The 57,671-nt window shown below is 35.0% G+C and carries 59 protein-coding genes and 2 pseudogenes (2 of these 61 cut by a window edge); 24 read left to right on the forward strand and 37 right to left on the reverse strand.

The window, feature by feature from the left end:
- Positions 1-35 carry the 5' end (the start) of an ATP-binding protein gene (locus tag METHO_RS12055; RefSeq protein ID WP_015313786.1) on the reverse strand. 3,058 nt of this gene lie to the left of the window's left edge, so the window shows 35 of its 3,093 coding nt (coding positions 1-35); it begins with the start codon at positions 33-35; its stop codon lies off the left edge, out of view.
- Between the two features lie 75 nt (positions 36-110).
- Positions 111-734 (reverse strand): hypothetical protein, encoded by a 624-nt coding sequence (locus tag METHO_RS12060; protein WP_015313787.1) that lies wholly within the window; start codon positions 732-734, stop codon positions 111-113.
- 263 nt (positions 735-997) lie between these two features.
- Between METHO_RS12060 and METHO_RS12065 the strand changes: the two genes are divergently transcribed.
- Genes METHO_RS12065 through METHO_RS12100 form a run of 8 tightly spaced genes read left to right on the forward strand, consistent with a single transcriptional unit; the run spans position 998 to position 6,997 of the window.
- On the forward strand, positions 998-1,255 hold the full coding sequence (locus tag METHO_RS12065) for a hypothetical protein (RefSeq protein ID WP_015313789.1): 258 nt from the start codon (positions 998-1,000) through the stop codon (positions 1,253-1,255).
- Positions 1,256-1,259: 4 nt separating this feature from the next.
- Positions 1,260-1,472: a hypothetical protein gene (locus tag METHO_RS12070; protein ID WP_048831353.1), complete on the forward strand. Its 213-nt coding sequence runs from the start codon at positions 1,260-1,262 to the stop codon at positions 1,470-1,472.
- Positions 1,473-1,483: 11 nt separating this feature from the next.
- On the forward strand, positions 1,484-2,071 hold the full coding sequence (locus METHO_RS12075; protein ID WP_015313791.1) for a hypothetical protein: 588 nt from the start codon (positions 1,484-1,486) through the stop codon (positions 2,069-2,071).
- A 21-nt stretch (positions 2,072-2,092) separates the two neighbouring features.
- Positions 2,093-2,629, forward strand: a complete 537-nt coding sequence (locus METHO_RS12080; RefSeq protein ID WP_015313792.1) for a hypothetical protein — start codon at positions 2,093-2,095, stop codon at positions 2,627-2,629.
- 8 nt (positions 2,630-2,637) lie between these two features.
- Positions 2,638-3,441 (forward strand): hypothetical protein, encoded by an 804-nt coding sequence (locus tag METHO_RS12085; RefSeq protein ID WP_015313793.1) that lies wholly within the window; start codon positions 2,638-2,640, stop codon positions 3,439-3,441.
- 4 nt (positions 3,442-3,445) lie between these two features.
- On the forward strand, positions 3,446-3,937 hold the full coding sequence (locus METHO_RS12090; protein WP_015313794.1) for a hypothetical protein: 492 nt from the start codon (positions 3,446-3,448) through the stop codon (positions 3,935-3,937).
- Positions 3,938-3,952: 15 nt separating this feature from the next.
- Entirely contained in the window at positions 3,953-6,448 is a 2,496-nt protein-coding gene (locus METHO_RS12095) for an ATPase, T2SS/T4P/T4SS family (RefSeq protein ID WP_015313795.1), read from the forward strand.
- 12 nt (positions 6,449-6,460) lie between these two features.
- Entirely contained in the window at positions 6,461-6,997 is a 537-nt protein-coding gene (locus METHO_RS12100; RefSeq protein WP_015313796.1) for a hypothetical protein, read from the forward strand.
- Positions 6,998-7,135: 138 nt separating this feature from the next.
- On the opposite strand, the pseudogene tnpA reads toward METHO_RS12100, so the two are convergent.
- Positions 7,136-7,463: pseudogene (gene tnpA, locus METHO_RS12105) on the reverse strand (IS200/IS605 family transposase).
- A 46-nt stretch (positions 7,464-7,509) separates the two neighbouring features.
- Here tnpA and tnpB point away from each other — a divergent pair.
- Positions 7,510-8,622, forward strand: a complete 1,113-nt coding sequence (gene tnpB / locus METHO_RS12110; RefSeq protein ID WP_015313798.1) for an IS200/IS605 family element RNA-guided endonuclease TnpB — start codon at positions 7,510-7,512, stop codon at positions 8,620-8,622.
- Positions 8,623-8,933: 311 nt separating this feature from the next.
- On the opposite strand, the gene METHO_RS12115 is transcribed toward tnpB, so the two are convergent.
- The 4 genes from METHO_RS12115 to METHO_RS12130 are packed head-to-tail and all read right to left on the reverse strand — an operon-like array spanning position 8,934 to position 12,261.
- The gene (locus METHO_RS12115; RefSeq protein WP_015313799.1) at positions 8,934-9,209 is read right to left on the reverse strand and encodes a hypothetical protein; all 276 of its coding nucleotides are present in this window, start codon (positions 9,207-9,209) and stop codon (positions 8,934-8,936) included.
- A gap of 37 nt (positions 9,210-9,246) precedes the next feature.
- A complete protein-coding gene (locus METHO_RS12120) occupies positions 9,247-9,744 on the reverse strand; it encodes a hypothetical protein (RefSeq protein ID WP_048831355.1) in 498 nt (165 codons plus the stop codon).
- Complete coding sequence (locus tag METHO_RS12125; protein WP_015313801.1) at positions 9,714-10,337, reverse strand: hypothetical protein; 624 nt, start codon at positions 10,335-10,337, stop codon at positions 9,714-9,716. The genes METHO_RS12120 and METHO_RS12125 overlap by 31 nt, the downstream gene beginning before the upstream one ends.
- Positions 10,338-10,353: 16 nt before the next feature.
- A complete protein-coding gene (locus METHO_RS12130) occupies positions 10,354-12,261 on the reverse strand; it encodes an archaea-specific SMC-related protein (RefSeq protein WP_015313802.1) in 1,908 nt (635 codons plus the stop codon).
- Between the two features lie 482 nt (positions 12,262-12,743).
- Here METHO_RS12130 and METHO_RS12135 point away from each other — a divergent pair, with 482 nt between their 5' ends.
- Positions 12,744-13,523: a hypothetical protein gene (locus tag METHO_RS12135; RefSeq protein ID WP_048831357.1), complete on the forward strand. Its 780-nt coding sequence runs from the start codon at positions 12,744-12,746 to the stop codon at positions 13,521-13,523.
- Positions 13,524-13,570: 47 nt separating this feature from the next.
- Here the strand turns inward: METHO_RS12135 and METHO_RS12140 are convergent, their stop codons facing one another.
- Positions 13,571-15,181 (reverse strand): site-2 protease family protein, encoded by a 1,611-nt coding sequence (locus METHO_RS12140; protein ID WP_048831359.1) that lies wholly within the window; start codon positions 15,179-15,181, stop codon positions 13,571-13,573.
- An 852-nt stretch (positions 15,182-16,033) separates the two neighbouring features.
- On the opposite strand from METHO_RS12140, the gene METHO_RS12145 reads away from it, so the two are divergent.
- The 3 genes from METHO_RS12145 (at position 16,034) to METHO_RS12155 (ending at position 18,124) form a co-directional block, all read left to right on the forward strand.
- Positions 16,034-16,435, forward strand: a complete 402-nt coding sequence (locus METHO_RS12145) for a DUF1699 family protein (RefSeq protein ID WP_015313805.1) — start codon at positions 16,034-16,036, stop codon at positions 16,433-16,435.
- Between the two features lie 148 nt (positions 16,436-16,583).
- On the forward strand, positions 16,584-17,843 hold the full coding sequence (locus tag METHO_RS12150; RefSeq protein ID WP_015313806.1) for an RNA-guided endonuclease TnpB family protein: 1,260 nt from the start codon (positions 16,584-16,586) through the stop codon (positions 17,841-17,843).
- Positions 17,844-17,902: 59 nt separating this feature from the next.
- On the forward strand, positions 17,903-18,124 hold the full coding sequence (locus tag METHO_RS12155) for a DUF3006 domain-containing protein (RefSeq protein WP_015313807.1): 222 nt from the start codon (positions 17,903-17,905) through the stop codon (positions 18,122-18,124).
- A gap of 5 nt (positions 18,125-18,129) precedes the next feature.
- On the opposite strand, the gene METHO_RS12160 is transcribed toward METHO_RS12155, so the two are convergent.
- The 16 genes from METHO_RS12160 to METHO_RS12235 all read right to left on the reverse strand — a co-directional run bounded on the left by METHO_RS12160 (position 18,130) and on the right by METHO_RS12235 (position 34,619).
- Positions 18,130-19,389, reverse strand: coding sequence for a hypothetical protein (locus METHO_RS12160; RefSeq protein ID WP_048831360.1), 1,260 nt, complete (start codon positions 19,387-19,389; stop codon positions 18,130-18,132).
- Positions 19,390-19,456: 67 nt separating this feature from the next.
- Positions 19,457-20,578, reverse strand: a complete 1,122-nt coding sequence (locus METHO_RS12165) for a hypothetical protein (protein ID WP_015313809.1) — start codon at positions 20,576-20,578, stop codon at positions 19,457-19,459.
- A 650-nt stretch (positions 20,579-21,228) separates the two neighbouring features.
- Positions 21,229-21,450 (reverse strand): hypothetical protein, encoded by a 222-nt coding sequence (locus METHO_RS12170; RefSeq protein ID WP_015313810.1) that lies wholly within the window; start codon positions 21,448-21,450, stop codon positions 21,229-21,231.
- A 45-nt stretch (positions 21,451-21,495) separates the two neighbouring features.
- A complete protein-coding gene (locus tag METHO_RS12175) occupies positions 21,496-22,359 on the reverse strand; it encodes a hypothetical protein (protein WP_015313811.1) in 864 nt (287 codons plus the stop codon).
- Positions 22,360-22,602: 243 nt separating this feature from the next.
- Entirely contained in the window at positions 22,603-23,571 is a 969-nt protein-coding gene (locus METHO_RS12180; RefSeq protein ID WP_015313812.1) for an ABC transporter ATP-binding protein, read from the reverse strand.
- A gap of 2 nt (positions 23,572-23,573) precedes the next feature.
- Positions 23,574-24,782, reverse strand: a complete 1,209-nt coding sequence (locus tag METHO_RS12185; protein WP_015313813.1) for a COG1470 family protein — start codon at positions 24,780-24,782, stop codon at positions 23,574-23,576.
- A 42-nt stretch (positions 24,783-24,824) separates the two neighbouring features.
- Positions 24,825-25,133, reverse strand: a complete 309-nt coding sequence (locus METHO_RS12190; RefSeq protein WP_156811296.1) for a hypothetical protein — start codon at positions 25,131-25,133, stop codon at positions 24,825-24,827.
- A 166-nt stretch (positions 25,134-25,299) separates the two neighbouring features.
- Positions 25,300-26,163 (reverse strand): ABC transporter permease, encoded by an 864-nt coding sequence (locus METHO_RS12195; RefSeq protein WP_015313815.1) that lies wholly within the window; start codon positions 26,161-26,163, stop codon positions 25,300-25,302.
- 3 nt (positions 26,164-26,166) lie between these two features.
- On the reverse strand, positions 26,167-27,054 hold the full coding sequence (locus METHO_RS12200) for an ABC transporter permease (protein ID WP_015313816.1): 888 nt from the start codon (positions 27,052-27,054) through the stop codon (positions 26,167-26,169).
- Positions 27,055-27,382: 328 nt separating this feature from the next.
- On the reverse strand, positions 27,383-29,113 hold the full coding sequence (locus tag METHO_RS12205; RefSeq protein WP_156811298.1) for a Tol biopolymer transporter: 1,731 nt from the start codon (positions 29,111-29,113) through the stop codon (positions 27,383-27,385).
- A gap of 42 nt (positions 29,114-29,155) precedes the next feature.
- A complete protein-coding gene (locus tag METHO_RS12210) occupies positions 29,156-30,727 on the reverse strand; it encodes a TolB family protein (protein WP_048831361.1) in 1,572 nt (523 codons plus the stop codon).
- Positions 30,728-30,755: 28 nt separating this feature from the next.
- Positions 30,756-31,658 (reverse strand): ABC transporter permease, encoded by a 903-nt coding sequence (locus METHO_RS12215; RefSeq protein WP_015313820.1) that lies wholly within the window; start codon positions 31,656-31,658, stop codon positions 30,756-30,758.
- Positions 31,659-31,668: 10 nt separating this feature from the next.
- Entirely contained in the window at positions 31,669-32,568 is a 900-nt protein-coding gene (locus METHO_RS12220; RefSeq protein ID WP_015313821.1) for an ABC transporter permease, read from the reverse strand.
- 174 nt (positions 32,569-32,742) lie between these two features.
- On the reverse strand, positions 32,743-33,153 hold the full coding sequence (locus METHO_RS12225) for a hypothetical protein (RefSeq protein WP_015313822.1): 411 nt from the start codon (positions 33,151-33,153) through the stop codon (positions 32,743-32,745).
- A gap of 482 nt (positions 33,154-33,635) precedes the next feature.
- Positions 33,636-34,325 (reverse strand): hypothetical protein, encoded by a 690-nt coding sequence (locus tag METHO_RS12230; protein ID WP_015313823.1) that lies wholly within the window; start codon positions 34,323-34,325, stop codon positions 33,636-33,638.
- Between the two features lie 51 nt (positions 34,326-34,376).
- Positions 34,377-34,619, reverse strand: coding sequence for a hypothetical protein (locus METHO_RS12235; RefSeq protein ID WP_015313824.1), 243 nt, complete (start codon positions 34,617-34,619; stop codon positions 34,377-34,379).
- Positions 34,620-34,727: 108 nt separating this feature from the next.
- On the opposite strand from METHO_RS12235, the gene METHO_RS12240 reads away from it, so the two are divergent.
- Positions 34,728-35,201, forward strand: coding sequence for a hypothetical protein (locus tag METHO_RS12240; protein ID WP_015313825.1), 474 nt, complete (start codon positions 34,728-34,730; stop codon positions 35,199-35,201).
- A gap of 132 nt (positions 35,202-35,333) precedes the next feature.
- Here METHO_RS12240 and METHO_RS12245 read toward each other — a convergent pair whose 3' ends face one another.
- From METHO_RS12245 to METHO_RS12255, 3 genes are all read right to left on the reverse strand, one after another.
- The gene (locus tag METHO_RS12245) at positions 35,334-35,903 is read right to left on the reverse strand and encodes a stage II sporulation protein M (protein ID WP_015313826.1); all 570 of its coding nucleotides are present in this window, start codon (positions 35,901-35,903) and stop codon (positions 35,334-35,336) included.
- Between the two features lie 280 nt (positions 35,904-36,183).
- Entirely contained in the window at positions 36,184-36,384 is a 201-nt protein-coding gene (locus METHO_RS12250) for a hypothetical protein (RefSeq protein ID WP_015313827.1), read from the reverse strand.
- 397 nt (positions 36,385-36,781) lie between these two features.
- Entirely contained in the window at positions 36,782-36,982 is a 201-nt protein-coding gene (locus tag METHO_RS12255) for a hypothetical protein (protein ID WP_015313828.1), read from the reverse strand.
- Positions 36,983-37,459: 477 nt separating this feature from the next.
- Between METHO_RS12255 and METHO_RS12260 the strand changes: the two genes are divergently transcribed.
- Together METHO_RS12260 and METHO_RS12265 are read left to right on the forward strand one after the other, a co-directional pair.
- On the forward strand, positions 37,460-37,795 hold the full coding sequence (locus tag METHO_RS12260; RefSeq protein ID WP_015313829.1) for a putative transcriptional regulator: 336 nt from the start codon (positions 37,460-37,462) through the stop codon (positions 37,793-37,795).
- Positions 37,796-37,849: 54 nt separating this feature from the next.
- Positions 37,850-38,494 (forward strand): YIP1 family protein, encoded by a 645-nt coding sequence (locus tag METHO_RS12265; RefSeq protein WP_015313830.1) that lies wholly within the window; start codon positions 37,850-37,852, stop codon positions 38,492-38,494.
- Positions 38,495-38,534: 40 nt separating this feature from the next.
- On the opposite strand, the gene METHO_RS13455 is transcribed toward METHO_RS12265, so the two are convergent.
- A protein-coding gene (locus METHO_RS13455; protein WP_156811300.1) for an IS1 family transposase occupies positions 38,535-39,217 on the reverse strand; the annotation gives its coding sequence in 2 pieces (ribosomal slippage) (positions 38,535-38,894 and positions 38,897-39,217; 681 coding nt in all).
- Between the two features lie 45 nt (positions 39,218-39,262).
- Here METHO_RS13455 and METHO_RS12280 point away from each other — a divergent pair.
- The 6 genes from METHO_RS12280 (at position 39,263) to METHO_RS12305 (ending at position 46,213) form a co-directional block, all read left to right on the forward strand.
- Entirely contained in the window at positions 39,263-40,465 is a 1,203-nt protein-coding gene (locus METHO_RS12280; protein WP_015313832.1) for a COG1361 S-layer family protein, read from the forward strand.
- Positions 40,466-40,477: 12 nt separating this feature from the next.
- Positions 40,478-41,158 (forward strand): ABC transporter ATP-binding protein, encoded by a 681-nt coding sequence (locus METHO_RS12285; protein ID WP_015313833.1) that lies wholly within the window; start codon positions 40,478-40,480, stop codon positions 41,156-41,158.
- Positions 41,146-42,306 (forward strand): ABC transporter permease, encoded by a 1,161-nt coding sequence (locus METHO_RS12290; RefSeq protein ID WP_015313834.1) that lies wholly within the window; start codon positions 41,146-41,148, stop codon positions 42,304-42,306. The genes METHO_RS12285 and METHO_RS12290 overlap by 13 nt, the downstream gene beginning before the upstream one ends.
- A gap of 371 nt (positions 42,307-42,677) precedes the next feature.
- Positions 42,678-44,099: a hypothetical protein gene (locus METHO_RS12295; RefSeq protein WP_015313835.1), complete on the forward strand. Its 1,422-nt coding sequence runs from the start codon at positions 42,678-42,680 to the stop codon at positions 44,097-44,099.
- 277 nt (positions 44,100-44,376) lie between these two features.
- On the forward strand, positions 44,377-45,213 hold the full coding sequence (locus tag METHO_RS12300) for a viperin family antiviral radical SAM protein (RefSeq protein WP_015313837.1): 837 nt from the start codon (positions 44,377-44,379) through the stop codon (positions 45,211-45,213).
- 106 nt (positions 45,214-45,319) lie between these two features.
- Positions 45,320-46,213, forward strand: a complete 894-nt coding sequence (locus METHO_RS12305; RefSeq protein WP_015313838.1) for a YecA family protein — start codon at positions 45,320-45,322, stop codon at positions 46,211-46,213.
- Positions 46,214-46,263: 50 nt separating this feature from the next.
- On the opposite strand, the gene METHO_RS12310 is transcribed toward METHO_RS12305, so the two are convergent.
- The 9 genes and pseudogenes from METHO_RS12310 to METHO_RS12355 all read right to left on the reverse strand — a co-directional run bounded on the left by METHO_RS12310 (position 46,264) and on the right by METHO_RS12355 (position 53,351).
- Positions 46,264-46,662 (reverse strand): DUF1699 family protein, encoded by a 399-nt coding sequence (locus METHO_RS12310; RefSeq protein WP_015313839.1) that lies wholly within the window; start codon positions 46,660-46,662, stop codon positions 46,264-46,266.
- Between the two features lie 305 nt (positions 46,663-46,967).
- On the reverse strand, positions 46,968-48,248 hold the full coding sequence (locus METHO_RS12315) for an ATP-binding protein (RefSeq protein WP_015313840.1): 1,281 nt from the start codon (positions 48,246-48,248) through the stop codon (positions 46,968-46,970).
- 403 nt (positions 48,249-48,651) lie between these two features.
- A pseudogene (locus METHO_RS12320) lies at positions 48,652-49,162 on the reverse strand (IS1 family transposase); the annotation flags it as partial.
- 63 nt (positions 49,163-49,225) lie between these two features.
- Positions 49,226-49,801: a hypothetical protein gene (locus METHO_RS12325; RefSeq protein ID WP_015313842.1), complete on the reverse strand. Its 576-nt coding sequence runs from the start codon at positions 49,799-49,801 to the stop codon at positions 49,226-49,228.
- Positions 49,802-50,087: 286 nt separating this feature from the next.
- Positions 50,088-51,215, reverse strand: coding sequence for an ISH3 family transposase (locus METHO_RS12330; RefSeq protein WP_156811331.1), 1,128 nt, complete (start codon positions 51,213-51,215; stop codon positions 50,088-50,090).
- A 37-nt stretch (positions 51,216-51,252) separates the two neighbouring features.
- Complete coding sequence (locus METHO_RS12335) at positions 51,253-51,546, reverse strand: hypothetical protein (protein WP_015313844.1); 294 nt, start codon at positions 51,544-51,546, stop codon at positions 51,253-51,255.
- A 2-nt stretch (positions 51,547-51,548) separates the two neighbouring features.
- A protein-coding gene (locus tag METHO_RS13460) for an IS1 family transposase (RefSeq protein ID WP_156811301.1) occupies positions 51,549-52,231 on the reverse strand; the annotation gives its coding sequence in 2 pieces (ribosomal slippage) (positions 51,549-51,908 and positions 51,911-52,231; 681 coding nt in all).
- A gap of 39 nt (positions 52,232-52,270) precedes the next feature.
- On the reverse strand, positions 52,271-52,822 hold the full coding sequence (locus METHO_RS12350; RefSeq protein WP_015313846.1) for a hypothetical protein: 552 nt from the start codon (positions 52,820-52,822) through the stop codon (positions 52,271-52,273).
- Positions 52,823-52,865: 43 nt separating this feature from the next.
- Complete coding sequence (locus METHO_RS12355; RefSeq protein WP_015313847.1) at positions 52,866-53,351, reverse strand: hypothetical protein; 486 nt, start codon at positions 53,349-53,351, stop codon at positions 52,866-52,868.
- A gap of 976 nt (positions 53,352-54,327) precedes the next feature.
- Here METHO_RS12355 and METHO_RS12360 point away from each other — a divergent pair.
- Both METHO_RS12360 and METHO_RS12365 read left to right on the forward strand, forming a co-directional pair.
- The gene (locus METHO_RS12360) at positions 54,328-54,564 is read left to right on the forward strand and encodes a hypothetical protein (protein ID WP_015313848.1); all 237 of its coding nucleotides are present in this window, start codon (positions 54,328-54,330) and stop codon (positions 54,562-54,564) included.
- A 325-nt stretch (positions 54,565-54,889) separates the two neighbouring features.
- Positions 54,890-57,671 carry the 5' portion of a helicase-related protein gene (locus tag METHO_RS12365; RefSeq protein WP_015313849.1) on the forward strand. It continues 449 nt past the right edge of the window, so the window shows 2,782 of its 3,231 coding nt (coding positions 1-2,782); its start codon is at positions 54,890-54,892; its stop codon lies beyond the right edge, outside the window.

Raw genomic sequence — 57,671 nt, forward strand, 5'->3', positions numbered from 1 at the left:
GAAAGACGAATTTTGTTTCTTATTTTTCCTAGCATTTTCTCCTCCGATTATAATTACATTTTGATTACGTTTTTCAAAGCTTAATGGTTAAATTCATGGTAGTATTTTGTTCATATTCCTAAACTCCTTAGTGCTGGATCAGCGAATGTAAAAAATCTAATTGTGATGTTCTGGAATATGGGTATTGTGACTAGTAGTATTGTAATAATGGCTCCAAAAGCAAATACCTCAATTGGCCTCCAATAAGCATTCAATTCGGGCTCTGGAAAAATGTTTACCATATAATAGGATTTGAAGGATATTGGATACAAGAATCGGCATTTGTATCCAGTTATTGACATAAGAGTCATTTTTAAGACCCTTACTACCAGTGTTGCTGCAAGCAGACTATAAATCAATCTTTCAGAGAACCCAACAAGAAGGATAGTTGTTAGAGTAATAAGAACAGGAATTGTTATTGCTAAAAACAGAGATTCATCGTTTGCAACTTGGATTTCTCGATGGGGACGATTTCCAGTATACCGGATTTTTTCGTATATAATGGTTAGTACCTGGATTAAAATAAAGAATCTACCTGCGATCAAACAAGAAAGAATAATCAAGAAGATTGCACCAAACCTAAGAGAAGCATAAAATTGTAAAAGACCATCCGTATGCAAAAAAGTAAATAATATGTATATAATTATTCCTACAGCGGCTCCAACAACTATCGATAGATTTCTTTGAGTATGCATTGTTCCTCCCGTGCACGGACTCTTTATTAAAGCAGAAAGTAAGCATAACTATATATAACAAACAAGCATAAAAAGATTTGCGAGGTTTTTATGACTATTAAACAGTCTACAAGGCTATTAGTAGCAATTCAAGAGGATCTAATTAATCTGGCGTTTTTTAGTGCAATAGCTATGAGAATCATGGAAACTATTCCTATAATGGGATGGCTATATATGTCCAGTGCTATGCAAAAAACGCTTAAATTCATTCTGGGTGCGATAATATGATTACAACGGCAGCAGACTGGATTTTTGACACAATGACTAAGTATGCTCTCTTGGCGATAACATTGATGTTTATGATTAATTATGTCTATGATCTTGTAGCTTATAGCATGGCGTTACAAGCATACTCGATAGTTAATCCTTTTGGACCAGACATAACTATCTGTGGAATTTCGATAAATCCTTTTGAAGATACTGCTCGAACAGCAGCACATGAAATTCTGGCTGTTTTCTATCCAAAACCTGCTGGATGGTGAAATTATGTTTAATAAAAAAGCTAAATACTTTTCTATAATTTCAATATACAATGAACTGATTTCATTGGCTTTTCCAATAATAATGATTGCTGTTGCCTGTTCTGCGTATAATGTGATATTAGATTCATCTACAGTTGCATATGGTACATTATCAACTCAAATTGGAAATGTAGGAGATTCATTGTCCAATGCCTTGAATACAATAATGACAACCTGAGGTACAAGATCATGTTAAAAAGTGCTGTGATGCTTGCATGTGACCTATTAATGATAATTGCTGCTTTTGGTCTGGCAGGTTATTATTACAGTGCGAATCAAATGTCTGCAGGAGAATGGTATATGTTGCAATATGACGTAGAAACACTTGCGACTAACATAAATACCGCTGCTGCAATTGATGGGTATGTTGAAATGTCTATGACAGTACCGCCATATTCTTACATAAGCGTTTATAATGATGATATATCGCTTCCATCATATGGTACCGTTGTAGGTGTAAAAGTTAGTTCTCAGAGAAGCATGGAATGGCTTGTATTTAATACTTTAATTGAAGGCTCAAGAAGATACAATCAATTGGGGTATGTAATGGGTCCTGTTACAAGAGGAACAGCAAGTGTTTTCCAAACAATTTTTGTAGAGAAAACAACAGTATCTCATACTCAGATTTCGTCCCCTGCGTTTACTACTATTATCGATAATACGTATGGTGATGAATCAGAAGAGTTTGATATTATTCTTGATGGAACACAAAAATATCTCCATTCAGGCGATGGTTATGTATATCCAATTGTTTCCATGGAAGTAACTGCAGTTTAATTATCAATCGGAGGAGCTTAGATGCTCGAGGAAATCAATAGGCATTCCGTATCGTTTACAATGTATTTAGTGATAGTAGCAGTAGTTATCCTTTTCGTAGGTGCAATAGAAATATCTATGTCAGTTCCCATTGGAATGACACAGGGTGCTGCAAATGCTAACTTCGCATCTAAATCTATGCTTTCTGGAGGATTAACAAGAACTGCAGCTATCATTGCAATGCCAAAGCTTGTTGGAATTAATCATGCAGATCTTGAATTTGATCGTTTTTCGGGAGGAATTAGTGTAGGCGGAGATACAAGAGCGAACGGATATAGAATTAAAATAAATGGAATAGGCTTTACAGAGGATCAATCAGAAATGATGTTCCCATATGGACTGCCAATAGACAATTTCTTCCCTGAATCAGGAGTGATTCATACCGGGGAAGTAAAAGTAGTTTATTTCTATAATGTTCGCTGGACAGGCCTGTATCAGTCTGCTGAAGTCAGAGATTATCCAGAAGAAGTATTGAGTCCATTTGGTGAGATAATTGATTTTGAACATGTAGTTGATTAAGGTGAAACATGAGAACGATTGCCTATATGGTTGCTCTGATGTGTGTAGGAATTATTATTTCATCCTCAACAGCAGTTTTTGTGGTACTATTGCTTACTGGAGAAAAAGCAGGTTTCCAGCAAGCAGCTGCTACGCTTGATACAGCTTCAGTTGCAGATTATCTTACTACTCATTATACATCATATTGTGATGGGACTTTAGCTGAAGACAATTACAATATCAATCCTTTTTATATGGTAAGTATGTATGATTTTGACGGGAATGGAGAGTATGATTATATTCAACGAATTAATGAAGTGAACGATGGAGCCTTCAATATATATGCTGGTAGTGTTTCTTTCATGCTCAATGATCCAGAACATGAAGAATTAAGTACCGTTACACAAAGTATTACCTATAATGTATCATCAACAAGATGTGATTGGTCGGATCATGTATCAGGTATTCATTCTCTACGTTATAATGCATTTTTAGCACTTAGGAATTTTATGTCTGCTGCTGCACAACAGATTATGGATCTGTTAGATCGAGCACTAGACTGGATTAATATGGTGTTTACTACTTCAGGAGAAACAGGGGATCTTGATGTTGTTCTCTCCATACCGGCAGTTCCAACAGTTCCTTTTTCACTAACTCCGGCTGTTACAAAGAATGCAGAGATTCATTACACAATTCCAGTAATAATTACTGAAGGAGATACAACTGTGTCGGATGCAACAGCAGCAGAGTTACACGTTGTTGAAGTTTCATCTAGAGTTACATTCTATGATGTTAGATCATATTTAAACAACGTAACTGAACAGTGGAGTTGAATAAATGTTTCAGAAAAAGAGCCGTTATATATTCAGTGATTATACTCCAACAATAGATGCATTATTAAGTGTCACAATGCTATCTATAATTGCAATAGCAGTATTGTCTGTTCCATCTCCAGACTCTTATATGCAAGATGTTCGAGTCGATATACTTACAGTCCAGGCTCGACAAATCGCTGTACCAACAACAATTGCACTATGGCCTGATCTTGGTGTCAATTATGAAATTGGGAAATATGAATCAACTTCAATTTCAGGCTATCAAAATAACTTTGAAAACACTGTCCAAGAAGAAACAATGTCTTTTTTGACGGATACAATCGAGATGAACACACTAACTGCTCACCAGTACCAGATATTCCTAACTATGGAAGGGAGAAGAGAACCAGATTCTTCTCTTGCAACGTGTAATGGGAATTATGGCATGAGTTGGATAAACCATGCAACATGTGATCCTGATGAACCATTGTCATATGTTATTATAAAACACTGATATGAGGTAGAAAATATGTCCGAAAACAATTCAATAATCTATTCTCCAATTCCTCGCAATCTTTTGGATATAGAACAGATAAAAAAGACTCCATGTCAATTTATTATGCCTACGGATATTGTCCAAGGAGAAAAAGTTGAAACAATAGAGGTCACATGTGAAATGTGTCCTAAAACAAAGTGCGGACTAGAAGAATTAGCTTGTGCTCACTTCATTTCGAAGGAACTGAGTACAAACTCTAGTTTTAGGTCTTTGGTAATTCGTGGGAAGAAGGAACAAAGATCATATCATAGTGACCAGATGAAAAGGATATATGAATTGGTAAAGATCTACAAGAAAATAAAAATTGAGCCAGTTCAAGAATCAACGAGTATTTCCTGTCAGGTTTGCTATGAATTTCTGGATAAATTATTTATTACACTGAAAACGATGATTATTTCCGATCCCGGTGTACTTTATAAGAATAGAGAGTTCTATAAAGCATTTGCAGGAGACCTCTGCCCTTCATGTTCAGTTCCATTAATGGATTTTATTACATTGGTCGAAAGAGAATTTCCTGTTAATTATCCTGAGTGGAGTCAGTTTGTAGATGCAACAACTGATTATAAAATCGAATACTATGTTCCAATAATTGAAAGTAAAAGAAGCGATTATACTCACTTAACGGACTCTAATCATCTAATCACGATATCCGAAAGAAATGTAAATGGCTATACTATTAGAATAGCACAAGATCCCTTTTCTGTTGGAAAAACCGATATACCCGATTTAGATGATATGTTCCCAGTATCAGGTACAGACTTCATACGTAGGCAAAAAGTATATGCAATTTCGATGGAGTTGCCAGACCATGTTAATCAGATAATATCAAAGTTACAGAGTTTTATTGTAAATGATCCAGACACAAAACGTGTTTGGAATTACATGATCCGTTCAACTGCAGCGAGAAATTTTATCAAATCAAAAGTTAGACAATCGATTTCATCTGTTATTAATGAACTTGGAATTGATGAAAATCTGATTACTAAGGAAGAAAAAGAAATAATTGAAAGCAAAATAGTTGAACTAACTGTTGGATGGGGAATATGGGAGATATTCCTAAGTGATGATAACGTAAATGAGATATTTGCTGTATCTGGGCGGCATGTAGTAGTGGAAACATATCAGGACGGCAAGTGCAGAACAAACATGGTTCCATCTGAAGAAGAATTCAATAGATTCATTCGGATGTTAACTGTGAATGTCAGGGAAGCTGACTTCTGGAATAGGGTTCTTGAGGTTGTAATTGATCCTGAAAAAGATGATATACACTTTGGAAAGATGCGTCTAACACTTTTCAAAAAGCCATTAGTTGAAAACCATGCGTTTATTATTAGAAAACATCGTCATATGCAACTAAGTGGTTCAGAGCTCATATTATTTGGGACAATGTCTCCTGCAATGTTAGCATATTGTACAATGATGAAAAGGCGAAACAAATGCAATATGATTTATGTAGGCGATGTTGGATCTGGAAAGACTACTGTCCAATTGATTGTAGATACCAAGGTTCCTAAAGATAGTACTCTGATTACTATTGGTGATATTGTTGAATTGGATATGGGTGGATCTGGTTTCCAAAATCTTACTTTATATGCAGATCGACCAGGTGAAGAGAAGATCGGGCAGTCCCGGTCAACTCTTATTGCGAAAGCTCTACGTACTAAGAGCGATGCAGACCAAATAACAGAGGTATTGTCGCCAGATGATACACATGCATGGGTTCATACATGGGTTGCTGGTAAAGCAGGAAGTGTAACTTATCATGCAGCTAACATTGAAAAAATGCTAGTTCGCTGTGGAGACGAACTTAGAAGTACAGGAACACTTGATCCATCGACGAAAATGTACATTTTCCAGACCGTTATTGCATCAAGGCGTATTCTTTCAACAGAAGGATATAAGTATAGAGTGGTTGCGGTTGAGTGGGTGATTGACAAAAAGGATCCATCCACTAATCTTCCTCTAACATTGGATTTGTTTAAATGGGATAGTGATCATGATATCCATAGATTCAATGCTGAAAACTTCAAGGAGATTTATAATTCATATAAATTTAAGGAAATACTCTACAGTGTTGATACGGTGAAACATTGGGAACTACCATCTGAAATGGAAGTATATGAGAAATTATGGCTATCTCTTCTGAATTGTATTAATATTTACAAAGAATTCGGATTATTTGGACACATTGCAAAAGGACAAATCCCACATTTCCAGCGTGAAATTGAACTATTCAGCGATATATTTGATGCTCAAGTGGATATGTATAGAACCAGAAAGACTACTGACTGGAACCAATTACTATTACTGGGTAAGAGAAAAATTTATTCAGGCCTATTAGAGACAATTAAAGAATATAAACCAGACTCCATAGAAGATATCATAAGAAAGATATCTGAATATGACCAAGCTGAACCAGAATCTGAGTTTCATGAATTGGCTATGGCAAATAAAATAGCGAATTTGTAAAAAGGTGATTTCATGACGGGTACTAAACCAGCGAAACCTACTAAGAGTATAGAAAAAATCCAGAATTTCATTAGAATTATTAATACAACTCCATTAACATGGGATGATGCAGTAACAATACTTGATGAGGACAATCTTAATAAATTGAAAATAGGAATGATGGTCATTGTAACTTCAAATGATATTGTTCTCCCATCTCCACTTGCTCCCAACTCGGGTTTATCTGAGGCCCAACAAAAAGAAGGCAGTATCAAAATATATAGAACGCATTTGCATTCTTATTCAGGAGATTATCCCCGGTTGATAGATTACATACCTCAAGAAGAACGAGATCAAACATTTTCATCTCTATGTGTTGCTTTAACAAGACAGTTCTTGAATTCAAAATATCAACCAGATATTACTCCCGAAAAACAGTTAAAACAGAGGGCAGACTGCATGAATAAACTACGGGAAATATTCAAGGATCCTCTATTTGAACCGAGAATTCAGAAAATAGATGAAACACTTGCTTTATATACAATGAAAGAATCCAAGCCCAATCTATAAATTGACATGTCAGGTATCAGCTCAAAACAAAAGGATACCCGATTCCAACGTTTTTTACAAAACAATTGATGAAATAACTTTTTATAGAAAGCAGCGTAAAACCCCTGAGTCTTTAGCTAAGGGGATATAAGCGTACACTCATCCCTGATTCCGAATGTAGTATTCTGTAGCTTCCTTGCTAACATTTCCGATGGTGGATACGAAGTACCCATCACTCCATAATGTGTTTTCTCCCCAATAATGCTTACGTAGATATTCTCTTTTTGCTTTCCATAATCTGTGGGTAGATTCTTGTTTCAGCCTTCTGATAATAGACAGTACACTGATTTTTGGCTGGCTCTTAATAAGCATGTGTATATCGTCTTTGTCCGTTTCCATTTCCATAATTTCAAAATCGGATTCCTTAGAGATGTCAAACATGGTACATCAGCAGGAATTTGCTATGATTCTTTGTTTCATACTTCATATTTACCAAAAGCTATATATGTTGTTAAAGCATATAATACATTTGTATGTTAAAAGCGTTCAAGTTTAGACTCTATCCTACTCCCACTCAAGCTGTGCAATTGAATCAGCACATAGGTAGCTGTAGGTTTGTCTACAATTGGGCGTTAGACCAGAAGATTAAAACATACGAACAGACGGGAAAATCAGTTTCCAGATTCGACTTAAACAAAATGATTCCTGCTTTGAAGGCTTCTAATGAATGGTTGGGAGAGGTCAATTCTCAATCATTGCAGGGAATGACCAAACAGGTTGAATCTGCATTCACTAGGTTCTTTAGAGAAAAGAACGGTTTTCCCAGATTTAAATCAAAGAAGAATCCAATACAATCTTTTCCAGTCCCACAGCACTACACTGTGAACTTTGAGAACAGTACTGTGAAACTGCCAAAGATTGGAGAAATCAAAGCAGTACTTCACCGAATGTTTGAAGGTGAACTTAAAACAGCTACAGTATCACGGTCTTGTAAAGGACATTACTACATCAGCGTTCTTACCGAGGATGGAAAAGATCTCCCAGTAAAGCAAGCGTTCTCAGATTCCACTACGATTGGAATAGATGTTGGTATCAAGGATTTTGCTGTACTATCTACCAGTGAAAAGATTGAGAATCCAAAATATCTAAAGAACTCTCTAAAGAGGCTCAAAGTACTCCAGAAGAGAGTATCAAATAAGCAGAAGGGTTCCAACAATAGAACAAAGGCTAAACAGAGACTTGCAGCACTCCATGACAAAATCGCAAATCAGAGAAATGATTTCCAGAACAAACTATCTTTTAAACTTGTTAGCGAAAACCAAGCAATAGCACTGGAAACTCTGAATGTTAATGGCATGGTAAAGAACCATAACTTAGCACAATCTATCAGTGATTCAGCGTGGGGGAGCTTTGTGACAAAAATAGAGTACAAGGCTGAATGGTTAGGGAAAACTGTACTGAGAATAGGACAGTTTGAACCATCTTCAAAGCTATGTAGTGTCTGCGGATACCATAACAAAGAACTTCAATTGAAAGATAGAGAATGGCAATGTCCAGAATGTACTACAACTCATGACAGGGACATCAACGCTGCTATCAATATCAAGAAATTCGCTCTCATCGACCAGAATCTAATAGGTCTTTGAGCACCGTAGGAACTACGGGAAGAGCCTGTGGACTTGTGAACGATGGTTCAAGGAATGAAACAGGAAGCCACTTGGTCTTTAGCCGAGTGGTAGTTCACAGAAGTGGCGCGTAAACTAATCATATGATTGGGTTGCTGAAATTATTCCAGAAGAAAAAAACAACATCTAGGGACATTGATCCAAGTTTGCCTTCTTCTCGAAAAAGCCCAAAATATGGCCCTCAAAATTCAACTATTAGAGCAGGAGCCCCCTTCCTCGGAGAGTAGCGACAGGTGGGGTAGTTGACAAATATGATATAAGACGATTTCGACTTATTCTATTTTGTTTTGTTCAGTATCTTCCATGAGCTCGAACATATCAAATCCTATAATGAGATCGTTTTTTTCATCGGGGTTATCGATGATAATTCTAAGATCCCTTATAATTTGTAAATGGTATATTTGATTAAAATGTTCTTCAGTTATAGAGGATCTTTGTACATGCCTTTTCGCTGGTATATTTCCTATATTCATCCTGTCAACAACAAATGTATCGATATGCGAAAGACGTTCCGGGGGTGTAATTGGTAATATAACAGCCTCACGCATTTTTAATCTCCTATTTTATTAATGATTCTTATAGATATTAATTTTCCCTTTCTTTTAGCTTATAACATAACGTCTCATTGACTACATCTATTTGAATCTGGTTAGTCTTTTCAAGGAATACCAAGAAAAGGTCGAGTTCTTTGTTCACGATTCCGAGTTCATTAGATAATTCAGTCCTGGATTTCTCTGATTTCTCTAATGCACTGAGAATTTGAATACATTTTTCTTTTTTATCAGTTCGAAGAGTATCGACACGAATTCTAAAATCAATAGTTAAAATATCAGAGTAGAATTTTAGTAATTCCGTTCCTTTTTCGGTTAGTTCCCAATATTTCATTTTATCTGTTGATTTTGTTGACTCCGCAATGATACCTGCTTCTGAGAGTTCAGACAGTTCTTCTGCAATCTTTGTTTTTGTCAGATCTGCAAATTCTGCAATGCGAGTTGTATTCATATTACAAAATATATCAAGCGTAGACATTATCTTCAAGTGTGCTAACATATTTACTGCTCCTTTTTGAGACTCATTATCCATTCTTTTATGGGGAGCATTTCTCCGGTTTCAGTTCGTGCATAAGTGATAAATTGAATGTTTGGAGGAGCAATGTTATTATTTGTAGCAAATTCAAGTGGAGGAATCAATATTTTTGCAGAAAAATCTGCTGCTTGTAGAAGTTTAGAAATGGCAATATCGTTCAGTTTTTCTTTTTGTGGTTCTTCGACTTGAAGGCATTTTTTTAGGTGGTTTTGCATATTGTGTCGAGAAACGAGTCTTGTTGAGAGGTCTACAGGATCTAACTGAAAATGTTCAATTATGGATTTTCCAAGACTGAAAAGTTTTGGATCAATTTGATCGTCCCTATCAGAATATACTTTCTCGATATATTCTCTTAATGTCGTAAAATCAAAAGTTGGATTTGTATTTGGATGTTGTTTCACGTAGAGTCGCTGCAAGAGATGTTCGTTGAACCAATTTGTTAAACTGGTAATGCTTAAAGCTTCAGAATTCTTCCCGGAATAATTATCAATTAACCACTCATTAGTACTTTCTTCATCTAATAAACCCGTCCTTAATATATTACATATAACACAATCGGTTTTTTTAGATATATTTTTTTTCTGGTTCATATTCGTCACCTCCAAATTAAGTGAGTGCATCTGAAGCTATATCTATCCGCCTCTGACCTATTTTTTCAGTTTCTGGTGGGAGTTTTGTCAGTATAATCGAAACTGCAATCTTCTCCATATAATCCATGAGAGCTTTCAGTCTCTTATTATCTAGGAAAGTAAGTTCGTCAAGTAAAATATATGGGAAGTATTCTTTGAGATTATTTACTATATATCCACTGATCATTACTGCTAATCCAATTACTTCAAGTTCTGATTTACTCAAAGTTTTAATAGAATCCATATCACGATATATGCTGTCTTTATCTGTTTTTCTTGAAACCATTAAGTCGTAATTTTGTTCAAGTGATATGCGGCTAATGTTGCTGCTAAATCCAAGGATACTATATACTTCCGGTATTATCTGGTTAAATTGTTCCTGTATCCTCAGTTCGATCTTATGCAGCTCAGCCTTTGTGTTTTCTACATCTTTTTTCATTTCCGCCACTGATAACCTTTTATTATCAATTCCACGGATTACTGCGTCGTATGATTTGATTTCATTATTAAAGTTCTCAATAGCTGTTTTCTTTTGCCCGATTGATTCTTTTATCTTGGCAATTTCTATAGTAATGTTGACAACTTTATCGTTAATACTCTTGGATAGCTCTTTTATCTCAGCGTTAAGTTTTTCTTTGCTATCTTCTAACTTTTCGATAGCTTGGCTTATTAAGCTGATATTACCATTTTCGTTGTTAATTGTAGCTTCCTTTGATTTAATTACTGAAATTGCAGTGGTTATCTCTGACCCTTTTTGGATTAGTATATCTTGTTTCTTTGAAAGAACGGCCTTATCACTTTCGAGTTTTGATATCGTTGTTTGTGTTTTTGCTCTCTTTTCCATTAGTTCATCAATATGTTTTTTTATTATCCTAATTCCAGCATCTTGACCGCAAACCGGACAGGACACATGGCTATCATCTGATAAAGAATCAAGTATTGTATTTGTCTGAGGACTTTCTTCAAGTTCTCTGACAACATTCTTAGTTGCTTGTATTGTCATATCAAGCGTAGATTGTTGAGATATGGTCTTTTGAATTTTGTAATCAATATTTTGCATTTCTTTTTTTATTTTGTCTATTTCCCGTTTATCAACTTCCCCAAGCTGTTCTATGCTTCTACGAAGTGACTGTATCTCCTTTGATAGCTTCTCTATAAGTTCGTTCTTGTTTTTGATCATCTTTTTGCTATCGTTTATTTTGAATTCAATTTGCTGCAGTTCTGTAGATTTTGCATTAAGTTTTTCTTTAGTAGCAGTTTCTTTACCAACACTAGCCATAGAATCATGTTGTTTTTTCAGAGCAGCATACTTCTCTTCAAGTTGAGATAGTTCTTTTAGCAAAGCATCTCTTTTCTTTTCAGTCGATATCTTTTGGTGTGGAGCATTTGCATCTTTGTTTAGGTCTTCTGTGAGAGCTGTTAAGTTACTTTCTTTATACCGGATTTCAGCTTTTAATCTCTCAATAATGTTATTGTCAGTTCCGATTAAGGATTTCAGGTTCTGTCCCAATCTTACAGCTGATAATATTTCATTGTCGTGTCCACAAATTGCAAATCTTTTTACAAGCAATGATATTTCAGGAGTGACTAGATCATCACCAGCGACTGTAATTGTGTTCTTGTTTCTGCTAATGGTCTTTTTAATTTGATTGCCGTTATGATCAGTGACTGATATGAATCCTTCTGTAGACATTGATCTAAGAATATATTCTAGATCTTTGTTGTTTCCAGATGGGGTGAGTAAAAGGGAAAAGGCTCTGAGGAATGATGTCTTTCCAGATGCATTTGGCTGTTCGATTACATTTAGTCCTGGTATAATGTCTGCTTCAATATGTTTTAATCCGCCAATATTTTCAACAACGACTTTTGTGTTTTCAAAATCCATTTCTTTTTCCCCTCGTATTTACCAAACCAATTAGTGCATATTTTCTGTGAGATTAGTTACAGTATAATTGTGTGATTATCGTATAAATAAATATTCTCAATAGTATGTTATTTTCGTTGTCTATCCTATCTATTGTTATTTAATTATTAATTCAGAAGCTTTTGATATTAAGGGTTGTGGTGCTGATATCCATCATTTTAATATACAATAAAAACCAATTTAGGTTCGGGATTAAAATGCGAATAGTATATACTATCTTGTTTTGTATGTTAGCGTTAACTATAACCGCTAACATTTCTAGTGCAAGTAATAACAGCATCAATATATATCTTTTTAAAAGTGATACGTGCTCACCATGTAATATAACAGAAAAGATCCTTTATGAAAAGATACAGAGTTATCCTAATGTTGATCTCCATTTTATAACGATTGACAACAAACAAGGATATAGCCAATATCAAGACTTTGGAATTGCTTATAACATGATCAACGAAGCAAGCTCAGTTCCTGCTATTTTCATTGGTAATGATTACATAGTAGGATACAAAGACGGAATCGGAAATGATATTGAAGAATTGATTAAAAAGTATCAGAATGGAACATCAGGTACTAAAGGCGATATGGTATTTACCGCACCCGAATTAATCACCAAGCAATGGTTTTCAGAAAATTATCTCAAGGATGTTGTAGTTCAAGGAAATACTGGATTAAATATATATGTGTTTTATACTTCTTTCTGTGGGCCCTGTGCTGATCTGGTAAATCATATTAATTCTGGAAAATGGGGAGAAAATGTACATTTCTACCTGTTCAATGTTTCATCTGGGAATATAACAGATGAGATATACGCTGATCGCATGAATACTGCGTTCCTGAATGCTTTTGTCATTAAAGATAGAGTATATCCGCAAATATTCGTAGGAGATGATTTCTACAAGGGATATGAACCATCTATGTTAGAAAAAATGGTAGAATATTATAGTTCCAATTTGACACAAAATTCGAGGTCTAATGTGGTTTTTGGTAGGTATAGTGATGAGTTTAAAAGCTATGCAAAGACAAGAGCATTACTTGAAAAAGGTACAAACATTACAGTAAAACCAACTCATAAGAACGATCAGAATGAACTTTTCATAGATACTAATGTTAAAACTACTCCAAATACGATGGGTTCATTATTAACAAGCTCAAAATCCATTCCTTTGTGGATATTGATGATGTTATCAATAGTGTATCTCCTCTACAAAAGAATAAGAACCTAATACTCTCTCTTTTTTTTGAAAAATAGATGTCATCCATGATGCTATCTTCAAAAACCATGTACCATGTATGGTCCTGCAACCATAAACAACATGGTTCCTATAAAAAGGGTTGATAAAACAAACAGCACTTTTCTGGCTATAATTTCTGATTTTATAGAGTCCTTTGTTATTCTGGTACATATAAATTGAACATATTCTTCAGCAACATGTCCTCCATCCAGAGGCTTTGCCGGTAGGCAGTTGAACAGGCCAACGTAGAAGGATAACCATCCAGTCCAAAGAAGAGCATTTGCTAACCAGAAAACAAGTACTCCAAAAGGTTCAGCCCAGGATGTTACATGGAAGAACTGCTGGAAAGCTCCACTGAATCCACTGAATCCCTCTCCATCAATACCGTATATTGGAAGTGCTAACAACAAGAACCATCCGTATTTAGTTGTCAGCATTGATGGAATGCTTTTCAGAGTAGAAATATAAGATCCTGCCTGAAAAGTGCTAACATTTAATCCCATCAGGTGAGTACTGCTTGTTCCACTCAAGAAGTTGTAGTAAATTCCAATGTAACCATTTTCTAAGTTTTGATCTGATTCATCTTTTTTTTCTACAAGAGTACATGTTTTTGATATAACTGTGTTGTTTTCAGGATATACAGCAGTTACAAGTACAGTCTGTCCAGGCGTTGTTGTATCCATGAAATCAATGAATTGTCCAGGGTTTTCGATCTTGATATTGTCTATGGATGTAATGAACATTCCATAAACAAGTCCTGCTTTCTCTGCAGGTGAATCCGTTACTATTGCTTGTATCTCGACTCCCTTAAAGACATCAGGATACGTACTTTTTGTCGATATCGTATATTCTTTTTGTACTCCGTCTTTGATACCGGTTATTGTAATGGTATCTCCCGGTTTTGTTCTATCCGTATACTTTACAAAATCACGGATAGTATTAACATCGTTCCCATTTACTCCAACAATGATCGTGTCATTCTGAATTCCAGCTGATATGGCTGGTCCATTTTCATCGATACCAGTAATGATAGTCTCACCAACTGGTTCTATTGCTCCAAGTACAGGTCCAAATAAAAGGGAGAAGCATACAAAAGCTAGTAAGAAATTCATTGTTACACCAGCAACAAGTATTCTTACCCTTGATTTTTTCTCTACTTTTATAATCTCCTCATTATCCGGCTCTGCGAAACCACCGACAGGGAATATTGCAAGAAGGATTCCCATTGAGTTAACTTTAACTTTTTCAACTCTTGACATTACTGCATGGCCAAGTTCATGCAGACCAACTGAAAGTACGAATGCGATCCAACCCCAGATCGCAGGAAGGAATTCATTTACTCCAGGTATCAGGAATATGTTTCTGGGCGCAATGAACTTATCCGGCTCTGGCATTCCATTAATATCAATTGTAGTGAGGAAACCCTTTACGGAAATAAACATAAAATATACGATTCCTATCATTCCCAGAAAGAGCAGAATTGTCCCCAAGTTTCCCAGAGCTTTCCATGCTTTTTTTGGCTTTGCTAATTTATCAAAGACAAACAGGCCTTTTGTTGTTCTTAGCATTATGAATGGTCCAAACCATGACATATTGTACTTTTCAATAACATGTTTTTTTTTAAGTACAATAACTGCTAATCCATACATTAAAACAAACAACATTGATATTTGAATGTCATTCAAATGGTTTCAACTCCAATATTTCGGGTTATTTTTTCGATTGGATTTTAAGAGCTTATGAATTACAATTATGTTCAAATTCTCTATATTCAATTCCTTCAATGGGTATACCGTTTCCTCTGTACGCAAAATACTCTATCATCTATTTTGCTGCTGTAGGGAGAATACTTGCTGTTTGATTCGATTAGATGTTCTTAGTAACCGATCAGTCGAGCAATTATAAACAAAATCAATCCCAGGATATACCCCTGATATTCTTTTATTAATGCGTTTATTTGCATGATATTCCTTATATTATGTTAAGAAAGATATAAAGATTTTCTTACATTTTTTATAGTTTGCTTTTTTGTTCGAAAGTCATCCTTTGGTATTAATTCTAACAACGAAAAATCTCCAACAGCAGAGCATATAAAGTCTATACGAATATTAGATCCGAAAAACCAAAAAAGATTCTATATTATTTTTCCGTATATGAGAACAATTGATAGGATAGAAATAATTATCCAAAATATAACGTACTTGAAAATACCGAATGTAATTTTGAATGGCAGGGACACGGTATCTTGGATGAATCCTCTTCCTTTAGGAAAGGCGTAATAGATTAATATGAGTAAAATTGGCAATAAGTATAGATCAATCTTGTTCACAATGAAAAACTGTCATTACAGTATATGAGCATGTCGGGATTTTTTGGCAAACACATCTCAATTAAAAAATTAGCAAACTATAAATACAAACACATCATTATAAATATATGTATGTGAATAAGTGTTTTATTAAAAGTAGAACACAATTTTATATATCGTTGAGGTATTAAAAATGAGAATTAGAGTAATTAGTTCAACGGATGAATTTGAATCACTTAAACAAACTGAAAACATCATACACCTTGCATTCAGGCCATCGAATACTGATATCTTTTCTATAGTAACGAAATGTCCCCAGCTAAAAGCAATTCAGATCCCTCCCTCCTATAAGAAAACGATATCAAAAACTACTATAACTTTCCTTGAAATGCAGGGTATCAAACTGCTTGAAGGGGATGTATGGGGACACCGTAAGGACCTCAACGAGTATTCCGAAGTATCTCCTAATATATATGATCGAATAAATGAACTTCGTCAAAAAGGGATGAGTGATTCTGATATAGCCGAAAAGATGTCAAGAGAGACTAGGCTAAATTCAGATTTTGTTTCTTTCTTACTGACCTACAACAATTAATCTTCTAATTCTGGTCTATCAAGTTGGAGCAAGATGACCCCCGTATTCAAACGGGGGATGAATTTCAATTTTAACAAAAAAGGCATCCATATTATCAACGCATATTAGATTTGATAATAAGAACCTATTTTTTTAGATGAGTGATTAGATGAAGAAAGGTAATGTATATCGAATCTATCCTGACAAGGAACAAAAAACTTTGTTAGAGCAGCATTTTGGTGCTACCCGATTCATCTACAACCGTTCTCTTTCGATCAAGAATCTGATGTATGACAAATTCCGGATCAATGTGACAGAAATCGACCTGAATAATAACTTAAGTTCTCTCAAGGAAACATTTCCCTGGTTGAAAGATATCAATTCTCAATCGTTACAACAGGCAAACCGAAATCTATTGACTGGATTTAAGAACTTCTTTGATGGAAACGGCTCTTTTCCGACCAGAAAAAAGAAGAAAGACAATCATTTCTCATTTCAGGTTCCTCAAAATTACCAGATTAATCTTACAGCTTCCCTGATATACCTTCCTAAAATAGGATGGATGAAAATAGTTATTCACAGAGATTTTCTAAGCAAGGAATTCATTGAAAATAATCTCGTCCTAAAAGAAGTCAATGGAGAAAAGATCCTTGACCAGAAATTGAATAAAGAGTTTAGGATTCTAAAGACGTTAACTGTTTCAAGGACATTAGCTGGAAGGTATCATGTAAGTATTCTGGTCGAGGATAATGAACCCTATCCTGAACCTGAATCTTTTACGGAGGAAACAACAGTTGGAATTGATGTCGGAATCAAGTTATTTGCTGTTCTGTCAACGGGAGAGGTCATTGAAAACCCTAAGTTCCTGAAAAGGTCATTGAAGAAACTCGTCAAATTACAAAGGAGTGTATCCAGAAAACAAAAAGGTTCAAAGAACAGGAAGAAAACTGTCGCTAAACTAGCAAAACATCATCAGTTAATAGCTAACCAGAGAAACGATTATCAGCATAAGGTTTCCATGAAGATAATTAGCGAAAACCAAGCTGTCTGTTTGGAAGATCTTAATGTAAAAGGATTGGTTAGGAATCATTGTCTTGCTCAGAGCATCAGTGATGTTGGATGGTCTGAGTTCATTCGGAAGCTTATCTACAAGGCAGAATGGTATGGTAAGACCATTCTAAGAATTGGTAGATTTGAAGCATCATCAAAGTCCTGTAATGTTTGTGGATACAAGAAGGATAATCTTACTCTTGATATAAGAGAATGGGAATGTCCTTCATGTAAGACTCTTCATGACAGAGATCTTAATGCATCTATCAACATCAAGAAAATCGCACTTAATAACTTAAACACCGCAGGAACTGCGGGAAGGGCCTATGGACTTACTGGCATAAGTCAGAGGTATGAAGTAGGAAGCCACCCTTTTTAAAGGGTGGTAGTTCACAACATGAATGGAGAGATAATTGATTTGTATGAGAGGAATGTGTAATGTTCAAAGCAACTTTGGATAGAATAGAGGATCAAAATGCTGTATTGCTTGTCAGAGAAGATGAAAGTAAAATGTTATTTGTTCCTCTTTCTCTTTTACCTTCTGGTATTGGGGAAGGCGATATTTTGGAGATAGAAATTCGACAGGATATTTTGGGAACAGAACAGGCAAGAGAAAGAGTAGTGTCTTTGCTTGATAGGCTCAAAAATAAAAAACATTAATATTTCTATGCCATTAGGTGTACTCTGTTGCCTGAGTACATTATTACGAGACCTCTTTGGTGTAATTCTCGTAGTGCATCCAGAAAACGCTGTTCATTGAGCTTAGTGATTTCTCTGATATCATCAATGGACATTTTTGTATCTGTTATAAATCCATTAAGCATTTCTCCATGAAGGACCTGTGCATCCGTAGATAATTTTCGTTCTTTTGAGGCTTTAGTAGTATCGGTTATAGTGTAGTGGAACATATCAATCCAAGTGTCAACGGATGTTCTTATTTCATCTTTGGTCGTTTTCTCTGTGAGTTTAGTCCTGGCTATAGCCATTGATAATTTTGGTACTACAGAACCAATGTCCTGATTATAGGAAATTCCTGTGCTAGACCGGAGTTCGTTGATCAAATCGTAAAAAGCGTTGTCAACCGTTTTTTCTAGAGATTTAGTGATCTTAGGCTGGAATATTAGAGAATCAAGTATTCTTCCAGTGACCAGGGGGCTAAGGTAATCCATATCTTCTTTGTATGTATTAAGTGGCATTAGTTCAATATCATTTTTTTTACTGGATATCTGGATAGGAAGCTGGATGGGCATGTTTTCGGGATTATGTACAGCGATATTTATCTCTGCTTTACTTTTTGTTGGTACATTAATTGGTTTGTCGATGAACTGATATCTGATATCAGATTTAGGAGAGAGTAGTTCCGTTGGAATAACGGAGAACTTTCTCTTATAGGCATTCCAATCTTTCTTTTTTCCAAATATTGCAGTGTTCATACCTCCACATTCAAAATCGAGGTACTGTGGTGATGATACGGAGCAAATGCTTAGTACGTTTCCAAGGGTTTCAATAGCTGAAACATCTCCCTTTACTCCTCCGGTAAAGTAGCTAATAAATTCCTCTTGATCTAGCATTTGCCTTTGAGTTATCTTTTTCGGATCTACTTTTATCCAGCTGGCTACATAATGCAGATAAATGTAACTAATATCCGGAGGATATCCATCAACCATCTTTTCAGTTTCAGTAACAGTAGCTTTTACGATGGTCTTTTCGTCTGGAAATGGTGGTTTTACAAATACATAGTAATGATTAGTATCCATGTTATAGAAAGGAGAAGGATTCAGTTGGAATGTATTGGGAAGGTTATGCATCTTTTTAGCGAAACCCATATGATCTTTTACAAGAACAGCATTATCTTTTTCCAAGTCTATATTTTCCTTTCCAAAGAGTAGATGGTGTTCTAATCCTGAGAATTCATACCCGTACATTCGATTTCTTAGTGATGATCTAGCCATATTTTTTCCTTTTACTCTTTCAGAAAGAACGGGAGAACTATTATGTATTTCCCTTGACCGCAATCTGTTCGTCTATTCTTGTCCATTCTTTTACATATGTTTGCATTTCCGGGCATTCAGGAATGTTTTGGATCCAATCATTAAGTGCTAAAACATCAAGGTTGAATGTTATCTGAAGGAGTCCTATAACTTCTTTCTGATCAATATAGAAAAGAACATTTCTGGTTTGGAAAACTGCGTTCTGGAAATCTTTCTTGTTAGCATTAATCATTCTTTCCATTTCTTTTAGGATTACTGGTAGAAGACTTAATCTATATAAAAGATAGAAGGAGAAGAAAGCACGGGTAATTCTGTCGATTATTCTTTTTTCGATTGACTTGATAAAAGCTGCATATGGAATATTCTTTGTAGTTGTTTTTGATATTTCTTTTTGAGGAAGGTATAATTCCATCTGTTTCGCAACACCAGCGTATATTCCTCGTTTTTTGTTTCGGTATTCTTCGTTTAGATTCCTGAATTTATTGATCTCAATCAGTATTTCAACTTCTTTCTCAGTAAAGATAGAATGTTTTTTCAAGAGTTTCTGCAAATATGTGTAATCTTTTGGATTGTTGATATTGGCAGAGATTTCGTGTATTTCATTGGGTATTTCACTTGTCTTTCTGATGTTATTATTTCCAATGTCGAATATTGTTTCTATCAGATCCATTACAATGTTATCTGTAATGTCAGATAGTTTATTTCGGGTATGTGCAATAGCATTCTGGAATTCATTCTTGTTAGTTTCTATCAGCTGATTGATGTCATTTAAGGTAACGGGTAGTAGATTGAATTTGTATATTAGATGGAGAGAGAAGTAAGCATTGACTATTTTTTGAGTAATTTGCTTTTCTGTTTCTTTTATATATGCAGCATATGGTACGTTTACTGTAATTAGAGTTCCTTTTACGATTTTTGTTTGTGGATAATACAAGTTCATTCTCTTAGCAACTTCGGAGTACATTCCCCTTGGTCTGCTTTTCCAAGTTCCTTTTTCTTCACGATATTTTTTGATCTCAAGAAGGACTTCTATTTCTTTTCCAGTTAATAGTGAGTGATCTTTGAGAAAATGGCGTAGCTTTGAAAAATCCTCATGATTCTCTATTTCTCTCCATCGTCCCATAGTTTTATTCCATTATTTTTTGTTAGTGTATTTGTTTGTTTTTTTATATATTTACTTCTCTAAGTTGACTTTAGATTTTTTAGTATATTGATATTATATTTTTCTATTTAGAATCTATAGGAAACGTTAGAATATAAGCGTGATCTTCAAATATTAGAAACTCTATTTATAACATGTTACTGTCGGGGCACTCACCTATGCAAAAAAATCTTTTTTTCTCAATCCTTTTGAGTGCTCTAAAATTCTAATCAATTACTACTGACATTCTGTACTAGAGGTGTATGTTGGTATTCCTTATATCAGAATATCTCAGTCAAAGTGACTTGCTGATAAAAAAGTGAGTTTAAAGGAGACCCCCTCCCTTTTGCGGAGGAGGGGGAGCGACATCTGCAAAATCGTTGTGGTTGGATTCTGCAATTGCAAATATCTTAATATGTTCTATATATTTATATCTTTTGTATTTTCAACGTATTGTTGTTGTTTTATTGTGAATATCACAAAAAATGTAAGTAATTACATTATAGATAATTAGATCGGAAGCAAGATATGTATCAGTAACAGGATCAAAAACAATGTCTTGCTTCTGATATTAATAATAGTATTGATCATATTAAGGAATTTTGGCCACTTTTTCGAACAATGACATGCTTCTATTTTCCTCTTTTACGAATAATTTGGTATGATACGTATATTAAAATGAAAAATCCTGCAGACATCATTAGCCCTGCGCTATATCCAGCAACACTGTCATCCATTCCAACATTTGTTTCTGTAAATATTCCATACAATAAAATCGGCAAAGCTATAATGATAGGCGTAAGTAACAAGATTTTTCCTATAACTTCTAAAGCATGTAAATAATCTTCTTCCAACTAATCACCTTATCTTTTATTTGAAAAAAAAAAAGGAAAGTGTTTTTAAAAGTCTATTTTAACATTCGAGTATTTTGTATATCCTCCGCTATCTCCATCTTGTGGTCCAAAGTCTGATCCAGCTTCTCCAGCTCCATATACTGAAGCACTTGTTTGTACTTTTAGGTAAGCAATATAATTGTGGCCACCCTGTATATTTACGGCTAATCCTTTATTGAAACTTTCTCCAACTTCATACCATCCAAGACCACCAGCTGATTCACTATATATCTCAGTAGAATATTCCGTTCCAGTAGTTGAATCTTTTAATATAAGATGAACTTTCGAGCTACTTGAGCCTCCAGCAGCTGCAGAGGTCAATCCTTCAATATATCCATTCATTCTTATGTTTGCAGTTCTGCTTCCAGTGCCGCTAACATAGAAAGAAGTTCCTACCCATGACCATGCTCCTCCTCCTCCATATCCTCCGGGACCAACGACTGTTGCACCAGTAGCTTTGTTTGAACTGGTAGTATATCCAGATCCATATAATATCGGAGCTACTCCCCACTTTGATTTTCCACTGGAACCAGTATTTGCGCTATAGAATGTTTTATCAGTGCCAAGAGTAACGGTATTAGTAGCAAGAGTTCCAGAGAGAGATTTAGTGTTTTTGCTATCGTTAATTGCTTTTTCTACGGAAGCAGTTATCTGTGACTCCATTTCCTTCTCAATCTGCATTCGTATGTTCTCTGCTTCTTTGAGATCTGCGTATGAAGATGAATTATTCGAAGCGTGTGAAGCTATTTCTTTTTCTTTTGTGCTTATATCTGCTGTCTTTTCTATTGATTCTGCACTTGCTGTAACTACAAACAATGTACAAATCAACAGCGTTCCTATAACCAGCATATTTCTTAACCGATTTCTCATTGTTTACCTCTTGTTCTTTACTCCAGAGGCGTTGAAATATGGATTTTAATTTTGTAAAGCCAATATCTCTATGCCTTTGGGCCACTAGGGTTTGAATCGACTCTGAATGTTTAGTTCAATCCCGAGCACATATATTCATGATGTGCTATATTGTAATACAACTAAATTTCATTTATGTATTATGGCCACTTTTTCGAATTAATAATTAATGTTATCGATTTGTAAAAAAGTGAAAATAATAATTTACACTTGAACTCCTTCGATGATCTTAAGGAATAGCTTCTGCAGATTCATTTCCTCTTCTTCGAACATTGAGATAGTTCCACCTGCGTTCTTTACACTTTTTGCAATCTCGCCGCGTGGCATGTTATTTGTGTGTATATGCAACGTGCTATCCTGTGTATTAGTGATCTGCACTCCATCTATACTCCTTATAGCATCAATTGTTGCAGATAACGGTATATCCTGCACTTCAAGGAGATAGTTCACTCCTTCCTTTTCCTTTACAATAGCCCGTAGTTCTTCCACAGAGCCTACAGCAAGCAATTTGCCTCTTGCTACTATTGCTATTCGGTCACAGATCTCTTCTACTTCCTCCATGGAGTGTGAACTCAAAAAGACAGTAACTCCTTTATTCTGATTTAAATCTTTAATGAGATCTCTCATCATCTGAGCACCAAGAGGATCAATACCGCTTGTAGGTTCGTCAAGGAACAGGATGGATGGCTCATTGATCAAAGCCTGGGCAAGACCAAATCTCTTCCGCATACCTGTGGAAAAACCTCCGATCTTCTGATCAATGGCCTTTTCCAGACCTACAAGGTTCAGCAGGTCAACTATCCTTTTTTCCCTCACCTCAGGTTCAATATCGTATAACTTGGCATAGAACCTCAGGTTCTGTCTGGCTGTCAGATGGTCGTAAAAACCAGCAGGTTCAGGAAGTACACCTGTAGCTTCACGGATATTGATCACTTCCCTTACAATATCAAATCCTGCGACTTTTCCGCTACCTGAAGTTGGTTCAAGTAATCCGATCATCATCTTCATCGTAGTGGTCTTGCCCGCACCATTAGGTCCTACAAACCCGAATACTTCACCTTTTCTTACTTCAAGGTTAAGAGCGTTCACAGCAGTACTCTCGTTATGTTTCCCAAACTTCTTTGTAAGGCCTTTAAGCTCTATTACGTTCTCATTTGCTACCACGTTATCCATAATTATCTCCTTCCGAATTTTGAAATTACTATTAACAATAAAACAATAGCAGCTGCTACTAACCCAATCCCTATAAATCCGCTACTGCTGGATTTTTCAATTGTCACTTCTACAGAACCATCCTTACTCTGGGCCTCATCACTAACTGCTCGCATAAGCAGCTCTTTCGTTCCCGGACTTGCATCGGCTCTGGCTGTTATTTCGATAGATGTATCCCAGGATTCTCCTGCTTCAAGTTCATCTATAGTGCCAAAACTTCTGACTTCAGTTGTAAGTCCTGTTACATCCTGTACTTTCAGCTCCACGTTATTGAGTGTTTCATCTCCTGAGTTTCTTAAGGTAACATAGATCTCCTTCGAGGAACCCGGATTAAGAGCAATGCTACTCGTACTCTGTGATATAGTAAGCATTTCTTCTTCTTCCAGACCATTGTTGATGGTAAGGTCAAGTCCCATTGAAACACCATTTTTTCCATTTTCCGGTATGGCCTGGATCTCAAAGGGATATATTCCATCAGTTGCATTTTGTGATGGTTTGACCTTTACAATGAACTGCTGTTCAGAATCAGCAGCAACTGATAATTTTGTCTGTCTGTAATCTTCATCATCTACTTCCTGAAGGAACTGAATGCTCCAGTCTTCCGGCTTTCCGATTGCGTTTAAGGAAACAGTTACTCGATGGTCATATTTGTTAACAAGAGTTGCAATGTACTCTACGGTATCAGTTGAACGTGTTTCCATACCGGGAGTAGTCGAATAAAGATCCAGATTTGGCTCAGCGTTGGTATCTACTGTAACAGTAAATTCTCTGGAAATTGTGTCGCCATCATCAGGTTTGAACTCAGCCCATATAGAATAAGCACCACTTGATGTATTTGAAGGAACATTAACTCTCAATACAATCTCTTCAGGCTCATTGTTATCTTCAGGGAATAATAAATTCGTAATCTGATCATTGTCCTCATAGAACCCCGCACTCCATCCTTGAGGTATATCTTTTACAACCAGATTGCACCATGCATCGTCACTATCATTATAGCAGCTTTCTACAGTTATGGGAAATTCAATTGTATCTCCGGGATAGACAACTTTTCCAGTAATCTGGTTAATTACTGCTACTGATGAATAATCTGCATTGACACAAGTAATTGCCATCAGAATGAATATCAGAGCAATTCCTGTAATTTTGATGAGAAATTTTGTATTTTTCATTGCACCACTTTTTACTGAAGGATTTGTAAGATCGCTGTTAACTCAAACTGCTATTACTCCCAGAGAAATGTCTGATTCTTCGTGTTCATCAAACAATGTTATATCGAACATGCTCCACAATTGCAAACCGGTTTGAATTTTTTCAGTGAGATCATTATCTACTGTCACTTGTATTGTGATATCTTTGCTATTTCCCGGAGGGAAATAGAGCTGTAACATTAACCATGCAGATTTTGATTGAGATATCTCAGAATCAGGATCCATTACGTATACTTCTTTGAATATTGAATTGTTTTTAGGATCCGATATTTCAACCATGACCTGATGAGAAATTGTATCTTTATTTTTCATTGAAAAAAGAGGTTCTGGCTTTCCAATGAATATAAAGGGCATAGCAATGCAGCTGATAATGATCAGTGCAATTATGACAGCAGCAAAAGAAAGTATGTATGATCTTTTCATAATTTTATCTCTCTGATCTCATTGACATGCTATGTTTGCTCCCTAAACCGTTTTATCATAATGTAATATCCTTCCTCAGAAATGCTATGAATGATAGAACAAGCAGAACCATCGGAACTACAACTAATATTGTAAGGTCCATCCAGAAGTTAGAAAGCACATATGGAATGGTCTGGCCGACATCAAAGAGTCCATTGACCAATTGCTGATAATGATACGCTGGTGCTATCCCTAATAACTGTTGAAAGATAACTGATAAATTCCCGTCTGCATCTACGATCTGGATACCAAAAACATACAGTATAGCTCTTATGATATCAGAATATGCGATAGTAAAGAACAGCCAGACCACTATGTTATAGATAAGTGAGTCTGACGTGTTCTTTGCAATTATCGAGATAAATAGTCCGGATCCCAGGAAGATGACAGAGTACAGGTATGCAAGAATGAAATACAGGGCAATTCGTGAGATCTCAAATAATGTTATCTCTTCACCGATGAACATGAGCAGGGTTCCAATGGATAATGCCATTGATACTGCAATTACAAGTAATAATGACATCATGGCTCCCAGTATCTTTCCTGTTATAATGTTATCCCTGTAGACAGGATGAGTTAAAAGCACGTTCATAGAACCTGACTTCTCTTCTCGCAGAAGTGTATCAAAGCTTAAAGCGATGCCAAATAGCGGTATGAATTGTGACAAGGTAGAAGTAAAAAAGAACAGACCTCGCAAGATTCCTGGCATAAGGCTGTCCATCATTCCTACAAAATTTGTTGCAATAACTCCATACTGATAACAGGAAGCTATGGAGATCAGGCTGAATGATGCTAATAGGATTAAGAATATGGGACTCCAAAGGTTATCTGCAAATTCCTTTTGGGCTATTGTCATTGCATTTCGGAAAATTACATTCATGCTTTATCCCCTCGTTATATCCTGTTTTATAAAGATCAAAAGAGATGATATGATGAGCAAAAAGGGTGCTACTATAAGTGATACAATATTTGTCCAATAGTCATTCAACCATTGTCCTAATGAGTGACTCATATCGAATAATCCTGCACTGGTCTTTAGATCTTCTTCATCATACGAGATGCTAATTCCAGCTACTGCCTGGTAATAATGATTTAACGGAGATAGATACTGTAATTTCTGGTCTACTATCTGAGCATGCTCCTCATTTTCGCTGTAAAGAACTTCACCTGTCGTAACAGAAGCTATTAATGCAGTTATCTGTCCGAATGCAAGGATAAATACTGCCCATAAAACTATACCAGTGATAAATGACTTTGCAGGATTATTAAATATTACTGAGAAAAGCACTCCTAGAGCGAAAAACACTGATATGTAAATGAAAGAAACGAAGGAAAATATCATTATTCGATTGATCTCTGTCATGCTGACCGGGATCCCTGTCAGTACAAGGGTCACTCCGATTGAAGATATGATCGACAGGATGATCACTAAAGCAAGTGTTAGCAAACCTCCTGTGACCTTGCCTAGAATAATGTTATCCCGAAATACAGGGTGTGTCAGAAGCGTATTCAAAGAATCAGATACTCTTTCTTTAACGATTGCATCATATCCAAGGGCAAGTCCTAAAATGGGCAAGAATGTACCCATTGTATATACAGTAATAAATGAACCCTCTTCGAAGATATTGGATTGGTTTTCTACATCACTGATACTACCGGATAAAAGAATCATTATTACTAATGCAAGCAGTACTCGGAATCGTGTGCTGTATACATTATCAGCAAACTCTTTCTGGGCTAATGTTAATATGTTCTCAGTATTTAACTTCATTCTATTTCCTCATAACTGCATTGCATTTTTGTGCAAACGATCTGTTGATAAAATAAAACAGATAATTTGCTGATATGGGTTTAGAGATCATTTTTCTAATATGAGGGATCGATTTTTTTACCAGGCAACTTTCTATTCTACTTTTCATTAAATCCCCCATTTGATATCTTCCACCTTTACTTAAATCATTTCAATGTGTTTCATTCTAATTCGTTTGCATTTTATTTATCCATTATGGCCATTGAATGAACTGTTCTCTAAAAAACAATTGATTTCAGTCTGCTCAATGCTTTTATGAGATTCATCCAGACTTCTCTAAACTATCTGATCATTTCCTCCGTTTTAGTAAGCATATGCATACAATACAAAAAAATAGGTCTGTCAGCTGAAATGCAGGCGAATGGGGTGTGTTTTTATTGTTGGCCTCGTCTTTGTTTCCGATGGTTTTTACACTGGCCTGACTGCTATTGTTGGACTGGACTTTATTCTCATTGCCAAGTATTTCACTTACAGGCATTTCTTTCCAGCCATCAGTTAAATTCGTACCATCCAATGAAATGAGATAGGAACTACCATGTATGGTTTCATCACTTTTGAAATGCGTAGTGGTTGCTGTAAGTATCTTGCTGTCCGGGCTCCATCCTTCTACAAAATCATATCTACCTTTTACAGCCGGAGTTATTTGAGTGAGGTTAGTTCCATCAGAGTTAATAGTAAAAAGTGGTGCTTCAATGAGTTTTCGAGATTCGATCGAAGGTTCACGATCAATAGTTTTACCGTCCTCACTGATCGCAGAAGTAAATGCGATCGTTCTTCCGGATGGACTAATCGATATCTGCTTAAATTCATATACCTCCCAGATGTAATGCGTTGTCAATCCGATATCTGTAATATGTAGAAGATTTGTTCCATCGAGATCTATAGAATAGAGCTGATTCTCATTTTCAATGAAAAGGATCTTGTTGCCATCAGGAAACCATTGCGGATGAGTTGCATTGCCTTCATATAATAGACGTTTTTTGTTATCATTGCCCTCTAATATGTATAGATCTCCATTCTCATTCAATAGCATATCAGAGCCATTTGGCTGCCAGATACCAAATTGAAGTTGTGTATCACTAAATAACTCAAGATTTGATTGGTCAATTTTCAATGGTTCTGACCCATCAATATTAGAAAGATAAGATTGATATTCATCTTCATTTTCTGATCTTGAACCGGTGACTATTTTTTTCCGATCAGGGCTTATCGAGGAGAGACTATATTCTTCTCCTTTATTAGGCGAAGTAAGTGTCCTGATATTATTTCCATTGATGTCTTTGACAATTATGCTTCCATTTTGTAATTGACAAATGACAACTGTTGAATTACACCACATAAGTGTATTTGCATTTGTCTGCAGTTCGAATGCTTCAGTTCCATCCAGGTTCTCTATCCAGATATTGCCAAAATAGTTTTCTGAATCTTCATATTTGAAAGTTAATTTTTGATTATCTGGACTACAAGTAAGGTCCCTGTATACAATTTCTCTACCAAGATGAGATATTACATCAGATAGAGTAGTAGTATCAGAAGAACCTATTGTTCTCATATTAGTACCATCCGGATTGCAAATTACAGTGTTTCCTCCAAACTCACCACGGCCACCCCTTTTTGATACGGAGAAATATGTTTTATTATTGCCTGGAATCCAGCTAATTCCCGGTGACATATAATTGCTTTCTTCTTCGGTTATACCATAGTTGATCTCTCCAAATGTTCGATTTTGGAAATCTAATAGGTAGTGTTTGTTAATGGATTCCGCCATGGATATCTGATTGAATGACCCAAAAATCAAGTATCTTCCATCTGAACTCCACTCGGGAGAATGTATTACGAAGCCATTCTCTGAATGAGTTAAGTTAATCAATTGAAGCGAACTGATATTTCCGGAAACCGGCACTGCTGTTGTTACTCCTACAAATAGGAAGATCATTAGAATAATACACCATTTATTGTTCATTCTGTCACCGATTATTAAAAATAATAGTTCTGGATAATCCAGAACTGGTCTGGTCAAGCATGATAATATGCATATTTGTCAATTTACATTTCTATCTACTCATCGTTTTTTGATATGCACATATGCCATAGCAACAACAAATACAACAAATCCTAAGATTGCAGAAAAACCAGGAGCCTGAGAAGCAGCTGTATTATTTACTTTTTGCTCTTGGTTGTTACTGCTGTTGAGTACAGTTACTTGAGATGCTGAATCATTTTTCTGATCCCTGGCAATTATTCCTGGATTGTTTCCATAGTTCATTTCAAGGATCGTATTATTGATTGCAATGAAATGTTCCTGAGGAGAGACACTAATCATATAAGGATAAATTGCAGATCTTGGGATCTCCCATATTGTGTTCGTACTCGTATTCAAGATAGATGTTTTGCTATTAGTAGTGAACATAAGATCAACATTGATCCATGAACTTCCTGTTACATTTGAGAAATCCTGCTTATATGAATCATTAAATATAACTAATTTAGAGGTACTGGTATCTAATACTGATATATAATCATCAGGACCTAAATGAACTTCGACTACTTCTATACCATCTAACAGGACCTTCTGATTTCCGGTAATTGAAATAGAACAAAGTTTACTCGATCCAATTGAGTCATCGGCCACTAAATCGGCCACTAACAGTCTTTCACTGTCAGGATACCAGTTTAATACTGAATATATACCTCTTTTTTGATTTATTTTTTCAGTAGTGTTTGTATTTTTATCCATGACGTAAATATCATAACCATTTTCGCTATTTTCATCTGTTTCATTCAAAGTATAGAACACAAGTTTTTGACTGTCTGGACTCCATACTGTATCATACATTCCGATATTTTCAACTGAATACATTAAATAGCGTTCTTTTTGATCAATGTCTATATTTACAATATTTTTATACCCTTCCAAAAAAGCGATATTTTTACCATTTGGAGACCATTCAAGATGATCAATATTAGAGATGTCATTATCAATATCAAAGGTAAGGTTATTTTCTTTGACAGGATCATAGATAACCAGTTTCCCAGGAGCAGGTACAGCAAGCATTTCTTCAACAGGAGACCACTTATAATTTAATGGATAGTTATAATTGCGAAGCATCTTGTTATCCATTTCGATTTGTTGAACTTGTTGCATTTCAGTTGATACAACGAAAAGCTGAGCTGATTTTACCGTGTACATTTTCCCTTCAGTTAATTCTTCATATGCAAAAAAATCCCCAGATTGACTCCAGGAAGGCGATTCAATTATCTTTCCATATTCAGTAGTTGTAAACTCTGTCCATGCAATGCGTGAGATGTTTGAGAAGTCTTTACCTGCAATATAAAGTGCAGAAATATATCCTGACTGAGTATCTCCTTTTCCTTTTGGACAAACATAAAGCTTTACGTTAATTAATGCATGTTTCTCATCAGGGCTCCAGATGACATTATAATAAGGACCAAATTCAATTTCAAGGCGATCAGTATCAACAAGACCTCTTATATCCTTATCTATTGTCTGATTCAGGTCAGCTATGATCGTCGTATTCATTTGTTTGATGCTGGTGCCTGCAGCAAGTGGCTGAAAAGAGATACAGGCTAAAGCAATGAGTAGTATGATTTGAATTGTTTTCATTTTGAACATTTGAATCACCATATGAGAATATAAAATATCATAGAGTCATGTCTTTTCTTAAAAATGAAATAAAACATAAAACCAATAGTACGATAGGGGTTAGAAGCAAATATAAAATGTTTAGCCAAAATTCATTGAACCACTGACCAAGTAAGAAACCGGTATCAAAAATACCTCTGATATTTGGTTCAATGTTAATCCCTCCCCAGCTGAGATCGATTTCACCAAGTGATACTTCACTGTAATGGTGAAGTGGAGTAAAAGATATTAGCTTATATGCTGAGTCAGGTATGTCGGTTTGGCCTGTAGATGCAGAAGTAATTGAAAGAATTATGGATCCAGACACAATGCAAATCAATAACCATATCAGGATATTATAAACAAGTGAATCTTCTGATTCTTTAGCATGTACCGATATGAATATTGCAATTTCTGCAAATATAAGTGCATACAAAAAAGTTAGAACAATAAAGATAAGGATCCTGAGAATTTCCAGATAGCTTATATTTGTACCCGTATAAACTAGAATAGTTCCTACAGGAACTATTGTTGAGAAAAAGATAACAGTTAGAAGTGCTCCAATTATCCCAATAATTTTTCCTACGATTATATTGTCTCGAAAGACAGGATGGGTTAAAAGTACATTAAAAGATCCTGATTTTCTTTCCTTTATTATTGCGTCGAATCCAAGTGTAATTCCTATAAGAGGCACAAACCATCCAATTTGCTGTATAATTCCCATCAAACCAGACATTATAGTTAAGTTTCCTCTGGTTTCAATTAAGTACACACTTCGGAATGAGAAAGCAAGAATGATTAGAGTGTAAGTTACTATGAACATAAGAAATAAAGGGCTGGATACAAGATCTGCGAACTCTTTATGAGCTATCTGAAATATGTTTTTTAAATTAATTTTTTTACTTTGATTGTGTCTGCTCATGTTTTTTCCCTCAATTGGTAATGTCTTGTTTCAAAAAAGATACAAATGACATGATGAAAAGAGTTATAATCGTTGATATCAGGACTATAATATCAGTAATGTACTCTTTTAACCACTGTCCAATCGTATAATTTGCATCAAATATTCCACGAATACTATCCAGATCATTTTTCGAAAAACCTCCCCAAGTCATACAAGGGTGTCCGATTACAAGTTCAGAATAATAATGTACAGGAGTTAATTTCTGAAGTTGGGCATTAAGGTCCATAGCTTGTTCATTATTACCGAGGTCAAGTAGAGATTGGCCTGTGAACATTGTTGAAATGACTAAGGCAAAGCTACCAAATACCACACATAATATCAACCAAATACAAATGCCATAACTGAGAGAATTAATAGAATCTTTTGATATTGTTGAAATGAATATTCCTAGCATGAGGAAAACGGATAGATAAAGATAGTTAATTATTGCAAATAAAAAGATCCTGTTTAATTCCTCGGAGGTTATCTGAACACCAGAAATCAATATCATTGTTCCAATGGATGCTATCATCGAAATGAATACAATTAGTATAAGAGTTATCATTGCACCTAATACTTTTCCGGCAATAATACTATCTCTATATACTGGTTGCGTTAAAAGTACATTTAGAGATGCATTTCTTTTTTCCTTAACAATTCGGTCAAAGCCGAGAGTTATTCCAAAAAGAGGTAAAAAAACAGCAATTATTTGAGCTACATCGACAAATCCCATATCAAGAAAATTTGTATTTTCAGCATTGTTGTGATAACTGAAAGAAAATAAAATTAACGTAAAAATTGAAAGGAGTAAAAGGAATCTAGTACTCCACAAATCATCAGCAAATTCCTTTTGTGCTATTACTATACAATTCTTAATATTCAGATTCATGTTATTCAGTAGTCCTTATTATTTTATCTGAGTCGTAAATAATTCATAATATTGTACCCTTGTGTGCTTTTATGGAAGTTTGTTAATAATGATATTTTTAGGGGAATTGTTCTGTTATTTATTTGATCATTATTTTTAAAAAATTAAATTAGAGAAGGTTCTCTTCTCTAATTATCAGTACACAAAGTTTCTTCCAGCTATGAATTGATATGACGATTGTGTTCCTTTTGTAATTTTGATGCGAGGAGGAGTAGAACTTGACAATTGATTTGCATAATGATCAACTGTTGGATGTGCAACCCTTGCATCAATATTGGTACTAGTTTTGTATAAATACATGGATCCACCAGCTGTATAAAAAGTGTTCTGGAGGTCTATGTAACAACTATCACCTGTAGTGACAGTAAATTTATACCAATCCCCTGCACTCTTACAGGTCCCACTCCAAATATCAATATCTCCATTTGGAACAGATATTGATGTTGCTGTGCTGTACGAGGACCCACCTGATGCTGATGCTGCTCCAGTAGCGACGAGCAGAACAAGCATCATTAGTCCTAATTTTACTAAACTGTTTATTTTCATTTTCTACCTCTTGTTCTTTACTCCAGAGGCAGGACAGCAATGATTATACACAAGTAAAACCAATATTGTCTTGCCTTTGGGCAATCTGGGATCCGAATCGACTCTGAAAGTTTAGTTCGGATCCCTCTCACATTATCTAAATGTGATAAATGATTGTAATCATCGATCTTATTAAACTATTATGGCCACTACCCGAACGGATAAGAACAGTTTCACTATATCCTTGTTTTTATATTATCTCAATTCGGTTTTATTGAAAAGGAAGTGAAATGAAAATAATGATAAAACCATATCATGAGGACAAGTCTACAGAACAAGACTGTTTTTATTGATACAATGTATTGTTTTTTCTTAGAAGGACATCAACATTAGCTTTAAATATGATTATTTTTTCAGAGTCAGCCGAGATATTATTATTTTTGATTCATTAGATAACAATACTATCTAAACAAAAAAAGTCTATAGGGATTTCGTACTACTAACTACGTATCCCTGTATACACCGCCTCCACTTCCAAGAAACCCGTCAACTTTTGTCCATCCTTTTTGAGGCCCTAATAATTTGACGTTCATCCAATCCGAATAATCGTTCTCTTGACATCCCATGATCCACCATTCATTGTAACCATCTGCCATAATTGTGATATCTACAATTGCATTAGGAGATGTTTCGTATTCTGCATATAGAATACTTTCATAATCATACTGCTTTCTGAAAGAATACCCTTCGTCATTTGTGGGTTTGACATTGTATTTTGGACGTAGTACCAGATCATTAATGAGGGGGTCCAATGTATCGATGGTACGGTTTGGGAAAATCATTGTTGAACGGGAATGGAGCGTGGGATTTATTTTATCGGTCTTCATGGAAAGCATAAGCCCATGTTCTGTTTCTATAAGGGAATAATTCCATGAGTTATCATTGTTATTGAAGTTGTTTTTGATAATATCTTCTCCAATAGCAGAGATATTATTCAGAGCCATGAGTGGTAGATAAAGAGTCATATTTTTTAGGGTAGCATTGGGCGATATCTCAACTGTATATCCATAATTACTCTGGTAGCTTTGGTTATATATTTCCTGGTTTCTGTCCTCTATCCATGAAGATATTACAAAAAAACCGATTACTGATACAAGAAAAAATATGATCATCACTTTGAACAGTGTTCTCATCTATAGTACTCCGAAAGCGTTTATGGTAGTTATTTTCTTAATAGGTGCAGTTTATTTTCGAATTGTTTTGTAAGACACGTATATCAATAGAAATATCCCTGCAGATATCATCAGGCCTGCGCTATATCCAGCATCTGGGCCAGGTGATACAAGGTTCTTTCCGGTAATTATTGCGTATGCTAATGATGGTAAAGCTATGATAATAGGAGTAAGTACCAATGTTTTTCCTACTATCTCTAATGTACGCAGACATTCATCGTTCAAATTCTCATCATCTTTTACTGTTGGTTGCATTTTCTCTCCCCCTAAGCACATTGCATAAATATATCCAATGAGTAGCTACTTCCATACTACTAGTGAATTGTGGCCACAGCCTGAACTGTCACATATCAGGAGAAGCAAATGTCGAGAACTAATCTGGAATCAAAGGAATTGTTAGGATATATAGTAGGATTCGGTGTTTTTCTGATCTGGTCTTTTTCAATGCTTATGTCTGTAGAAAAAACCACTCCAATATCTGATTGGATTATGTATGGTCCGATAGCATTCTCTTTAGCATCGTGTCACTACCTTTTATCAAAGAACGTTATTGACTCCAACAAAAAGATAGATGATAAGATCAGTATTATGAGCAATGTAATTGGCATGATATTATGGTATGCTGTAATAGTCATCATATCACCGCGGTACATACTAATCAGCGATGTTAATTTGGCTGGAGGATATATTCTCATATTCTTGATATACTTTATATCAAGAAGTCGGCTTGCTGAAACACAAAGATCAAAAGAGTTTACTTTCAATTTCTTTATCTTACTGATTATGATTTTCAATCATGTTGCTGATTTGTTGATGCCTTATATATTCCCAAAATAAAAAATCCACATTTTATTTTTTTATGCATATTGCATTATTGTGTTCGTTTGCATTTCCATACCAACATATTCAGCACTACTATATTTTTCTCATGATCGACACAGGTTATTCAAGCATCTTTTCTATTGGTTCTTATGCAAAGAGTATTTCTGCAATTTTTTGTGTCACGTTCGCTTCGATGAAAGCAGCTACAACAACAAGAGCAAATGAAGTTCCTGCGAGCAAAAGAAAATCTGTAATTTCGTTTCTATTCAGAAAATACTCTTTTTTGTTTGTGATATACCGTATGAGTTCACAAGGTATTTTAAAACCTGCAGCTCCTGCAATCCACATTGCAGGTAGTTCGAATAATGCATGAGGAATTATAAGTGCCATAGCTTTTGTAATTGAATAATACTGAAATGCACTTGCTGTAGCTGCTCCAAATATCAATCCATTTGTAAACAAGTTTAGTACTGTTATCGATCCAAGAAAAATAGACCCAAAAAGCAGATACAAAAGTACGAGTCCATTTCTCTGAATTAACATGATCGTTGTTAAATGATCATTTCCCGGAGTAAACATTTCATTGACATAACTTGTGTTTTGTGTATCCGAGAAATGATACAAAGAAAAGATGGCAACAATAGTTCCTAAAAGAAATGTTCCAAATGAAGCCCATAGAAGGCTTTTGTTTCTCCTCGCTAACGACAATATTGCCATGATATTATAATTTAATTACTAGTGTTTTTCTGCTTCTTTGAAATGTGGAATTTACCGAAGTAGAAAATTCCAATTAGAAATACGATGACTCCTATAACTGTCAAGTATATTGATAGGTTAAAGAAACTTGCGATTATAACAATCAAAGATCCAATTGATACTAAAAGCAAACCAATATTCTGCATGTTCTTTGAACTATTCTCTAGCATATTATCACAATCTTGACTTAAAGTACTATTTTGTAGTGTGCGCACACCTTATATGTTGATTGATCTAAGCATTAGAGTGAGAATGTGTCTGCACCAACCAATGCCCAAGCTACACTTGCTGGAATTGTTGCATAGCCAGCTGTTACAAGTATTGATATAACTACGCTTGCAGTACCAGCAGCAAGTATAGCCCAAACCAACCAGTTAGGTGGATGGTATATACCAACTTGTGCAAGTATACCGACAACAGACGCAGCTGCCATTAACACCATATATTTTTCACCTCCACATGTTTGAATGTTGAGCTAATTAGCAACAAATCATGGAGATCATTCTATATAAAATGACAATGTGCATGTAAGTTATCTAAAGTATGTGTAACTTTATATATAAGTATATGTGTAGGTATGTTTATTTTTTTCTATAATATGTGATATTTAGGTATCCTCTAAAATACTCAACAAAAGATTATTTTCGTGGAGAGCAGAAGAAGCACGAGTAAATAAAAAGTTGTGAAACGAGATCATTTTTCAAAATTAACAGTTAACGCAATTGAAGTTATAAAAATAGTAAAAAAATGATTTAATCGTTAAAAGTATCCTGTTTCGAAATATAATTAGTGATTATGTTGTGGTGTGCGCACACCTTATATGTTGATTGATTTAAGCATTAGAGTGAGAACGAATTAGCACCAACCAATGCCCAAGCTACACTTGCTGGAATTGTTGCATAGCCAGCTGTTACGAGTATTGATATAACTACGCTTGCAGTGCCTGCAGCAAGTATTGCCCAAACTAACCAGTTAGGGGGATGGTATATACCAACCTGTGCAAGTATACTGACAACAGACGCAGCTGCCATTAATACCATATATTTTCACCTCCGTATGTTTAAATGTTGAGCTAATTAGCAATAAGTCATGGAGAATCATTGTATATAAAATAACAATGTGTATGTACGTAGTCTAGAATGGATGTAACTTAATATACAAGTAGATATGTAGACATGCATTTTTTTATATATTGATTACGATATATTTGGATAATCTTAAATACTTTACAACAGCTTACCTTTCTGTTAAACATATAAAATAATATAATTAATTGTTTAAGGTAAGACTTCACGTTATGGGCATACACAAACTAATCTACTGTGTTAGTTGTAAAATCATAATAAGATGGGAATGGAGGATTATGTGAGATTAATCTGGCATTAATGCTAAAATATATTAAATTGTGGTAAACTCGTGGAGACTAACGGTGGTGGTGTTGGAATCTAATTGTGCATTAATATCCTTTAGATCTGCGAGCACCCATATACAAGAAAAGATATTAAAGGGTGTAAATAGTGGAACAAGAAGTTATTTTAGACAGGCAAATAAAGGATTGTGATCCGAAGCTAATCCGTTCTTTAATGAGAAGTGAAGTTAGGAAATCTATTCTATTATATTTGTATGATATTTATCCTCTATCATCGTATCCTGCTGAGATTGCTCGTCGTGTAAATGCGAATCCAATCAATGTAATTGGAGCTATTAAAGGGGTTAAGACTCGTTATAATTGCTCAAGCTCACTGCTTCATCTTGGGATAATTTCAGTGATCGAGGACAATGGATTGAAATTTTATCAAATATCTGAAACAGGAATTGAATTGGCTAAACATTTGATAGAAATATCAGATTGAACTACAACTCATTGAAATGTTTACGCTGCTTTCTATAAAGGAGATACATAAACAATGTTGGATATAAAAGGTGTTCTGCTTGATCCGAATGATTTTTTCAGAAAGAAGACTAATGAAAAAGTAAGCTTAAAGGAACCATTTTTTATTGTATTGATTAACAGTATTATTGCTGTAATATCAAGTATGCTAGTAATGAAAAAAGTCATGACTATGCTTCCATCTGAGATATCAACGTATATGGTTCCAGGTTTAGCAGTTGGTACAATCGTAGGCATAATTGCATCATTTTCGTTCTGGTTGATTTTTTCGGGTATCATTTATGTTATTTCAAGTCGTTTTAACTCGAGTGGTTCGTTTAAAAGAACAATAGAATTTGTTGGTTATGGGTATATTCCAAAGGCCTTTGCAGCATTTATTGGGTTATTGGTATTGTATTTGATACTACCCTCAATAGATGTCTCGACACAAAATTCACAGTTAATGCAACAAAGCATCGATCAGTTGATTTCGCATAATCCATTATTATGGATATATCAGTTTGTAGGAATTCTGTGTGCTTTGTGGAGTGCAAATATTTGGATTTTTGCGACTTCATATGCTAGAAAAATATCGGTAAAAAATGCTTTTTTTTCACTGCTGATCCCTGTTGGACTTGCGCTTGTATATAGTACATATAATTTGGTAAATTCGATAACATGATGCAAAGAGAAAATTACAGATATATTTTATTTTGGCATTGTTAATTAAACATCGCTAACTCTTTATTTCTATATTTCATTAAGAGGATAACAGAATACTTCAGCATTTCAATACTCTTTGTATAACACTTGGACTTTCTTCTCAATCTTGCCAGAAAGTGTCTCAATATGCTGTTATATCCTTCAACAGTATATGTTTCAGCTTTGGATTGAGTATGAATAGTTTCTGGAAGAAACTCTGCATATGCCTTCCAGTGATCAGTCATCACTTCGCCTATCTTCTTCCTCTCTAACTTTTCCCAAAGTTGTTGTCCGGTTTCCGTTCCTCTGCTACCAAAAGAGCAGTCGATGAACTTTTTCCCAACTCTATCAACAGCAATCCAGATCCAGCAGTATTTTTTTTGTTCCCGATGTAGGTGTGCATCTCATCAAATTCAACGATATTTATCTCATTTTCACTCTTCAAGTCCTCCATATCCTTACCATATTTCTTTATCCAATTTTGTACAGAAACATGGCTGACCCCTAATATACGTCCTATTGAACGAAATCCTAATCCCTCCAGATAGAGTTGCAAAGCCTGCCGTTTAACAAAAGCAGAGCTTGCAGTTGATTTGAGCTCTACTGAATAGTTATATCCACAATCATGACATTGGTATCGTTGGCGTTCACTTATTTTTCCGTTCTTTTTATGATTAGGGCTTTTACACCTGGGACAGTTCATGCAGAACTATAAGTCCTAATAACATATAACCATGTTTACTTACCAATGCCTTTATTTTTAATTATTCTGACTCTGGTTGTCACTCCTGTTAAAGGGGAGACAACTATCAGACCAACTGTAGTTGTAGATTATGAAATCGATCCAGCTGTATATATGCCAGGGGATAATGGCACAGTTACGATAATACTCGAAAATAAGGCAGACGGAGAGGTTTATGTTCAGGAAGAAGATGAGACTTTTGATATGAATGCCTATATTTCAAGTGCAATTGTCGGAGGGGATAAAGATATTGAAGTTTTGGACAGCGGTTACTCAAATATTGGTCTTCTAGGTCCAGGCGATACGATAAAATTGGTTTTTAATATTCAAGTTAAATCAAATGCTTCTAATGGTGTCCACTTTTTGTATTTTGATTTAATTGGCGGAAGTAATATGGATGATTTTAACTACAAGATCCCAATAACAGTTGATGACAGGAATATTCAATTGATAATGGCAAATTATCCATCGGTTGTAATTAATGAAGTATCAACAATAAGTGTTGATATTGCTAATATACGCCCTAATTCTGTATCCAACGTTATTGTAAAACCTATAGGAAAGGATATCTCCTTTACCCCATCTGAAGTTTTTATTGGAACTATTTCCGGAGGAAACAAATCCAATATATCATTTAATATGAATACTGTTGGATTGAATCCAGGATCCAAAGATATCTCATTTTTAGTTTCATATTACAATGGAAATAATTATCATAGTCTAGAGGGACCAAAAACATCTATAAACGTAATGAACCAATCTGAATTGCTTTTATCCGATGTTAGTATTGAAAATATAGGCAGCAAATATACAATTACAGGGAATCTTAACAACGTTGGAATTAAGGATGTAAAAAATGTAGTGATATCTGTCCTTAAATCTGATAACATTGAGCCTTTACAGCCAAATGTACGTTATTTTATAGGTTCCCTGGAAGCAGATGATTTCGGTAGTTTTGAATTATCAGCTCAGGTTAATTCCTTAAATAAATCTAGTATTCCAGTTCAGATAGAATATAGAAACATAGATAATGCCTATACTCATGTTACTGAATCGATTGATTTAGAGAGCAGTATACCTGATCAGAACTCTCAGGTTTTATCTAATAATACTACTATTTTGCCAATTGCAGTTATTGTTGCATTATTATTGTGTGTTGGAATCGTGGGTATTATCAGAAATTCTTGGAAAAAAAGGGAAAATATCTAATCAGTGATTTTGATGCAAAACAATATTCTTGAATTGAGAGATGTAACAAAAATATACAAGATGGGGTCTTGTGATATTCGTGCTTTGAATAAAATCAATATCTCGATTAAAAAAGGGGATTTTGTAACGATCATGGGTCCTTCGGGTTCTGGAAAATCTACGCTTCTTAATATGATAGGTTGTCTCGATCTCCCGACTGAAGGAACAATCAGATTGAATAATCAAGATTTATCTACTCTCGATGACGATGAGCTAACGATAATTCGTAGGGATAATATTGGATTCATTTTCCAGCAGTTTAATCTGATACAAACGCTGACGGCAATTGAAAACATTGAAATGCCAATGATTTTCAGTAAAGAATCTGCACATGAACGAAGAAATAAAGCACTTCTATTGCTTGAATGTGCAAATCTAGAACAAAAATATATGGATCATAAACCAAGAGAACTTTCAGGAGGTCAGCAGCAACGAGTTGCAATAGCTCGTGCTCTTGCAAATAATCCCCCTATTATTCTTGCAGACGAGCCAACTGGAAATCTAGATACTAAAACTGGCCATAGTGTAATGGAACTTTTAAGGGATTTATGTAATAAAGGCAAAACTGTGATTGTTGTTACTCATGATTCAAGGCTTGTTGAATATTCAAATCGAGTGATTGAAATAAAAGATGGTGACGTATGCAGCGTATAATTAATATTGGAAATATGTATGCAGAATTAGCAAAAAGAAATCTGCAACGTCATAATGCACGTACAATTCTGGCAACAATAGGAATAATAATTGGTGTAATTGCTATTTCATCGACTGGAATTCTGGGAAATAGCCTAAAATTATCTGTTACTAAGTCCCTTGGAGAAGCAGGTAATGAAATTATCTTATATCCTGCATATGGTGAATCAGGTATATCTGATAAACAGATAAATCAGGTATCTAAAGTTGAAGGTATTGAGCGTCTAATCCCGATTTTATCGAATAGTATAGAGGTATCAAACAGTGATGAATCAACCTATGCCACAATATATGGTGTTAGTAAAGATGATCTATATTATTTAGTAGAAATCGATACAGGACGTTTTTTTTCAAGCGATTCAAAAGATTGTGTGATTGGTTCAAGTTTAGCTGAGTCATTGAATATAAAAACAGGTGACAAATTAACGTTTAATGAATTCAAATATAGAGTGGTTGGTATACTCAAAGAGGAAGGATTTGGTATTGGGATAAGTCCAGATAATGCAATTTTTGTTGCTCCAGAAAGGTATAATAATTTGTATGATGACCAGGATGATGGATATACATCTGTAGTTTTGAAAATAAAAGATATTCATGATATTGAAAGTGTAAAAGAATCTATAGATGAAAGATTAAATAAAAAAGAAGATGTTGTAGAGGTATTAGCAACCGATACCATGTTAAAAAGTATAAATACAATATTTACTTCGATTTCTTTGTTTTTAATGGGTATAGGATCTATTTCATTACTAGTAGCAGGTGTTGGAATTTTGAATGTTATGTTGATGTCTGCAATGGAACGCACGAAAGAAATAGGGATAATGAAAGCTGTAGGAGCATCTAGAAATGATATTCTCAAAATGTTTATTCTGGAAGCACTCTTTTTAGGGATACTTGCGAGCCTTATATGTGGTGTGTTAAGCTTTGGAGTTGGGCTCTTCGTAGATCTTCTTATACTAAAGGATCTTTCATATTTGTTTATGCCATCAACGATTTTGTACATAATCGTTGGAATTGCATTTGGGATTCTTACAAGTCTTGTTGGTGGTGTCTACCCGGCCTGGAAAGCATCAAAAATGCATCCATTAAACGCACTTCGGTACGATTAATCTAATCCGGAGGATTTCCGAATATACCAAAAATATACTATTATCGGAGTGAACTACCATCCTGTTCAACGGGCGGTAGTTCACTGTCATATAATTTTTTATTAAACTGTCTTTTTTGTAACATATGGGACTTAATAACGATACATCGAACCAGAATATAAAAAGATATATATGTATTAAATTATATTATTATATTGCTTGCATGTATTTGGAATTCAAGCTGACAATTAAGTTGGTTTGAATATCCAATTCATTTTTCGTGTTAATATAAATTCAATTTTAGAAATATTGTACATTTCGGCCTTAAATTAGACAATAATTATAGATTATTTGACATAATCTTAAATAGTATTGACAATATCCGTCTCTTCATGGCAAATACAACTGATTTGAAAGACAAAATTATTGATTTACTAAAAAGCTCTAAAAACGCTCTATCAGCAGCAGATATCTATAATAATCCCCAGATAAAAAAAGATAGACGACTTATCGATTACCATTTAAAAAAACTTGTAGAACAGGAATTCATTCAGAAATCGGATGACAAAAAATACTCTATTAATGTAGACAAAGTAGAGGATATAAGGTATCTGTCTAATAAGATTCTATCTTTACTAATGGAAAAGGAATGTAGTCCTAAAGAAATCGAAATGGAATTGTACTATGAAGAGGGGACAATATTTCGTGCTATTAGTTTTCTTGAAACTGAAGGTTTTATAAAAGAAGGAAAGGAATCGCTTAAGAAAAGAAACTATGTTCCTAGAAAAGGGAGAACAACTCTTGTCATAAGTCATTTCAGAGAATCAACATACACTCCTACTTATTTAGGATATTCGAAGATAGGATATTGCCCATTGTGCAAACAGAAAATACGTAACGAAGAAGTTATAGTAGTTTCTTTCAAGCATTCGGATCTAGGTATAACAAGCGTTAATCCATGGGTATCAATAAAGATCCATTCAAAATGTATGTCAAAATCTAAAGCATATGAAGAAACATATCATGAAATTGAATCATCAATGGTATGCTCTTATTGTGGCTTACCCCTGACCCCTAAGACACTGCCTGATATTAAAATTGGTTATAAACAACTGATTAATTACTTTTCAGAATACGAATTTGACTCTATCCGTTTGCTTGAAGACATTAAACATAGCTGGAAAGTTCCTTTTAGCCCCCCCGGAATTAAAGATAAGTACAAAATTCATCCTGACAACTCGACTATAAAAGGAGTTTATGAAACAGCACAAATCCAGATGCCTGAATGGTTGAGTGATCGAATCGAAGAAGATAAGAGCCTTCCTCAAGAATCATATGAATATATTTGCGATAAGCTTCGCGAATGTTTCACTGCAGTCTTTGAACAAGATCTTTCGATGTTATCAAATGCAGAAAAATTTCTAAAACTCCTTAAGGAGTATCGCTCAGAAATTCCAGATGGATACGATTTGAATAACAGGAGTAAAGAAATATGGAGTACAGCTTGTCAAATTAAAAACAATTATGAGCAGAATATCCAAATGCATTACAGTAAATTACTTGGTCCAGCTGCCAGTGTACATTCTTGCATCGATTGGGCTTTCGATGCAGAAGATTATGATTTTGATAAGATTATAGCAAGAGGCCTGAATTTTGAGAAAACATTGCCTCCTGTTGCTCAAACGTTTGCAATAAAACATGGTGAAGGGTATTATCATCCATATTGTGCTGATAAGCTCGGACTAAATTACATTCATCGCGATGAAAAAAGAGTCAAAGGAGGTGAAGAAGAACGACTAAAAAAGCCGGTATGACAAAAGGAGATGCGGCAAGAATCCAATCTCATGCTGATAGAACTGGTAAGAATCAGGATTTCAAGGCAAGAGCACAATCTGCTGCAGATAAAAAGTGAAATAGACTTCATGGAAGGCGAATGCTTTCCATGTATTTTCATACTCTATGTAAAAACAATAGCTTAAGGAGATAAATCTGTAAAAATTTATCTTTAATTTGAGCTAGATTGTTCAGTATTCGACAATCGGTTAGATGAAATCATGGAAAAATCCATAACAATTAAAGGGTTAGGATAAAATGTATGATAAACACGTTCGTTCAATTAACTGGCACATAACTGATAGGTGTAATTGCAACTGCATCTTTTGTTTTGCCCGAAATCTTGGAGAAGAAATAACGGATATAGAGGAAGCAGTAAAGCTTCTGGAATATCTAAAAAGTATCGGTATGCAGCGAATCAATTTTGCAGGGGGTGAACCAATGCTTCATCCACTTATTTTCGATTTAGTAAAGATTGCCAAAGAGATGGGCTTTGTTACATCGATAGTTTCTAATGGCTATTATCTGAATCAAGAATCGATCAAAAAGATATCTTTGTGGTTGGATTGGATTGGACTTTCCGTAGATAGCTGCTGTGAAGAAGTACAGTTCTCTTTAGGTAGAGGCAATGGAGATCATATTAGACATATACGAGAGATTGTTCCTTACATTCATGAAAACGGTATTAAGCTCAAGATAAACACAGTAGTAACAAAACTAAATTTCAGGGAGGATATGAAACCTCTCATCAAAGAGTTGAATCCTATACGATGGAAGATCCTTCAAGCTTTGCCGATTAAAGGTCAAAATGATAAAAACATACAGAATATTCAGGTATCTGGTATTGAATTTGATCAATTCATTAAAACGAATAAAGATATCGTATTGAGTAGTGGTGATAGTCCAGTATTTGAAACAAATGATGATATGGTTGATTCATATTTGATGATTGGACCCAATGGTTCAGTGATAAAAAACTCAAATATGGAGCACGCTGTTGAGGATATGAGAATCAATGGTATTGAAGAAATAGATAGTATTGTAGACTGGAAGAAATATCATCAAAGAGGTGGAGATCACTGGATCAGTCAGTAAAAGGGAATTGAATGCTAATAATAAAAGAAATATTTAAAATATTTTCGAAGAATCTAGAGAATTAGGGATTAAGCTAAAGCAAAAATAAAAACTGAAGGGATGAACAATGATGAAAACTGGTAGAAATGATTTATGTCAGTGTGAAAGTGACAAAAAATACAAGCATTGCTGTTTAGGAAAAAAGATTATGCCAATAGGCAAATATCTACTACCTTTTGGAATACAAGTAGATACGTATTCAATAGATGATATTGTAAAGCCATTTATTTCATCATCGAACGCATTCAAAAACTTTTACAAAAGCGAAAAGAGTAATATTAAGGATGATTTGTATTGGGTTAAATCAAACTTGGAAATAGAACAAAAATTAGGTTTTAGAAAAGGACAAATGGGTAAATTATATCGTGCTGTAGGAAAGAACGAAATTAAACGTTTTATAGTGCTAGAAGAAATACCGCCATCTATTAAAAATGATTATTTAATTACTCATGAGACAATGCATGATATCATTTTGAATGAGGGGTTTCCAGGAGTTACACCTCGAAAACCAAATCCATTTTCACATGAAGAATATAGTAAGAGAATACAACTTGCATCGGCACTTAGTAGTATGATTCATGACATGCTTTGTGATTCTCGCTTAAAGAAATATGGATTTTTCTTTGATGAGTTATACGATATAAAAATTCAAGGAGTTATTAGAAGTTTAGATCAATTCGATTGTAATAGAACTGGTAATTTAGGAAAGCTGTTTTATGTGTATCAATATTGTCTTACTAATCTGCAAAATAGTTTAAACGTGAACAATGAAACAAATATTTTAGGTCGATATAAACAACAGTATGCTATGAAGTATCCTGAAATCACACACGAAGGAAATGTTATTCTTGAACTAATTAATGATATCGGTTATGATACACCAAGCAAACTTACTGTATTGTACCAAGAAATATTTAAGAAACACAAACTTGAAAGTGAGTTTCTATTAGAGCAGAAGTAGTTGATTTGTGCCAGAAAGGAATGCCGATCAACTTGATCGGCATTATAGAATTAGGTGTTCTTGATGAAGAATGAAACGAAATCTCTACCAAGTCCGGTTTCTCTTACCAGCTTTTCAATTATATCTTCTTCTTGCATCCCACTCTGACGGCATTCACTTAGTTTGTCATATACCCTTTGGGAGATTTCAGAATACTCATTGATATCTTTACGGTGTCCCCATACATCGCCTTCAAGAAGCTCGATGTCCTGCATTTTGAGGTACATTATTGCAGAGTTGGACATAGTTCTCCTGTAAGAGTTAGGAATGTGGATAGCTTTAACCTGTGGACACTTCATGAAAAGTGAGAAGAGGTCTGTGTTAGATGGTCTGAACGCAAAATGTACAATTTCTTCATTTGGGCTCAATGTGCTGATCTCTTCCTTTGAGCTTACGACTCTTATTTTCATATGTTATACCTCTGTGATTGTGAAATATTGTTTTTTTGTAGGTGAATTTTTATCACCTGTATTAATTTACTCACACTAATCTATTTATAGTTAACCAAACTAGTTTTATACGCATAACACATAATACAAACTTATTTTATATGTATGAAAGAGGGTACAATAGTTGTTTAGTTATGAATCGGTCTTCTGACATTGTAGTATTTCTCTATTCGAACATATATCTAAGAGAAATAAGAACAGATAGAAGTATAGGGAATTCACAATAAATATGGGACATTGTCAAGGAGAGTATTTGTGGAATGATCTTAATCAAGTAACCATTTCCACACAGGCTTCACGAAGATTTTCCTTTCATCTATTTCAATCAAATCTTCAGTATCCTTTGTGAGTATGAGACCTTCCTGCAGGTCATAAGTTTTCATTGCTTCAATTAATCCTTCAAGCTCACGTTTTCTGTTATCCAGATTCAACTCCTTTGTCACCTGAATGACGCTCGTTATCCTGTTCTGTGTCTTTATCAGGAAATCGCACTCATATGTCCCTTTATGATAGAATACTTCACTCTGTCTTCTGATGAGCTCTATGAATACCAGATTCTCAAGCAGCCTGCCGTAATTTTCTGAGAACTTGAAAGACACAGCATTTATCAGACCCGTATCAAGGCAATAGATCTTCTTTGGATTAGCAAGCTGCTTCCTTAGAGAATAATCGAATTTGTTGATCGAATATAGAAGATATGAGTCTTCTGCATAGCTTAGGTACTCTTTAACAGTATCTGCTGATATTTCCAAGGCATTTGCTATGCTGTTGTAGGAAAAAGGCTTACCAACGTTTGAGATTATGAAATACAGCAGATTTATTACATCTCTGTTATTCCTCAGATTATGAGGAAAGATTATGTCCTTCAGGTATATTGTCTCATAATAGTTCTTCAGAAGCTCTTCCTTTATGTTGGTGTCCTCTTCCAGAGATATCCTGGGAAAAGAACCATGTTTTAGATATTCCTCAAACTCATGCCTTTTCTCCGCAGATGTAGGTTTTTTTATTCCTTTGAAATCCAAGTGCTCCTTGAAGGTCAACGGATAAACTGTTAATGAAAGGTACCTTCCAGAGAGACGTGTGATGGTCTTCTTCTTAAGCAGGGATGATGTGGACCCTGTCAAAATGAATTTCAGACGCTTGTCAGTATCGTACAATGTTTTCAGTGTCTGAGTCCAGTACTTGAAGTTCTGGACCTCATCAAGGAAAATATAGTATCTTTCTTTTTTTGTTGCAGCGATGTGATCTTCAATGATACTCGACAGGAGATTTACACTCTCTGTCTGGCTCTGGAACACAGGCTCATCAAGGTTCATGTACAGTACAGATTCTTCTTTATCTTCAGGCAGTCCAAGACTGCTAATGAGCTGGTATAGGAGAGTTGATTTTCCAGTCCTTCTGGCACCAAGTATCAGTAATATTTCTTCTGTTTCCAGATATTTGGATAAGAGTGGATAGTACCGAAGGCGGGATATTCCTGTACTGTAACTTTTTCCGAACCACCAGGGATTCTGCTTTTCCAGTACATCTTTTATCAGTTGTTCCATAATAACTAGTTGATTTCTATATTAGTTAAAAGTATCGATTATAATCTACGATTTAGTTAGATTTTGACGATCATAATCTATGGTTTTGAGTGTTATTACCAGGTATCTTCGTCAATTTGGCCACTATGCTATTCGGCATGGATGAAAGTGGCTTCTGAGAAGTCTTTGGTATACTCTTTTCTGAAATACTTGTTTGACATATCCTTTTCGATCATGTCTAATAGATGATATTATGGTAATTAAAAATAGTTATATTTATTTTTAACTTTTGTTTAAAAAATACGATTATACTTTATTATTTCAATACAATTCAAATAATAGTTTTTTATTTATCTAAAATTATATGGGCTTTTTATATTATGCGGTTGTAACCTTCAACAGTATATGTTCCAGTTTTTGATTACGAATGAGTAGTCCCAAGACGAAACTTTGCATATGCTCTCCAGTGATCAGTCATTACTTCTCCTATCTCCTTGCTTTCTAACTTTTCCCAGAGCCGTTGTCCAGTTTCCTTTCCTGTTCGCCAAAAGAGCAGTCGATGAATTTTTTCCTAACTCTATCAACAACAATCCAGATCCAGCAATATTTTTTTTGTTCCCTATGTAAGTGTGCATCTCATGTAATTCAACGACAGATATCTCATTTTCACTTTTTAGTTCCTCTAATTCCGGACCAAATTTCTTTATCCATTTCTGGATAGAAACATGGCTCACCCCTAATAAACGTCCTATTGAACGAAATCCTAATCCTTCCAGATAGAGCTGTAAAGCCTGTCGTTTAACAGAAGTAGAACTGGCAGTTGATTTGAGCTCTACTGAATAGTTATATCCACAATCACAGCATTGATATCGTTGCCTTCCACTTATTTTCCCGTTCTTTTTATGATTAGGATTTTTACATCTGGGGCAGTTCATACAGAGATATAAGTTCTCATAAGATATATCTATTTTTAATTACCACATTTGAATAAGTTAGTATCATAACATTTCGGGCATTGTTTTGTGCAATGGGCAATCAATCAAGCCCAATGTGATCAATTCTTTTTCAATTGATGTTTGGTTTTTCCGAAGAATCTTGGCCAATTCTATGGTATCTATCCCTTCTGAAAATTTATTTCTCATCAAGGTTACTTCTTCTTCATTCCATAAGTTTGCACCATTTTGCTTATCATTTGAAATCCCATCCTCAGAACTAGAATAAATTCTTTTATTTAAGTTCAATGTGCAATTATCCCTAGAATTACAAGCATCGCATATTTTAACACTGGCAGCACTTGGTTTTATAAGACCCAATCTCTCCAGTTTAGCTATTATACCATATTTGGTTCTTTCGAGGATATGAGAAATCTCATCAATACTTTTCTTTTCATGGAACATTTCTACTAATTTTACTATATCCTCTTCATCCCATGGTGTAAGATATTTTGGAAATTCCTTTCTCACTTCTTCAACTGCTGGAGAATAATTATTTGTTTTTTCAATAAGACCTAAGTCCATTAGCTTATTTTCAATAGCTGTAGGTTTCCGTTCCAGAATATCTGCTATATAAGACATATCTTTGTTTTGTGAAAACAATCTGGTCAACTGGTTTATGTCTCTTTCAGACCAAATCTGCCCATGTTTTGGATATTTTTGAAGTATCAACTGTCTATTTATAGATGCAGTTGTCTTTCCAAGTATTTTTGCTATCTCTTCGATTGATGTTCCCTTGGAATGCTCTTCATCAAGCTTTTTGTTTTCTTCAACTGACCATTTTTTATCATAGCGTGGGCATTCTTCAGAATATGTACATTCAGTACTTAGCTAATTTTATCTCCATCTTGTTCCTGCCACTGTTGAATTATCTTAAACACTGCACTACTAACTGAATTCTTAACTTTCTTCTTAACCATTCTTCAACAAACAGAATAAATCTGGCAAACCTGAACTTATCCTCATCAATAGTTATTGGACCTGTTTTTGCTATTGTGAAATGCTTTTTCTGGAGGTAAAGCCATGCATTTCTGAGCAGGAATGATAGAAGCGTAAAGAAATATCTGAAAGTCACATCTCTTGTTGATGTTCTTGGTTTGACTATATTTCTCATCCTGTACGAGGACTCGATAGCAAATCGTCTTCTATAGACCGTACTAATCTTTCTTGGAGGCCATTTTACCCCATAAACAACAAACCCAAGGTTTTCACATCCATGTTTACCTCTTTTACCTTTGAGGTACTTTACATCAATTACAAAGTCTAAGTGAACTTCTTTCTTTTGAGCATTCTTCATTACATACTCAGTAGACCTTGCTTTTCTCCCATCTAGTAGTTGCTTTACCTCATTTCCCCTTTTTACTATTGGTATGATATGGGGGATATTCCTGTTCTGTAAGAACTCAAACACATCTACAGAATTGAATTCTCGATCTAAACAAAGTACCTTGATATTGAAATTTAGTTTTCCAATGAGATCTACAAAATAAGTAAGGTAATCGACCTTTGTTTTATTCGTCTCAACCGGAAGAACTGCAATAGTATACCTCTCATTCTTGTTTATAATTGAAAGTGATACATATGAATAAAATGAGTTTGTAGATTTCTTGGCCTGACTACGTATCACATAGCCTTCATTGGATGAATCAGTCGTTCCGTAATAAGGATCATTTGTAAAATCGATAGCAAACTCATACTTTTTCATTGATTTTAGAGTACTGACAAAGGCTTGAAGAAGAATATTCTCATTTACCTTGATAAGCTCTGCAAGATTCAGTTTCTTGAGATGATATCTTAAAGACGTCTCACAGGGAATCTCTTGATAGTGTTTTGATGCAGAGTGAACTGAACTATTATCCACTGCCATACAGATAGCAGTGTAAAAAAGATCTTTGAGGGTCAGTGAACCATTTATCTTAATGTCGATATTATCTAAGAGTGGTTTAAGAGCAGTATCAATACATTGTTTTGGCCTTAATTCGACTTTATCACAGATCCTTGAATTGAATGGGAGAAATGACATATGGCGGCGTTCACGCCGCATATAAAGATATCGGAAGGAGTTGCGATGTGGCTAAATTGAAATTAGCGAAGTACTGACATTGATTACATTTATATGGAGATCCCATTTTTTTGGCGCTTCTTTCCATTTTCCAATACATGCTTGAATCTGTAATATCTTTGAGAAAACGGGAGCGATCTAATTCTATCATATGAATGACTGCTTCGTATGGGAGATATTCTTGTATTATTTTAAGAGAATCTTCATTTAATGCATGGTTATTTGTGATAAGTTGCTCAATCCCATTGGTTACAATATTTGGCATTGTTAATTAAACATCGCTAACTCTTTATTTCTATATTTCATTAAGAGGATAACAGAATACTTCAGCATTTCAATACTCTTTGTATAACACTTGGACTTTCTTCTCAATCTTGCCAGAAAGTGTCTCAATATGCTGTTATATCCTTCAACAGTATATGTTTCAGCTTTGGATTGAGTATGAATAGTTTCTGGAAGAAACTCTGCATATGCCTTCCAGTGATCAGTCATCACTTCGCCTATCTTCTTCCTCTCTAACTTTTCCCAAAGTTGTTGTCCGGTTTCCGTTCCTCTGCTACCAAAAGAGCAGTCGATGAACTTTTTCCCAACTCTATCAACAGCAATCCAGATCCAGCAGTATTTTTTTTGTTCCCGATGTAGGTGTGCATCTCATCCAGTTCAACGATATTTATCTCATTTTCACTCTTCAAGTCCTCCATATCCTTACCATATTTCTTTATCCAATTTTGTACAGAAACATGGCTGACCCCTAATATACGTCCTATTGAACGAAATCCTAATCCCTCCAGATAGAGTTGCAAAGCCTGCCGTTTAACAAAAGCAGAGCTAGCTGTTGATTTTATCTCTACTGAATAGTTATATCCACAATCATGGCATTGGTATCGTTGGCGTTCACTTATTTTTCCGTTCTTTTTATGATTAGGGCTTTTACACCTGGGACAGTTCATGCAGAACTATAAGTCCTAATAACATATAACCATGTTTACTTACCAATGCCCAATATTTATGCATTCTTTTCCATATAGCATGGATGTTAGTTTATTAATTGAAATTATGACAATGCATAAGTTGTTGCAGTCAAACCCCATATTTTCAAGAGCAAAAGCATATGCTTCTGCTTGTATTGTTTGATTTTTGTAAAGACTATAAGGATTGCCAGATGTTGTTTTAAATTCAATCAGGAAAATAGGTTTACCTTTTGAATAAATTATTCCGTCTGGAGTACCGCAGAAAAGGATTTCGTTAATCTCAAAGTACAAAGGAAAAGTACATGCATAAAAACGACTGTTAGCAATAGAATCAATAATTTGTTCTAAATCTACTTCTTCAGCGGAAAATACTTCTTCATGGATAAACGTTCCTTCAATTTCCTTTTCTGAAGTTTCTTTTCCAACACTATATTCATAATCTAGTTGTTGTTCGCAAAAATACTGTTTAGCAAAGTGAGATATCGGTACATAAGATAAGTTGAATCTTGTTTTGGATTGACAGGGCTGAACTTTTTTTCTTAAAGAATCCTTCCAATTGATAATATTCATGCTATCAACTACAAATTAATTGAGTGTAGAAAATTCAAAAATTTTAAATATCAGGATTTCTCCAAATTAATGTTTCTTTGAGCTTACTTTGGAATAATTGAGGATAAGCACCAAAGACAGGAATTAGATGGACAGTTTCAGGATATCTGGGATCCTCGCCAAGACCCAGGCAGATATAGACTTTTTTGCCGCTGGTTTTCTCTACATCTCTGTATCTGTCTAATTGCCAGGATTTGCAGATCTCACAGACAAGTTGTCCTTTATCATTTCTGAAAAGCCCTGTTCGATATTTGGCTTCGATCCAGAACTCTTCGCGGGTTCTTTTATCCCTGAAGAGAAAATCAGGGTTCATACTTCGTTCTTCAAATCTCTCGCTATTTGAATTAAAGTCTCTTGTCATTTCCACAAGGTCAAATAATTTATCAGTGAATATCTCGTCAGAAACGAAATTTTCGAATCTGCCGCCTTTAATTTCAGGTCTTTTACTTTTGCCTGTTACGTCTTGAAGTAATTCTCCAAAGAAACCCATTTTTGATACCTTCGTTTTTAGGATTAAATACATTCACAAGGAGTTTAAATTGAATCTCATTCTATTTATATTATTCAGTTGGTTTCGTTTTTCCTTTTCATACATGAGGATATATTTCTATGATAAAAGGGTAGATCTCTAGTGGAGTTTCTGGGCTTGAATAATCCAGATAAAAATTGATCAAAAAATAGATTCATGTAACTAAAGCAGGGAACTACGAAGTCTTTAGTTTCCTGGACGAAATAGGCTCATAGAAAAAGTATCTAAACTGCCCTATCATGTAAACAGTAAATGTGTGAAAAAGCCCATTTGCAACATAGCTATAGCTTAAAGAAGGGACATTTTCATTTAATCCAATTTATTTATATTCTGCACTGAGTTTTTAAGTTTGTAAATTTACAAATTTTGAAACAACGATTATTCTAATTGAACTGCCTTATAAGCTCTGTCTTTCCCACTCTTCTCTTTCCTGTTATCAATAAAAAATAGGAACTGTTCTAATTAAGCAGTCGCGTGAGTGCCAGTTCTTTTTCTCTGTTGTAGAATTGCATAATCATTACTTTTGTAATCATTTGTTAGATCTAGGTGATCTCTGAGAAAGCTAGGTATGTAATTGAATCGGTTCTGCATGAATTCCAGCAAAGACAAGTGGTTAATTTCTTATGAATTTCATTATGGATCAAGGGACCTCTGAATAATACGAATCCAGATCATACTGATCATGTTCTGTAATTTCATTAATCAAACTCAAGAGACCAGTATCAGAAAGTATAATTTGCTCATATATCATTCAGACAGATAGCAAAACTAGTCTCATAAAGATTAAACGGTCGATTAAAAGTTTACTTCTTCATAGGTACGTTTTCTGAATAGAAGCGCAATAGCAATCACTATTATTCGAGCATTGCATGATCTTTTTATTTCGACCAGTGCCTGCTATCTCCGGAAAAGACCGCAGACATAATCGAAAAGATTAATGCTAGGTTATCTATCCCAGCCACGGGATAAGTCCCGGCGTGAGAGAATGCTTCCCTGTGAGACATGTGCACACGGAAGAAATATCACTGAAGGGCACATCCGTGTAAATGTAAAGACCTCGGCTAAAGATGAGGTCATGGACAAGATCGAACAGCAGAAAAGGTGTGGGCAGCTAGTGTTCGGGGATTATGTGCAATGTAAAAATGTGAGTGCTACAAAATATAAAGGTAGTTAGTAAAAATATGACTCCTTTACATCAAATTGTTTTGAACTGTAATTTTGAATAATAAGAAGAACTGACTATAATAGATAGATTGTGCCCTTTCAAAAGTACACTTTTAAAAGCATGTACTATAAATCAAAAGAGTGACTGAATTTTATAATAATAATGCATTGCCATACTTCTCCATTAATTTGAAGGGTAAATCTACTTTTAACTATTTATAGATAGCAAATTTATATATAATAAAAGCAATAGTGTTTTAAACGATAGTACTTCTAAACTAAATTCTCATTAACATTATTGGATACTACTTAGAACTGCAAAGGAAACATAAATCATGTTATTAGATAACAGGACAAACGGGAAAGTTGGTGAAGAACTTCGAAAACACATTGAAAAAGGCTCCCATTTGTCAGTAGTATCAGGGCTTTTCTCTATATTTGGTTATTCTGAGCTTAAAAAAGAACTAGAAAAAATCGACCATTTTCGTTTTCTTCTTCCACAAAATTCAGTTGAACTTAAAAATCAAAAAGTGAATGATTTTTTTATAAAAGGACTTACTGGCTCAGAAATGGAAAGAAAATTTCGTAATAATCTGAATATTTCACAGATTGCACATGAGTGTGCCATATGGTTAACTAAAAAAGCAGAGATCAGGACATCAGCTACTCTGATTCCGCAAAGCCTTTATCATATTACGAAACCCAATGGAGAGGAAATAGCCATACATGGTAGTTCTCCTTTTTCAGCGGAAGGCTTTGGATTCACTCCTTCTGATTCTTTTGATATCACCTTCTGTTTTACTACAGGAGAAGAAACCAAGAATCTTCTAAAGTGGTTTGATTCAATTTGGAACAATCAACAGAATACTAATGATATAAAGAGTATTCTTATTACACAACTTGAAAAAATATATTCTGATAAATCACCATCGTTCATTTATTTTATTGTTCTTTTCAATGTGTTCAAAGAATATCTTGGAGAAATTAAGGAAGAAAATATAATAAAAACAAAAACCGGAATAAAGGATACACTGATATGGAACAAACTTTATAGATTTCAACGTGATGGTGTTCTTGGAGCAATCGATAAAATTGAAAGATATAACGGTTGCATAATTGCAGATAGTGTTGGACTTGGAAAAACATTTGAAGCTCTTGCTATCATAAAATATTATGAATTGAGAAACGATCGAGTTCTTGTACTTTGCCCAAAGAAGTTACGTGAAAATTGGACACTTTATACTGTCAATGACAAGCGTAATATTCTGGCAGCTGATCGTTTTAATTATGATGTGTTGAACCACACCGATCTTACTCGCTCCAAAGGTTATTCTGGCGAGATAAATCTTGAAACAATTAATTGGGGTAATTATGATCTAGTTGTGATCGATGAATCACATAATTTTAGGAATAATCCACCGCGTAAGGATGGACTTACCCGTTATTCTAGATTGATGGCCGAAATAATAAAAGCAGGAGTCAGAACAAAAGTTCTGATGCTTTCTGCAACACCAGTAAACAATCGCATGAATGACCTAAAGAACCAGGTTCTTTTTATCACAGAAGGAGTAGATCATGCTCTTGAGCCTCAGGGTATTATAAGTATAGAACAAACTCTTAAAATGGCACAGGCACGTTTTAATCAGTGGTTGAAACTTAAAGAAGCAGACCGTACCACTGAATCATTGCTTGATACTCTGAATTTCGACTACTTCAAGCTTCTAGACCTGCTCACCATTGCACGCTCTAGGAAGCATATTGAAAAATACTACGATGTTGCTGAGATTGGCAGGTTTCCTATACGCGCAAAACCCATCAATATCAAAGCTTATATTGACACAGAAAACAGGTTTCCTGCCCTCGGAGAAATAAACCGTGATATCCGGAGGCTGAATCTGAGTGCATATGCACCTTTAAAATATGTTCTTCCTCAGTATATGGATAAATACAGCCGCAAATATGATATGAAACTTGCTGGTGGATCTGTTTTTAAGCAAATCGATCGTGAGGAAAGCCTCATACATCTCATGCGTGTCAATCTTTTGAAACGTATGGAAAGTTCAATCAATTCTTTTTCACTTACCGTGGAAAAACTGCTATCTGAAGTTCGTCGTATAATAGAACTTCTTGATTCTCATGATGATTTGGAATTCAAAGAGCTGGATATTGAAGAGATAGAGATAGAAAATGAGGAGTTCTCACTTTATGCTGTCGGGAATAAAGTAAAGGTTCTCATACAAGATGTGGACCGTATACGCTGGAAACAGGAGCTTCAGGAAGATGAAGAACTGTTGCAAAAGGTGCTTTTTGCGGCTAAGCAGATAGACCCTAACAGGGATGCTAAACTCTTGCAGTTAAAAGATCTGATAAATAAAAAAGTATCTGACCCTATAAACGAGAATAACCATAAGATCATCATCTTTACGGCTTTTGCTGACACTGCAAGGTATCTCTACAACAATGTTGCCGATTGGTCAAAGACCTCATTAGGTCTTCATTGTGCAATAGTCACAGGAACTGGTGATAATAAAACAACTATGCCAGGAATACGCAAGGATATGGCATCTATAATTACTTCTTTTTCACCTATTTCGAAAGAGAGAAGTCTAATTAGCCCCGAACTTTCGGATGAGATTGATATTCTAATTGCTACAGATTGTATCTCTGAGGGTCAGAACCTGCAGGATTGTGATTTCTTAGTTAATTATGACATCCATTGGAATCCAGTACGTATAATACAGAGATTTGGGCGTATCGATCGTCTTGGCTCAAAGAACGAAGTGATACAGCTTGTCAACTTCTGGCCGAATATGGAGCTTGACGAATATATAAATCTTGAAGCAAGGGTTTCAGGAAGGATGGTACTTCTTGATATCTCTGCAACCGGTGAAGAGAACGTTATCGAGTATTCAGATGCTGGTAAAATGAACGATCTTGAATACCGTCGTAAACAGCTAGAAAGGCTTCAGGAAGAGGTTGTTGATATTGAGGATCTGGGTGGGGGTATCTCTATCACTGATCTCACGTTCAATGATTTTAGAATGGACCTTGCTGAATATATGAAGATAAATTCAAGAGTCCTTGAGCACATGTATCCTGGAATGTTCTCTGTGGTCA

The organism is Methanomethylovorans hollandica DSM 15978 (assembly GCF_000328665.1).
Lineage (GTDB): Archaea > Halobacteriota > Methanosarcinia > Methanosarcinales > Methanosarcinaceae > Methanomethylovorans > Methanomethylovorans hollandica.

Excerpts from the sequence above, each read along its gene's own strand:
- METHO_RS12060 (WP_015313787.1), bottom strand. The coding sequence starts at position 734 with ATGCATACTCAAAGAAATCTATCGATAGTTGTTGGAGCCGCTGTAGGA.
- METHO_RS12065 (WP_015313789.1), top strand. The coding sequence starts at position 998 with ATGATTACAACGGCAGCAGACTGGATTTTTGACACAATGACTAAGTAT.
- METHO_RS12070 (WP_048831353.1), top strand. The coding sequence starts at position 1,260 with ATGTTTAATAAAAAAGCTAAATACTTTTCTATAATTTCAATATACAAT.
- METHO_RS12075 (WP_015313791.1), top strand. The coding sequence starts at position 1,484 with ATGTTAAAAAGTGCTGTGATGCTTGCATGTGACCTATTAATGATAATT.
- METHO_RS12080 (WP_015313792.1), top strand. The coding sequence starts at position 2,093 with ATGCTCGAGGAAATCAATAGGCATTCCGTATCGTTTACAATGTATTTA.
- METHO_RS12085 (WP_015313793.1), top strand. The coding sequence starts at position 2,638 with ATGAGAACGATTGCCTATATGGTTGCTCTGATGTGTGTAGGAATTATT.
- METHO_RS12090 (WP_015313794.1), top strand. The coding sequence starts at position 3,446 with ATGTTTCAGAAAAAGAGCCGTTATATATTCAGTGATTATACTCCAACA.
- METHO_RS12095 (WP_015313795.1), top strand. The coding sequence starts at position 3,953 with ATGTCCGAAAACAATTCAATAATCTATTCTCCAATTCCTCGCAATCTT.
- METHO_RS12100 (WP_015313796.1), top strand. The coding sequence starts at position 6,461 with ATGACGGGTACTAAACCAGCGAAACCTACTAAGAGTATAGAAAAAATC.
- tnpB (WP_015313798.1), top strand. The coding sequence starts at position 7,510 with ATGTTAAAAGCGTTCAAGTTTAGACTCTATCCTACTCCCACTCAAGCT.
- METHO_RS12115 (WP_015313799.1), bottom strand. The coding sequence starts at position 9,209 with ATGCGTGAGGCTGTTATATTACCAATTACACCCCCGGAACGTCTTTCG.
- METHO_RS12120 (WP_048831355.1), bottom strand. The coding sequence starts at position 9,744 with ATGGATAATGAGTCTCAAAAAGGAGCAGTAAATATGTTAGCACACTTG.
- METHO_RS12125 (WP_015313801.1), bottom strand. The coding sequence starts at position 10,337 with ATGAACCAGAAAAAAAATATATCTAAAAAAACCGATTGTGTTATATGT.
- METHO_RS12130 (WP_015313802.1), bottom strand. The coding sequence starts at position 12,261 with ATGGATTTTGAAAACACAAAAGTCGTTGTTGAAAATATTGGCGGATTA.
- METHO_RS12135 (WP_048831357.1), top strand. The coding sequence starts at position 12,744 with ATGATCAACGAAGCAAGCTCAGTTCCTGCTATTTTCATTGGTAATGAT.
- METHO_RS12140 (WP_048831359.1), bottom strand. The coding sequence starts at position 15,181 with ATGTATGGATTAGCAGTTATTGTACTTAAAAAAAAACATGTTATTGAA.
- METHO_RS12145 (WP_015313805.1), top strand. The coding sequence starts at position 16,034 with ATGAGAATTAGAGTAATTAGTTCAACGGATGAATTTGAATCACTTAAA.
- METHO_RS12150 (WP_015313806.1), top strand. The coding sequence starts at position 16,584 with ATGAAGAAAGGTAATGTATATCGAATCTATCCTGACAAGGAACAAAAA.
- METHO_RS12155 (WP_015313807.1), top strand. The coding sequence starts at position 17,903 with ATGTTCAAAGCAACTTTGGATAGAATAGAGGATCAAAATGCTGTATTG.
- METHO_RS12160 (WP_048831360.1), bottom strand. The coding sequence starts at position 19,389 with ATGTACGGGTATGAATTCTCAGGATTAGAACACCATCTACTCTTTGGA.
- METHO_RS12165 (WP_015313809.1), bottom strand. The coding sequence starts at position 20,578 with ATGGGACGATGGAGAGAAATAGAGAATCATGAGGATTTTTCAAAGCTA.
- METHO_RS12175 (WP_015313811.1), bottom strand. The coding sequence starts at position 22,359 with ATGAGAAATCGGTTAAGAAATATGCTGGTTATAGGAACGCTGTTGATT.
- METHO_RS12180 (WP_015313812.1), bottom strand. The coding sequence starts at position 23,571 with ATGGATAACGTGGTAGCAAATGAGAACGTAATAGAGCTTAAAGGCCTT.
- METHO_RS12185 (WP_015313813.1), bottom strand. The coding sequence starts at position 24,782 with ATGAAAAATACAAAATTTCTCATCAAAATTACAGGAATTGCTCTGATA.
- METHO_RS12190 (WP_156811296.1), bottom strand. The coding sequence starts at position 25,133 with ATGAAAAATAAAGATACAATTTCTCATCAGGTCATGGTTGAAATATCG.
- METHO_RS12195 (WP_015313815.1), bottom strand. The coding sequence starts at position 26,163 with ATGAATGTAATTTTCCGAAATGCAATGACAATAGCCCAAAAGGAATTT.
- METHO_RS12200 (WP_015313816.1), bottom strand. The coding sequence starts at position 27,054 with ATGAAGTTAAATACTGAGAACATATTAACATTAGCCCAGAAAGAGTTT.
- METHO_RS12210 (WP_048831361.1), bottom strand. The coding sequence starts at position 30,727 with ATGTTCAAAATGAAAACAATTCAAATCATACTACTCATTGCTTTAGCC.
- METHO_RS12215 (WP_015313820.1), bottom strand. The coding sequence starts at position 31,658 with ATGAGCAGACACAATCAAAGTAAAAAAATTAATTTAAAAAACATATTT.
- METHO_RS12220 (WP_015313821.1), bottom strand. The coding sequence starts at position 32,568 with ATGAATCTGAATATTAAGAATTGTATAGTAATAGCACAAAAGGAATTT.
- METHO_RS12225 (WP_015313822.1), bottom strand. The coding sequence starts at position 33,153 with ATGAAAATAAACAGTTTAGTAAAATTAGGACTAATGATGCTTGTTCTG.
- METHO_RS12230 (WP_015313823.1), bottom strand. The coding sequence starts at position 34,325 with ATGAGAACACTGTTCAAAGTGATGATCATATTTTTTCTTGTATCAGTA.
- METHO_RS12235 (WP_015313824.1), bottom strand. The coding sequence starts at position 34,619 with ATGCAACCAACAGTAAAAGATGATGAGAATTTGAACGATGAATGTCTG.
- METHO_RS12240 (WP_015313825.1), top strand. The coding sequence starts at position 34,728 with ATGTCGAGAACTAATCTGGAATCAAAGGAATTGTTAGGATATATAGTA.
- METHO_RS12245 (WP_015313826.1), bottom strand. The coding sequence starts at position 35,903 with ATGGCAATATTGTCGTTAGCGAGGAGAAACAAAAGCCTTCTATGGGCT.
- METHO_RS12250 (WP_015313827.1), bottom strand. The coding sequence starts at position 36,384 with ATGGTGTTAATGGCAGCTGCGTCTGTTGTCGGTATACTTGCACAAGTT.
- METHO_RS12255 (WP_015313828.1), bottom strand. The coding sequence starts at position 36,982 with ATGGTATTAATGGCAGCTGCGTCTGTTGTCAGTATACTTGCACAGGTT.
- METHO_RS12265 (WP_015313830.1), top strand. The coding sequence starts at position 37,850 with ATGTTGGATATAAAAGGTGTTCTGCTTGATCCGAATGATTTTTTCAGA.
- METHO_RS12280 (WP_015313832.1), top strand. The coding sequence starts at position 39,263 with ATGCCTTTATTTTTAATTATTCTGACTCTGGTTGTCACTCCTGTTAAA.
- METHO_RS12285 (WP_015313833.1), top strand. The coding sequence starts at position 40,478 with ATGCAAAACAATATTCTTGAATTGAGAGATGTAACAAAAATATACAAG.
- METHO_RS12290 (WP_015313834.1), top strand. The coding sequence starts at position 41,146 with ATGCAGCGTATAATTAATATTGGAAATATGTATGCAGAATTAGCAAAA.
- METHO_RS12295 (WP_015313835.1), top strand. The coding sequence starts at position 42,678 with ATGGCAAATACAACTGATTTGAAAGACAAAATTATTGATTTACTAAAA.
- METHO_RS12300 (WP_015313837.1), top strand. The coding sequence starts at position 44,377 with ATGTATGATAAACACGTTCGTTCAATTAACTGGCACATAACTGATAGG.
- METHO_RS12305 (WP_015313838.1), top strand. The coding sequence starts at position 45,320 with ATGATGAAAACTGGTAGAAATGATTTATGTCAGTGTGAAAGTGACAAA.
- METHO_RS12310 (WP_015313839.1), bottom strand. The coding sequence starts at position 46,662 with ATGAAAATAAGAGTCGTAAGCTCAAAGGAAGAGATCAGCACATTGAGC.
- METHO_RS12315 (WP_015313840.1), bottom strand. The coding sequence starts at position 48,248 with ATGGAACAACTGATAAAAGATGTACTGGAAAAGCAGAATCCCTGGTGG.
- METHO_RS12325 (WP_015313842.1), bottom strand. The coding sequence starts at position 49,801 with ATGTCTTATATAGCAGATATTCTGGAACGGAAACCTACAGCTATTGAA.
- METHO_RS12335 (WP_015313844.1), bottom strand. The coding sequence starts at position 51,546 with ATGCCAAATATTGTAACCAATGGGATTGAGCAACTTATCACAAATAAC.
- METHO_RS12350 (WP_015313846.1), bottom strand. The coding sequence starts at position 52,822 with ATGAATATTATCAATTGGAAGGATTCTTTAAGAAAAAAAGTTCAGCCC.
- METHO_RS12355 (WP_015313847.1), bottom strand. The coding sequence starts at position 53,351 with ATGGGTTTCTTTGGAGAATTACTTCAAGACGTAACAGGCAAAAGTAAA.
- METHO_RS12360 (WP_015313848.1), top strand. The coding sequence starts at position 54,328 with ATGCTAGGTTATCTATCCCAGCCACGGGATAAGTCCCGGCGTGAGAGA.